Below are 56833 nucleotides of genomic sequence, written 5' to 3'. Positions count from 1 at the left end.
CGCGAATGAACTGATCAAGCTCACCGACGACTTCAAGGCCATCATCCGCAAGGAGACCGGCGAGGACTTCCCGCAGGACCCCGCCGACCAGCTCGCCCGCGCCATCCGCGCCGTCTTCGACTCCTGGAACGGCGAACGCGCCCGGGTCTACCGCCGCCGCGAGCACATCCCCGAGGACCTCGGCACCGCCGTCAACGTCCAGGCCATGGTCTTCGGCAACCTCGGCCCCGACTCCGGCACCGGCGTCGCCTTCACCCGCGACCCCGCGACCGGCGAACGCGGCGTGTACGGCGACTACCTGCCCGACGCACAGGGCGAGGACGTCGTCGCCGGCGTCCGCGACGCGCTGCCGCTGACCGAGCTGAAGTCCCTCAACCCGAGCGTGTACGTCGAGCTCGGCGACCATCTGCGCACCCTGGAGGACCACTACCGCGACCTGTGCGATGTGGAGTTCACCGTCGAACGCGGCCGGTTGTGGATCCTCCAGACCCGGGTCGGCAAGCGTACGGCCGAGGCCGCCTTCCGGATCGCCCATGACCTCGGCGAGGAGGGCGCGATCAGTGCCGACGAGGCCCTGATCAGGGTGGACGGCGCCGAACTGACCCGGCTGATGTTCCCCCGCTTCGACACCACCGAAGAGGATGTGCCCCTCGCGCACGGCGTGCCCGCCTCGCCCGGCGCGGCCGTCGGCGTCGCCGTCTTCGACTCCGCCGAGGCCGTACGGCGGGCCGCGGCCGGTGAACACACCGTCCTGGTCCGCCGGGAGACCACCCCCGACGACCTGCCCGGCATGATCGCCGCCGAGGCCGTGCTGACCAGCCGGGGCGGCAAGACCAGCCACGCGGCCGTGGTCGCGCGCGGGATGGGCAAGGTCTGCGTGTGCGGCGCCGAGGCCCTCTCGGTCGATCCGGCCGCCCGCCGGTTCACCACGCCGGACGGAACCGTCGTCGAGGAGGGCGACACCCTCTCCGTCGACGGCACTGCCGGCACCGTCCACCTCGGCGAACTCCCGCTCACCGACTCCGACGTGGGCCGCGCCCTGGAGAGCGGCACGTCCACCGGTCCGCTCACGGAAGCCGTCCTGGGCTCTCTCGCCCACGCCGACTCCGTGCGCCGCCTTGAGGTGCGCGCCAACGCCGACACCCCCGAGGACGCGGCACGCGCGCGTGCGCTGGGCGCCCAGGGCATCGGCCTGTGCCGTACCGAGCACATGTTCCTCGGGGAGCGCAGGGCGCTGGTCGAGGCGATGATCCTGGCCCGCGACGACTCGGCGCGCGAGGAGGCGCTGGCCGCACTGCTGCCGCTGCAGCGGGAGGACTTCGCCGGGATCCTCGAAGCGATGGACGGACTGCCGGTGACGATCCGGCTGCTCGACCCACCGCTGCACGAGTTCCTGCCCGACCGCACCGACCTGGCGGTCCGTCTAGCCTCCGCCGAACACCCGGAGCCGCACGACCGTGAACTGCTCAAGGCCGTCGAGCGGATGGACGAGCAGAACCCCATGCTGGGACTGCGTGGTGTCCGCCTGGGCCTGGCGGTACCCGGCCTGACGGCGATGCAGGTGCGTGCCGTCGCCGAGGCCGTGACCGAGCGGCTGCGGGCCGGCGGAGACCCACGCGCCGAGATCATGATCCCGCTCGTCGGGACGGTCGAGGAACTGCGGCTGGCCCGCGCCGAGGCGGAACAGGTCCTCGCCGACGTCGCCGCCGAGACCGGCACCACCTTCGACTGCCCGATCGGCACGATGATCGAGCTGCCGCGTGCCGCGCTCACCGCCGGACGCATCGCCGAGGCCGCCGACTTCTTCTCCTTCGGCACCAACGACCTCACCCAGACCACCTGGGGCCTGTCCCGCGACGACGCCGAGGCCTCCTTCTTCCCGCTGTACCTGGAGAAGGGCGTCTTCGAGGTGTCGCCGTTCGAGACGATCGACCAGGAGGGCGTCGGACGGCTGGTCGAGATCGCCACCGAGGCCGGACGCGCCGTCAACCCACGCCTGGAGACCGGGGTCTGCGGCGAGCACGGCGGCGACCCCGAGTCGATCCACTTCTTCCACCGCGCGGGCCTGGATTATGTCTCCTGCTCGCCGTTCCGGATCCCGGCGGCCCGCCTTGAGGCGGGGCGGGCGGCTCTCGCCGACACGACCGGGGACAGTGACAGCCGCTGAGGCGCACGGGTGAATGCCCGGGGGCGGAGGACTGAGGCCTTCGCCGCCCGGGTACCCAGCGGCCCATGGCGGTGGAGAGCAGGACCGAGCAGCCGCGTGCGGCGCGACCGAGACCACGCATGACGCTCGGGCGGGCGTTGCTGCGCTGGGCGACCACGACCGATCACAAGGTGATCGGCAACCTCTACATGACGACGGCCTTCGCCTTCTTCCTGTTCGGCGGCCTTCTCGCACTGCTGATGCGGGCCGAACTCGCCCGCCCCGGGCTCCAGTTGGTCAGCAACGACGGGTACAACCAGCTGTTCACCGTGCACGGCACCGTCATGATGCTGCTGTTCGCGACCCCGCTGTTCGCCGGGTTCGCCAACGCCGTCATGCCGCTGCAGATCGGCTCGCCGGACGTCGCCTTCCCCCGCCTGAACGCCCTGTCGTACTGGCTGTACCTGTTCGGCGGCCTGATGGTGGTGTCCGGCTTCCTGGTGCCCGGGGGAGCGGCGAGCTTCGGCTGGTTCGCCTACGCCCCGCTGAACAGTGCCGTGCGCAGCCCCGGTTCGGGCGGCGATCTGTGGACCATGGGCCTGGTGGTGACCGGGGTGTCGACCACGCTCGGCGCGGTCAACTTCATCACCACCATCCTGTGTCTGCGCGCCCCCGGCATGACCATGTTCCGGATGCCGATCTTCACCTGGAACGTGCTGTTCACCTCGATCCTGATCCTGCCCGCCTTCCCGGTGCTCACCGCCGCCCTGCTCGCTCTGGAGGCGGACCGCAAGTTCGGGGCGCACATCTACGACGCGGCCAGCGGCGGCGCGCTGCTGTGGCAGCACCTCTTCTGGTTCTTCGGTCATCCGGAGGTCTACATCGTCGCGCTGCCGTTCTTCGGGATCATCACCGAGATCATCCCGGTCTTCAGCCGCAAGCCGATCTTCAGCTACCTGGGCCTCATCGGCGCCACCATCGCCATCACCATGCTGTCCGCCGTGGTGTGGGCCCACCACATGTTCGCGACCGGCGCGGTGTTGCTGCCGTTCTTCTCCCTGATGTCGTTCCTCATCGCCGTTCCGACGGGCATCAAGTTCTTCGCCTGGATCGGCACGATGATCAGAGGCTCCCTGTCCTTCGAGACGCCCATGCTGTGGTCGTGCGGCTTCCTGGTGACGTTCCTCCTCGGCGGCATGAGCGGCGTCATCATCGCCTCACCGCCGCTGGACTTCCATCTCACCGACTCCTACTTCATCGTCGCCCATCTGCACTACGTCCTGTTCGGCACGGTCGTCTTCGCCATGTTCGCGGGCTTCTACTTCTGGTGGCCCAAGATCACCGGCCGAATGCTCGACGAACGCCTCGGCAAGATCCACTTCTGGACCCTCTTCGTGGGCTTCCAGACCACCTTCCTGGTCCAGCACTGGCTCGGCGAACAGGGCATGCCCCGCCGCTACGCCGACTACCTGGTCGCCGACGGCTTCACCCTGCTCAACACGATCAGCTCCATCGGCGCCTTCCTGCTGGGCCTGTCCACGCTGCCGTTCCTCTACAACGTCTGGCGCACCGCCCACCACGGACGGCGCGTGGGCACCGACGACCCCTGGGGCTACGGCCGCTCCCTGGAATGGGCCACCTCCTGTCCGCCCCCGCGCCACAACTTCACGGCGCTGCCCCGGATCCGCTCCGAGTCCCCGGCGTTCGACCTGCGCCACCCCGACATCGTCAAGGAGGGCTGATGCGCACCGAGTCCCGTCTGTTCATCGGCGTCGCGGCCTTCTTCCTGATCACCGCCGTCGGCTATGGCTGGCGCTCTCGGGAGCCCGCCGGCACCGCCGTGCTGACCGTCGCGTTCCTGATGGCCGCGCTGGTCGCGTTCTTCCTGCACACGCAGTACCGCCGACGGGGCCTGCGCGCACAGGACCGCCAGGACGCCGAGATCGCCGACAGCGCCGGCCCGCTGGACTTCTTCCCCCCGCACAGCCCCTGGCCGATCGTGGCCGCCCTGGGGTCGTTGCTGCTCGCCCTCGGGATCGTCTACGGCCTGTGGCTGGCCCTGCTCGGCCTGGGCGTCCTCGCGTGCGGGGTGTTCGGTCTGGTCTTCCAGTACGCCGCACGCGACGCTCAGCGCTCCAACTCGTCCTCGCGCGAGCGCCGTTCGCCCATGTCGTAGCCGGAGGCCCCCAGGACGTACCGCCGCTCCTCGTCGAGCGGTTCATGGCTCTCCTCGTACCCGCCCGCGATGGTCTGCCGCACCTCGCCGGTCTCCTCGCCCTTGTCCAGCCGCTCCTGGTCGGCCTCCTGGAGCGCGAGGCACACGCGCCGGGTCACCATGAGGGCGAGGGGCGGCAGCAGCACCAGGGCGATGCGGAACACCCAGGTCAGCGTGTTCACCGAGACCCTGAACGTCTGGGCGACGATGTCGTTGCCGCCGGCCGCGAGCAGGACGGCGTAGAAACACACCGCCGCGACGCCGAGCCCGGTGCGCACCGGGTTGTCGCGGGGGCGTTCGCACACGTGGTGTTCCGCCCGGTCGCCGGTGAACCGACGCTCGACGAAGGGGTACGCGTAGAGCACGGTGAAGAGGGCCCCGGGCAGGACGATCGCGGGCAGCAGCACGTTCCACATCAGCGTGTGCCCGGCGACCGTCGTCTCCCAGGGCGGCACGAGCCGCAGTGCGCCTTCCAGGAAGCCGACGTACCAGTCGGGCTGCGAGCCCGTCGAGACGACGTCCGGGCGGTAGGGGCCGTACGCCCAGACCGGGTTGATCTGTGCCACGCCCGAAAGGATCGTCAGCACGCCGAAGACCATGAAGAACAGGCCGCCCGACGACGCGGTGAACCGCGGGAACATCGGCCGCCCCACCACGTTGCGCTCGCTGCGGCCACGCCCCGCCCACTGCGTGTGCTTCAGATAGAAGACCAGGAGGAGATGGAGGGAGAGCAGCGCGAGCAGCAGTCCGGGAAGCAGCAGGATGTGCAGCGCATACAGCCGGGGGATCAGGTCCTCGCCCGGGAACTCGGCGCCGAAGGCGAAGAAGCTCAGGTACGTGCCGACGACCGGGATCGACATCATGATGCCCTGGGCGATCCTCAGCCCCGTCCCCGACAGCAGATCGTCGGGGAGCGAGTAGCCGGCGAACCCCTCGGTGAGCGCCAGCACGAACAGCGTCACGCCGATCAGCCAGTTGACCTCGCGGGGACGGCGGAACGCGCCCGTGAAGAACACGCGCAGCAGGTGCACGCCGATCGCGGCCAGGAACACCAGGGCCGCCCAGTGGTGCAGCTGACGGATCAGCAGCCCGCCGCGCACATCGAAGCTGATGTCGAGCGTCGACGCGTACGCCTCCGACATCAGGATCCCGTCCAGCGGCCGGTACGAGCCGTGGTAGACGACCTCCGACATCGTCGGGCTGAAGAACAGCGTCAGCCACACACCGGTCAGCACCAGGACGACAAAGCTGTACAGGGCGATCTCGCCCAGCAGGAACGACCAGTGGTCGGGGAACGCCTTGCGCAGCAGCCCACCGCCCTCATGGAACGGCAGGCGGGCGTCCAGCCAGTCGGCGGTGCGTTCCGAGGCGTGACGGGCCCGCGCGGCGGCCCGGGCCCTACTCATCCTCCACAGCACGGATCACCAGTGCCCTCGCGCCCGCGCCGGGAAACGGAGAGTCACGGACGATCACCCTTCGGTTTGCCCCGCTGGTCCGGGGTGCCGTGCGGCGGTGGGCTGAACGGCTGGCGCGAGGTCACGGGCGACACCGGGGATTCCTTATGGCCTTCGGTCTGTTCCGGGCGTATCGCCCCGGGGTCGCCGGACGTCGGCTCGGCGCCGGCCCGGAGCTGCTCCAGACGGGTGGCCAGCACCTCGGTCACAGGGAGGCGATCGGCGTGCGAACGCTCGTACGCCAGCAGTTCCTCGACCTCGTCCGCGGTCAGTGACCGCACGCGGCTCTCCAGTCCGCCGATCGGCAGATGGTCGTAGTCGGGCAGGGGCAGGGTGTCGCGGTCGGCCATGGTTCTCACTTCCCTCGGGATCGGTTGCGCAGTGCGTCAGGTCCGGCCCGGGCCGCCGCTGCCGAAGGAACCGCTGCCGCCCTCGCTCCAACGGCGCCGTTTCCGCTCCGGGCTCGGCCGGGAGGGGATGTTGCCGAGGGCGGGTATCTCGTGCGGGGTGACGCGGTGCTCGCTCCTGGGCACCTCGTCCGGCTCCCGGTTCTCCAACACCTCGCGCACCGGGCCGTCCGCGGGCAGCCGGGGCTGATCCTCCGGGCGCGGCGGCGGCGGTTCCCGGAGCCTGATCCGTCCGCCCAGTACGAAGGCGCCGAGCAGCAGCGCCACGACGACCACGCCCGCGACGAACAGTCCGATGCCGAGGGCGCCGCTCTCGGCGGCCATAGCCGGCCAGGTCGTGTTCATGGGGTCGCGAGTACCCCGCGCGCGCCCGGCGAACCGGGGTTTGACGCGCCGCGCGGCGGTCACCCGCACCTTGTGACCTCGACTACTTCGCAGCAGCAGCTCTTCCAGTACCTGGAGGACCGCTTCGCGTGCGCGCAGGCGTGCACCGAGTGTGCGCGCGTCTGCGCGCTGCGCGCGAGCCTGGCGGCACCGGACGGGACGGCGGAAGAGGAACTCGTACGGCGTAAGGGCATCATGTGTGCGGAGGTGTGCGACGCGACCTGCCGTGTGCTGTCCGAGCACGGCGTCACGGACGAGGAGGGTGTCCGCGTCCAGCTGGAGTGGTGCCGCACGGTGTGCCTGGAGTGCGCGCATGTCTTCGACGGATGGCCCGGCGCGGAGGACGGCGCGCAGGCGTGCCGTGACTGCGCGCAGGCGTGCACGGACTTCCTTGCCTCGATGGAGTGAGGCGCCCTGTGGCTCGGTGCCTCGGATGTGAGGCGTCCCCGGCATTCCCAATTTCTGGAACACGTTCTACGGTGTGCGCCGTCAGGACCGGCCGAGGGGAACCCTGGAGGCGCCGTGCATCTCGACCACACGCCCGAGCAGCAGCGGCTGCGCACCGAACTGCGCGCCTACTTCGCCGAGCTGGTGCCGGACACCGCGCTCACCCATAGCCCGAAAGGCACGGGAGGTGCCCCCATCACCGACCCCGCCGCCCAGAAGCGCTTCTACCGCGAGACCATCCGGCGCCTCGGCGCCGACCGCTGGCTCGGCGTGGGCTGGCCCGAGGAGTACGGCGGACGCGGCCTGAGCGCGATGGAACAGTTCATCTTCTTCGACGAGGCCGCCCAGGCGGGCGTACCCCTGCCGCTGATGGCGCTGAACACCGTCGGCCCGACGATCATGCAGTTCGGCACCGACGAGCAGAAGGCGTACTTCCTGCCGCGGATCCTCTCCGGCGAGATCGACTTCGCGATCGGCTACAGCGAGCCCGACGCCGGCACCGACCTCGCGTCGCTGCGCACGCGCGCGGTGCGCGACGGCGACGAATACGTCGTCAATGGGCAGAAGATCTGGACGACCAACGGCGACACCGCGGACTGGGTGTGGCTCGCCGTGCGCACCGACCCGGGTGCCCCGCCGCACAAGGGCATCACCATGCTCCTCGTCCCGACCGGCGACCCCGGCTACTCCTGCACCCTGATCAACACCCTCGCCGGGCACGACACCACGGCCAGCTACTACGAGAACGTCCGCGTCCCCGTCTCGCGTCGCGTCGGCGCCGAGAACCAGGGCTGGCGGCTGATCACCAACCAGCTCAACCACGAGCGCGTCACCCTCGCCGCCCACGGCACCATGGCGATCCGCGCCCTGCACGACGTCCAGCGCTGGGCGACGGAGACCAAGCTCGCCGACGGCCGCCGCGTCGTCGACCTGCCCTGGGTGCGCCGCCGCCTGGCGCAGATCCATGTCCGCCTCGACGCCCTCAAACTCCTCAACTGGCAGATGGTGCAGGCCGTCCAGGACGGCACCCTCACCCCGCAGGACGCCTCCGCCGTCAAGGTCTACGGCTCCGAGGCCCGCCGCGACGCCTACGCCTGGCTCATGGAGATCGTCGCCGCACCCGGCGCCCTGAAGGGGGGCTCGGCGGGCGCGATCCTGCACGGCGAACTGGAGCGCGGCTACCGCTCCGCCGTCATCTTCACCTTCGGCGGCGGCAACAACGAGATCCAGCGGGAGATCATCTCCTGGATCGGTCTGGGGATGCCGCGGGTTCGGCGTTAGCGTGCGGACATGGGCGATCCCGGGCTGTTCACGCCAGAGTCGGTCACCTGGCAGATGCACGCCGACCCCATGATGTGGGTCGCCGGTGTGATCGCGCTCTACCTCCAGGCGCGGCATCCGCGCGCGGTGCGCGGGGTCATGCAGAACTCCGAACGCCGGCGCCCGGGTGCGCAAAATCCACGACGGGCTGCGCTCCTATCTCCGTACCCACCGACCGGGCCGATCTCGCGGCGTACTTCGAGAAGGTGCGCCCCGACCTCGCGGCCGGAGCCGAGGCACGCGCCCGCGAACCCACCGTCGTCAACCGTCAGTTGCGTGCCACCGGCATCCTGCTGCGCGGCATTCCCGCACATCTGCGCCGGCGACTCCCGCCCGAACACATTCCGCGGGCCATGGCGAGGCCCGGCCCTGGCGCGTGCCCGGCACCGTACAAACTCGGACGACAGCTCGCCATACTGGACGAGCCAGGGGCGGGCGGGGGACCACAGCGACGGGGGCGAGCGCGGGAGATGGGGGACAGCGGGCTGATCCAGGGCCGGTACCGGCTGCTGGACCTGATCGGGCGCGGCGGCATGGGCGAGGTGTGGCGGGCACGGGACGAGTCGCTCGGCCGTCATGTCGCCGTGAAGTGCCTCAAACCGCTGGGCCCGCACCACGACCAGTCGTTCACACGGGTGCTGCGGGAGCGGTTCCGCCGCGAGGCCAGGGTGGCCGCGGCCCTCCAGCACCGCGGAGTCACCGTCGTCCATGACTTCGGGGAGTCCGACGGCGTCCTCTACCTCGTCATGGAACTGCTGGAGGGCCGCAACCTCAGCCAGCTCCTGGAGGACAACAAACACCATCCGCTGCCCGTACCCGCGGTCGTGGACATCGCCGACCAGGTCACCGCGGCCCTCGCCTACACCCACCAACAGGGCATCGTGCACCGCGACCTGAAGCCCGCGAACATCGTGCGCCTCACCGACGGCACCGTGAAGATCTGCGACTTCGGCATCGCCCGCCTCGGCGCCGACATCGGCTTCACCTCCCGGCTCACCGGCACCGGCATCGCCATGGGCACCCCGCACTACATGTCCCCGGAGCAGATCGGCGGTTCGGAGGTCGACCAGCGCAGTGACCTTTACTCGCTGGGCTGCGTGCTCTACGAGATCGCCACCGGAGTACCGCCCTTCGACCTCGACGACGCCTGGGCGGTCCTCGTCGGCCACCGCGACACCCCACCGCGACCGCCCCGCGAACACCGCTCCGAACTCCCCGAGTTCCTGGAGAAGATCGTCCTGGACCTGCTGGCCAAACGCCCCGAGGACCGGCCGCACGACGCCCGCGAGGTGGGCCGCCGGATCGGCCTGGGCCGCGGCACGCCGACGTATGTGCCGACCGTCCTCACCCCACGCCCGGCGCTACGGCCGCCCGAGACCGCCGGCCGCGCGACGCGGCTGCCCTCCTGGACCCAGGGCATGACCACCGGCCACAAGGCCACCTGCGCCGGACTGCGCACCACACCCCCGGACGCCGGAGCGGGACTCACCGGCGAGTGGATCCCACGCCCCGCCGCCGGTCGGCCCGAGGAGCCCGCCCCCGAGGATCCGCCCGCCCCCGACCCGGCGGCGCTCGCCGCGCTGGCCGCACGGCACAACGCCGGGCTCAGCCTCGGCCGGCTCGGCCGCTGGGCGGAGGCCGGCGAGGTCCACCGGGCGGTCGCCGCCGAGCGCGAGCATCTGCTCGGCCCCGAACACCCCGACACCCTCGCCAGCCGCTACCAGGTCGCCTTCACCCTCAGCCGCACCGGCCGCGCGGCCGACGCCCTGCGCGAGTACAAGCACGTCGCCCGGGCCAGAAGCCTCGCCCTCGGCCCGGACCATCCCGAGACACTCGCCGCACGCCAGGAAATGGCCTATGTGCTGGGCCAGTTGGGCCGTCACTTCGACGCCCACCAGGTGTACATCTCGGTGCTCGCCGCACGCGAGCGGACCATGGGCGCCGACCACCCCGACACCCTGCGCTGCCGCCACAACCTGGCCTTCAACCTCAGCCGCCTCGGCCGCCTGGAGGACTCGTACCGCATGGCCCGCGAGGTGGCCGCGGCCCGCGCCCGCGTCCTCGGCCCCGGCCACCCGGAAACCCTGGTCACCCGCTACGAAGTCGCCTACGCGCTCGGCCAGTTGGGCCGCTGGGCGGAGGCCCTGCACACCTACGCCGAGGTCGCCGAGGCCCGCGCCCAGGCGCTCGGCCCCGACCACGCCGACACCCTCGCCGCCCGCTACGAGGTCGGGATCAGCCTCGGCCGCCTCGGCCGCAGCGCGGAGGCCCTCCAGCTGTACCGCGAGCTGATCGACGACCGCACCCGGGTGCACGGCCCCACTCACCCCGAGACCTTGCGCGCCCGCCACGGCCTCGGCGTCAACCTCGGCCGGCTCGGCCGCTGGGAGGAGGCTCTCGCCGAGTCCCGCGACGTGTGCGTGATCCGCGAGCGCGTCCTCGGCGCCGACCATCCGGACACCCTCGTCAGCCGCCGCGAGGTCGCAGTCGGTCTCGGCTGGCTGGGCCGCTGGCCCGACGCCCTCACCGAGTACCGCAGGGTCGCCACGGCCCGCGAGCGAGTCCTGGGCCCCACCCACCCCGACACCCTCCTCAGCCGCAACGACGAGGCCCACTGCCTGGAACAACTCGGCCGCGCGGCCGAGGCGGTCGACCTGTACCGCAGAGTCGCGGCGCTACGACAACAGGGGGCGACGGGCGGGCACTGATCAGGCGGCCTCTTTCGTCGGCTCGGAGCTGACCGGACCTGATCGCTCCGTAGCCCTGGCCGACCTAGATCACCTCGTGTTACGAAGAACCATGCCTGCACACGAGGGACACCCGGGACATCGCGCGTACGACGCCGTCATCGTCGGAGGAGGTCACAACGGTCTGGTCGCGGCTGCCTATCTGGCCCGGGCCGGCCGGTCCGTGCTGGTGCTGGAGCGGCTGGAGCGCACCGGTGGCGCCGCCATCTCCACCCGTCCCTTCGCGGGCGTCGACGCACGGCTGTCCCGCTACTCCTACCTGGTCAGCCTGCTGCCCAAGAAGATCGTGCGGGACCTGAGCCTGGACTTCCGGGTCCGCGGCCGCACCGTGTCCTCGTACACCCCCGTCGAACGCGCCGGACAGGCCACCGGCCTGCTGGTCGGAGGCGGCGAGCGGCGCACCCGGGAGGCGTTCGCGAAACTGACCGGCGGCGAGCGCGAGTACGTGGCCTGGCAGCGCTTCTACGGCCTGACCGGCAAGGTCGCCGAGCGGGTCTTCCCCACGCTCACCGAACCGCTGCCCACCCGCGAGGAGCTGCGCCGCCGCGTGGACGACGAGGAGGCCTGGCGGATCCTGTTCGAGGAGCCCATCGGCGCCGCGATCGAGGACCGCTTCTCGGACGACCTGGTGCGTGGCGTCGTCCTCACCGATGCCCTGATCGGCACCTTCGCCGACGCCCACGACGCGTCCCTGAAGCAGAACCGCTGCTTCCTCTACCACGTCATCGGCGGCGGCACCGGCGCCTGGGACGTGCCCGTCGGCGGCATGGGCGCCCTCACCGATGCCCTCGCGAAGGCGGCCCGCGCGGCCGGCGCCGTCGTCGCCACCGGCCACGAAGCCGTCCGTATCGACACGGACGGCGCAACCGCCGAGGTCACATACCGCACCGCCGACGGGGAGGGCGTCGCCGTCGCCCGGCACGTCCTGGTGAACGCCTCCCCGCAGGAGCTGGCCGCGCTGACCGGCGGCACGTCCCCGGAGCCCGCCGAGGGTGCGCAGCTGAAGGTGAACATGCTGCTCAAGCGGCTGCCCAGGCTGCGGGACAGTTCCGTCGACCCGCGCGAGGCGTTCTCCGGGACGTTCCACATCGCCGAGGGCTACGAGCAGTTGGCCATCGCGCACGCCCAGGCCGCCGCCGGTGAACTGCCCGCCGCCCCACCCTCGGAGATCTACTGCCACTCCCTCACCGACCCGACGATCCTCGGCCCGGACCTCGTGGAGCGCGGCTACCAGACCCTCACCCTCTTCGGACTGCACACTCCGGCCCGGCTCTTCGCGCGGGACAACGACGCCGTACGCGAGGAACTGCTCAAGTCGACGCTCGCGCAGCTCGACGCCCACCTGGCCGAACCACTCGCCGACCTGCTGGCGACGGACGCCGAGGGACGGCCCTGCATCGAGGCCAAGACCCCGCTGGACCTCGAGCGCGACCTGCGTCTGCCGGGCGGCAACATCTTCCACCGCGACCTGTCCTGGCCCCACGCCCAGGACGGCACCGGCCGCTGGGGCGTGGAGACGGAGCACCCGAACGTCCTGCTGTGCGGGGCGGGCGCGGTGCGCGGCGGGGGAGTGAGCGGGGTGCCGGGACACAACGCGGCGATGGCGGTGCTGGAGCAGGGCGAGGCCTGAGGGGTCAGGACACCATCCCGCCGTCGACCCGCAGCACCGTGCCGGTGACGTAGGAGGCGCGGTCGCTCAGCAGCCAGGCGGCCGCCTCGGCGATTTCCTCCGGGGCGGCGGCGCGGCCCAGCGGCGTCCGGGCGTTGAACTGGTCGATGACACCGGGCGTCCTCGCGTCCCACTCGCGCAGCATCTCGGTGAGCGTGGTGCCCGGCGCGACGGCGTTGACCCGGATGCCCTCGGGTCCGTACGTGGCGGCGGCGGACGCGGTGAGGCTGTTCACCGCGCGCTTCACGGCGCCGTACGCGGGCAGCCAGGGGTTGGCCATCAGGCTGCCGACGCTGGAGGTGTTGACGATCGCCCCGCGTCCCGAGGTGGCCCGCATCGCGGCGATCTCGGCATTCATGGCGAGCCAGACGCCCTTGAGGTTGACGGTGTAGACGTGGTCGAAGTCGGGCTCCGGGAGCTGGTCCATCGGGCCGGGCTGCTGCGCCGTCGCCGCGTTGTTGAAGGCGATGTCGAGCCTGCCGTACAGCTCGACGGCCCGGTCCACGGCGGCGCGCAGACTGTTCGGGTCCGCCAGATCGCAGACGATGTGGTCGGCAGTGCCCCCAGCGGACCGGATCTCCTCGGTGACCGCCTTGAGCTGGGTCTCGGTGCGGGCGGCGAGCAGGACCCGGGCGCCCTCGCGGGCGAAGAGCCGGGCTGCCGCGGCACCGATGCCTCGTCCGGCACCGGTGACGAAGGCGACCTTGTCGGCGAGCAGGGGAGTGATCGTGGTGTTGTTCATGCCGATGAGCCTGCGCCCCGGCCGAGCGCCCATCCAGGCACCGCCAGTACCTGGCTGCCGCCACCCGCGCCCCCGCACACTGAAAGCGTGGACCGACGAGAACTGGCCGACTTCCTGCGCGGCCGACGCGAACGCATCACCCCCGCCGACGTGGGCCTGCCCGCCGGGCCGCGCCGCCGCACCCCGGGGTTGCGCCGCGAGGAGGTGGCCCAGCTGGCGTACATCTCCACGGAGTACTACACCCGCCTGGAGCAGGCCCGGGGCCCGCACCCGTCCCGCGAGGTGCTGGCCCAGCTCGCCCGCGCCCTGCGCCTGTCGGACCCCGAGCGCGACCACCTCCACCATCTCGCCGGGACCCCGCCGGGCCCGCCGCCCGGGCCCTCCCGGGAGGTGCGGCAGAGCATCGTCGACCTGCTGGCCCGGCTGCCGCAGGCCGCGGCGATCGTGATCTCGGCGACGTACGAGGTCATCGCCTGGAACGACCTGGCCGCCGCGCTCATGGAGGACTTCTCCGCGCTCTCCCGCCGCGACCGCAATCTGATCCGGCGCTGCTTCCTCGGCCCCTACCGCGAGGGACGCCCGCTGTACGGCATCTCCGACGCGGGTGACTTCGCCAGCGCGGCGACCAACGACCTGCGCGCCGCGGCGGCCCGCTACCCGGACGACCCCGAGGTGACGGGTCTGGTCGCCGAACTGATCGCAGGCAGCGAGGACTTCGCCCGGCTGTGGGACCAGCACTGCGTGATCACCCGGCCCGCCCTGCGCAAGACCTTCGAACACCCGCTGGTCGGAACGGTCGAGGTCAACTGCGATGTCCTGGACATCAGCGACCGCGACCAGCGGGTCGTGATCTACACCCCCGAGCCGGGCTCACGCTCCGAGGAGGCGCTGCGCCTGCTGTCCGTCGTCGGCACCCAGCGCATGGACGTGCCCGGCTGAACTCCCGTCGCCCCCGGCGATGGCGTCGCGGCTTCACGCGGCGTGGAGTTGCCGATCGTGGCCGGCAACGGCGCGGACCTCGGCGATCAGACGCGTGATCAGGGGCGCCGGGGCGTGGTCGGGCCACACCACCGCGAGGTCGAAGGGCTCCGCGTCCGTGACCGGAATCCAGCGCACGTTGCCGGCGGGCATCAGCGCGTGCAGCGGTTGCGGGGCGAACCAGACGCCGTGGCCGCGGCCGACCTCCAACAGGCAGTCCTCCACGGCCGGCACGATCGGGCCGCGTGGTGCGGGGCGGCCCTGGGGGTCCGCGAGCCAAAACCGCAGATCCTCACTCGACTGGCCGACCGCTTCCCCGATGCGCGGACGATGTACCCGGTACCTCCAGCGGTTCCGAGGCCTCGTCCGGCCGGCCGTTGCCCCGGACTCGCCCGAGGGGGGCACGGTCACTTCCGACGAGCAGAGGTCGGTCATCGCCGAGATGGAGCGCGCCTACCCCGGCCATCCCCGGGTCGCGGACCTTCCGACCATCGTGCAGGAGAACATCAGGGCCGTCGCGCGGGAGCTGACCGCCGAGGACGCCCCCCGGGTTCCCGCCGCCTGCGCGGATCCGGCACGGTAGGAGCACCACATCGTGCGCCCCACCCGCCCTACCGGCACTCTGGCGTCATGGCCACCGATCGTCCTGTCGCAGTCCTCCCGCCCGCCGCGGACGGCGGTCGGCGCGTCCGTATCGACGGCCGTTACGTCGGCATCGCCTACCGTCTGCTCGACGTCGCGGCGTTCGTACAGGAGGCCGGGCTGCAGGACTGGGACGAGATGGACGTCGTGCAGTCCTCGCTGATCGACTGGCAGGGCGGCGGCCCGGAGGTGTGGGAGCCCTGAGAGGGTCTGGGGGAAGCGTCCAAGCGTGCCGTGGACGCCCCGGCCGAGCCGTCAGTCGGTGGATGCCGTCCAGCCGGATGCCGTGATTCGCGCCGCGTCCGCCGGACGCGCCTCGTCGAACAGCACCCCGTCCGGGTCCTCGACGCGCAGTCCGTCCACGTACGCGCCCCGGCCGACGTAGAGCCGGTCCGTGGCGTACCGCCAGCGCAGCGCGAGCTGGTGCGCGGCCGGGAGGTCCGCCGCCAGCCGGTGCCAGACGCGGCCGGACCAGCCGGTGACCATACCCGCCGCACGCTCCTGCGGCTCCCCGCCGGGGCGGGCCGTGGTGAACGGCACCGGCTGCCAGGTCGCACCGCCGTCCGCGCTGGCCTCCAACACCAGGACGTCCGCCTGCGGCTCGGTGTCCCACCACAGGGCACATCGCAGCCGGGCCCCGCCCGCCGAGGTGTCCAGCGCGGGCAGTGCGAGGGTGGCGGTGGTGGAGCTTGCCATGCCGGAGAACCAGGCGGTACGGCCATGACGCGGGCGGACGGGTACGGCTCGCGCCAGATTGTTGGCGGCGGCCACCCGAGGCGCCGAACCGGACCGCCAACCGCGCACCGGATGCACCGAGTTGCCGAGCGCCACCAGGAACGAGTCGGTCGTCGGGTCGAGGACCAGCGATGTGCCGGTGAACCCGGTGTGGCCCGCGGTGCGCGGAGTGGCCATCGCGCCCATGTACCAGTGCTGGTAGAGCTCGAAGCCGAGACCGTGCTCGTCGCCGGGGAAGGCGGTGTTGAAGTCGGTGAACATCAGCTCCACCGACTCCGGTTGAAGGATGCGCGTGCTGCCGTACGCGCCGCCGTTGAGCAGTGTCCGGCCGAGCACCGCCAGATCCCAGGCGCAGGAGAAGACGCCCGCGTGTCCGGCGACGCCGCCGAGGCTGAAGGCGTTCTCGTCGTGCACCTCGCCCCACACCAGCCCCCGCTCAAGACCCGACCAGGGCTTGCGGGCGTCCTCCGTGGCGGCGATCCGGGGCTTCCAGGACGCGGGCGGGTTGTAGCGGGTGCTGTTCATGCCGAGCGGACCGGTGATCTCCTCGTGGAGCAGGGCGTCCAGCGGGCGGCCGGTGATCTTCTCCAGGACGAGCTGGAGGGAGATCAGGTTGAGGTCGGAGTAGAGGTAGCGGGTGCCCGGCGGATTGAGGGGGGCCTCGTTCCAGATGAGCCGGAGCTTCTCCTCGTAGGTGGGCGCGTTGTACAGCGGGATCCAGGCACGGAAACCCGAGGTGTGGGTGAGCAGTTGACGGACGGTCATGTTCTGCTTTCCCGCCGCCCCGAACTCCGGCAGACAGGAGGCCACCTTCGCCTCCAGCTCCAGCGCGCCCCGCTCGATCTGCTGCACGGCGAGCATCGAGGTGAACAGCTTGGACACCGAGGCGAGGTCGAAGACGGTGTCCTCGGCCATGGGGATCTGCTGGTCGGCCGGGAATTCGACGCCGGTGTCGGTCTTCTCGTCGTACGCCGAGTAGCGCACCGCCATCCCGATCGGCTCGTGCAGCGCGACGGTGCCGCCCCGCCCGGCGAGCAGCACGGCGCCCGCGTACCAGGGGTGCTTGGGGGAGGGGCCGAGGAAAGCCCGGGCATCGGTGACGAGTTGACGAAGGTGGGCGGGGAGGAGTCCGGCCCGCTCCGGGGAGCCGTGGCGCAGGGTGCTGCGGCCGGAGGACGCGGCCGCCGGTCCCGCCGGGAAGGGGGCGATGGCCAGGGCGCCACCCAGGGCCAGGGCCCCTCGGGTCAGTTGACGCCGGGTCAGGCCGTGTCTGTCGTCGGTCATCGAGGATCCTCCCGCGAGTCCGCCTGAAAGTATCTTTCCGGGATCACCTTGCGCGCTGAAACTTTCGTGTCAGACGGGGGTCGTGTCAACCGGGCGTTCGCCGCAATAAATCTGAAGACCCGTCAGGAAACAAATCCGACACGGCTCAAAATAAATCTGACGATCCATCAGAGAACCCCTTCCGTCCTCCTGAGGACTCCGGCATCCTGCGCCCATGCAGACGGAGCTGAGCAAGCAACTGGGAGTCGAGCACGCCGTCTTCGGCTTCACGCCGTTCCCCGCCGTCGCCGCGGCCATCAGCAGGGCCGGTGGCTTCGGGGTGCTCGGCGCGGTCCGCTACACCGCCCCCGACGACCTCAAACGCGACCTCGACTGGGTCGAGGCGCATGTCGACGGCAGGCCCTACGGCCTGGACGTCGTCATGCCCGCGAAGAAGGTCGAAGGCGTCACCGAGGCCGACGTCGAGGCGATGATCCCCGAGGAGCACCGCGCGTTCGTGCAGGACACCCTCGCCAAGTACGGCGTGCCCGAGCTCGCCGAGGGCGAGGCGTCCGGCTGGCGGATCACCGGCTGGATGGAGCAGGTCGCCCGCACCCAGCTCGACGTCGCCTTCGACTACCCGATCAGACTGCTCGCCAACGCCCTCGGCTCACCGCCCGCGGACGTCGTGGACCGCGCCCATGAGCAGGACGTCCTGGTCGCCGCTCTCGCGGGCAGCGCCCGCCACGCCCGTAAGCACCAGGAGGCGGGCATCGACATCGTCGTCGCCCAGGGCTACGAGGCCGGCGGCCACACCGGTGACATCGCCTCCATGGTGCTCACCCCCGAGGTCGTCGACGCCGTCGCCCCGCTGCCCGTACTGGCCGCCGGGGGCATCGGCAGCGGCCAACAAGTGGCCGCCGCACTCACCCTCGGAGCCCAGGGTGTGTGGTTGGGCTCCATATGGCTGACCACCACCGAGGCCGACCTCCACTCCCCGGCCCTGACCCGCAAGCTCCTCGCCGCGGGCTCCGGGGACACCGTCCGCTCCCGCGCCCTGACCGGCAAACCCGCCCGCCAGTTGCGCACCGCCTGGACCGACGCCTGGGACGACCCGGCCGGACCGGGCACCCTCCCGATGCCCCTCCAGGGGCTCCTCGTCGCCGAGGCCGTCTCCCGCATCCAGCGCTACGAGGTCGAGCCGCTCCTCGGCACGCCCGTCGGCCAGATCGTCGGCCGGATGAACAGCGAACGCAGTGTCCAGGCCGTCTTCGACGACCTCACCCGGGGTTTCGAGCAGGCGGTGGACCGCATCAACCGCATCGCCGGAAGGAGCGGCCAGTGACCAGCGCACCCCCCGTGGGCTTCTGGGCCCAGGCGACCCAGGACCCCGACCGTACGGCCCTCATCGCCCCGGACGGCGAGGAGTGGACCGCCGGACGGCTGCACTCCGCCGCCAATCGCCTCGTCCACGGTCTTCGCGCCGCGGGACTTGAGCGAGGGGACGCCTTCGCGGTCGTACTCCCCAACGGCACCGAGTTCCTCACCGCGCATCTCGCCGCCAGCCAGGCCGGGTTCTACCTCGTGCCGGTCAACCACCACTTCGTCGCCCCGGAGATCGCCTGGATCGTCGCGGACTCCGGCGCCAAAGTGCTCATCGCGCACCAGCGGTTCGCCGAACCCGCCCGCCAGGCGGCCGACGAGGCCGGACTCCCGGCCACCCACCGGTACGCCGTCGGCGAAGTCGAGGGGTTCCGCCCGTACCCCGAACTCCTCGACGGCCAACCGGAGTCGGCCCCCGGCGACCGCACCCTCGGCTGGGTCATGAACTACACCTCGGGCACCACAGGCCGCCCGCGCGGCATCCGCCGCCCGCTGCCCGGCAAGCCTCCCGAGGAGGCGTACCTCGGGGGCTTCCTCGGCATCTTCGGCATCAAGCCGTACGACGGCAATGTGCACCTGGTCTGCTCGCCGCTCTACCACACGGCCGTGCTCCAGTTCGCGGGCGCGTCCCTGCACATCGGCCACCGACTGGTGCTGATGGACAAGTGGACGCCTGAGGAGATGCTGCGCCTGATCGACCGTGAGAGGTGCACGCACACCCACATGGTCCCCACCCAGTTCCACCGCCTGCTGGCGCTGCCCGCGCCGGTACGTAGGTCGTACGACGTCTCGTCCATGCGGCACGCCATCCACGGCGCCGCGCCCTGCCCCGACCATGTGAAGCGGGCGATGATCGACTGGTGGGGGAGTTGTGTGGAGGAGTACTACGCGGCCAGCGAGGGCGGCGGCGCCTTCGCCACGGCGGAGGACTGGCTGAAGAAGCCGGGAACCGTCGGCAAGGCGTGGCCCATCAGCGAGTTGGCCGTCTTCGACGACGACGGCAACCGGCTGCCGCCAGGTGAACTCGGCACCGTCTACATGAAGATGACCACCGGCGGATTCGCCTACCACAAGGACGAGACCAAGACGCGCAAGAACCGCATCGGTGACTTCTTCACCGTGGGCGACCTGGGACTGCTCGACGAGGACGGCTACCTCTTCCTGCGCGACCGCAAGATCGACATGATCATCTCGGGCGGCGTGAACATCTACCCTGCCGAGATCGAATCCGCCCTGCTCGCCCACCCCGCCGTCGCCGACGCCGCCGTCTTCGGCGTACCGCACGATGACTGGGGCGAGGAGGTCAAGGCCGTGGTCGAACCGGCTCCCGGCCACGAGCCCGGCCCCGCCCTGGCCGCGACCCTCCTCGACCACTGCGCCGACAGGCTGGCCGGCTACAAGCGCCCCAAGTCCGTCGACTTCATCACGGAGATGCCCCGCGACCCCAACGGCAAGCTGTACAAGCGGCGGCTGCGGGATCCCTACTGGGAGGGGCGGACCCGGGCGGTGTGACGCGGCGCGGCGCGGGTGGTGGCGAGTGATGTGACCTCAGTAGTTCCAGCTGACATCCCCGGATGACATCAATAGCACCGGAGGCGGGCACCCATGCACGGCCCGGCATGTTCGCCCCAACTGCCCTACCGCGCTGCCGGGCTGCGCTCGGATCGAACTCCTGAAGCGGGTGTCGCAGATTCGAATCCTGCCGGGGGCACAGAGGGAACGTCCTGGTCAGGGACGTTTCGCCCATGCCTGTCTGAGACTGCTCAGGCGGGCAGTACACATTCTGTGCACCCCACAGGGACCGCTTCAGACTGTCGTGGAGGCTACTCCTTGCGGGCGGCCTCGGGCAGCACGACCAGGGCGTCGCCGTCAGGGCGCTCGCCGCTGTTCTCACTGGGGATGCCCTGCAGTTCGTTGTTCACGACCATCGCCGTGGAACCGCCGCCGTCGAGGTTGATCGCGTCGACCGCGCCCAGGCTGCGCATGACCTTGGCGGTCTCGTCGATGGTGAGGCCGACGCTGTGCCCGGGCCGACGGCCGTCGGCGGTCAGCAAGATGATGCGTCCGTCCTCGGTGATACCGGCCGCGGTGCGCGGGTTACGGCGCAGATACCAGCCGTTGTAGAAGTTGGCGCGGTCCGAGCCCTCGATGTCCTCCGGGCTCCAGCCGTCGCGCACCGGGTCGAGCACGATCTCGCCGTCGCGGAGCAGCAGCGGACCGCCGTTGATGATCGAGGTCTGCGGGGAGAGCGGCAGCGGCGCCCTGGTCTCGCTGTCCACCACCGCGCTGCGCACGGTCAGCGGAGCGCCCACTTTGGCGTGGGCACGCAGCCACTCGGCGGACGTCCCGGTGGCTTGCAGGACGGTGCCCTTCTGGGGCACCGAGCCGCCGCGGCTGCCCTGGACCTCGGCCACCCGGCCGTTCTCGTCCAGGGTGGCCTGGAAACCGGATCCCTCCGGTGCGCTGTCGCCGAACTTCGGGGTGACGGCGATCAGTTCATTGAGGTTGCCGCAGGTGTAGTCGTGTGCGGCGTGGGAGAATGGGGTGGCATCCCCGACTCCACCGCAGTTGACGATCAGGCCGGCCTGCCGGTTGAGACCGGTGATCTCGCGGGAGGCGCCGTCGTTCGCGCGGACCGAGAGCTTGGTCCGCAGCCGCTTCACCGATGCGCCCCTGCCGGAGTCGGTCGGTACGACCAGGGCAGGCCGGTCGGTCACAGCTTCGGAGACGAGCTCGCCATTGACCACCGAGACACCGGCGAGGTCGCCGTCGGTGCCGGTCAGCCAGTTGCCGGGGGCGTTCTTCCCGTTGTCTATGACGAAGTAGCCGCCGTTGATCGCAGCGAGGGCGCCAGTGCGCTTGGCGACCGAGCTGGTGGTCTCCCTGCCCGGAACGATCTCCGTGCCCAGCTCCGAGCCGAGGCGGCCGCGGAACGTGGCAGGGTCGATGACCATCACATCCACGGACCAGGGGCCCTCAGTCTCGTGGCCGTCCTCACCGCTGTTCTGAACCCTGGGAGTCATCCCCTTGGCCTTGACCTCGTCCGCCAGCCTCTGGGCCGCGTCCTTGTCCCGGTACTTGCCCACCCGCACCATCCAGCCCAGCGGCTGGTCGCTCGGGCCCTTGGGGTCCGGACCCGCGGTGACATCACGGCGCGGCTCGTAACCGGCGTCGCGCGCCTGCTGCTCCAGCTTCGCGGCCTCTTCCTCGGTGGTGCCGACGCCGATCGTGACGGTCCAGAAATCGTCCGCCGAGGTCCTGCCGCGCTCGATCGCGACGTGGGTCACACCGGGAGCGACTTGGCGTTCACTGCGGGTCTCGTCCAGCGTGGCGGGGCCCAGCGGGAGCTCGCCGGAGGGCAGGGCGGTCGCCGACGGGGTCGCCACCGCAGTGGCGATCGAGGCAGTGACGAGGCACGCGGCCACCGCCCCGCCAACCAGTCCGCGATGTGGGGTGAGCTTCTTCATCTGACGTGCCTTCCGTACTGCCGGTGGGACTGTTGCCGAGGTGGCTGGCTCACCATGGGAGACACACGCGACGTGAATCCAGCCAATTGGGATGGAGTAGGTGAATCAGAAGCTTCCAAATGAAAATCACTGGCCAGATGCAGCGGGTATCGCAGGTGCGAATCCTGTGGGCACAGAGAAACACCTGGTCAGCGAACCAGCGCACCTTCGGTGCGCGCCGGGGCGTGGTAAATCCCATGGCGCGCGCCGGAGGTGCTTCTGTCTGCCCTGACGTGGGCTGATGCCTCTCGGGGACGCTGGAGGGGTTCGTTCCGGCCGAAACCGACGCTTCTGTGATGCCGGTGAGCTCGCAGATCAGCATGGTGCTGAGGACCGTCCGGTGAGGGAGGGAGCAAGGCCGTGGACGTGCTGCGCGAACGCTGCGCCGGCCTCGACATCAGCAAGAAGGACGCCAAGGCGTGTGTGCGCACCCCGAGTACGAAGCGCTCGGGGGGTCCTTCACGACCGAGACCACCACGTGGGGATCGACAACGAAGCGCGGTCCTCGCCCTGCGGCGGTCGCGGTCCGCTCCAGGGGAGTGCGTGGCTCGATGCCGGGGTCCTTGTCCGCCTCGGCGAACCTGACGTCGAACCGCTCCTTGCTGAGCGCGCGGCCGAGTTCGCTGGTCCACATCCCCGCCGTCATCTCCCTCGCCCGCCGCCGAGCCGACGTCCTGTGGGCCCTGCTTCGCGACAACCGCCCCTTCACAACCGCCCCACCAACACAAGCAGTTGCAGCCACAGCAGCCTGAGCGGATCACTCGAACCACGCCAACCGCATGATCCAATGATCAGCGAGGGAGGCAAATGAACGAGCAGAAGCTGTCCGAGGGAAACGCATCGAAGTACCTGAACTCGACTCTCACGACGCTCGCTGCCGATGCCAGGGACCAGATCGCGTGGCTCGACAGACACCGACTCGAAACCGATGACCTGGCCTTGGACTACGAAAACGCGAGGGGCGCGATCCTGGTCCTCACCGAGGCTGGTCGTATCGATGCCGCTACGGAGTCGCGCCTCGCACGCATTGACGCGATCCTCGACGCGATGAGCGGGCCGGAGCACGCTGCCAGGTGGACGTATGAGGCACTGACAACCGACACAGGGTGGCTCACAGTCCGCCAGCTGGCACGCGAGGCACTCACAGAACTGGCCGGTACGTGGCAGCAGCCATTGCCCACTCTCAGGATCGACAGCGGCCCCTGATGGAACTCAACAGCGCTTGACTCGCCCATTGAGACTCCGCCGACCTCTGTGCCAGCGCCTGGCATCGGTTCGGAAACTGAATAGGACGACTGTGTGAAATCAATCCGTCAAGAAATGAGATTCCACGGGAACCGCTGGTCCCACAGCAACCGCTCGCCAACTGGCCCGCCCAGCCCTGTACCGCGCTCGCGCCCGCCCGCGAGGGTGCAGTCCTGCACCGCCTCGGCTGCGATGAGATCGCGTACGGCGAGTGGGAGCGCGGAACGTGGAACTTCCAGCCGTGGCACGAAGGGCCCGACCTGTACAGGCTGTGGGAGTCCTGTCGTGAACAGGGCTCGTCCATCGCACCGGACAGCAGTGTGGCGCTGGAATGCGTTGAGGCACTGGCTGAACTCCACGCCAAGGGCTGGGCACACGGTGACGTGCAGCCCGCCCACTTCATCATCGGGCCAGAGCGGACCCATCTGATCGACCTCGCCCTTGCCCGAGGCGGATACGTACCCGAGGGATACGACTTCCCGTTCCGCGGCTGCCTCGTCCACTACGAGGCACCCGAGATCGCGCGCAGCGTGCTCGCCACGGGCGAAGCCGAGCCTACGCAGGAAGCCGATATCTACGCCCTCGGCGCCTCCCTGCTCATCTCCGCCACCGGCTGGCGAGCAGTCGAGTACCCGGACGACGCTCCACGCCCCGTCCAAAGAGAGGCGGTGGCGAACGGCGAGCGCCGCTCGGTGAAGGCACCTGGCGAGCTGGGTGATTTGATCGAAGCGATGCTCAGCCACGCCCCCGAGGACAGGCCGACCATCTACGAGGTGGGTAAGGCGCTGAGCTGCCTCCGAGGCCCGGTTCGCCCGGCGCCGCCACTCACACGGCCAAGGGAACGCGCGAACCGCCGCGGCCCCGCCGAAGCGGTGCTGCGGCGGCTCATGTATGGCCGTGCGCGGTGGGTACCGTCACCGGCGCTCGCGTGGCACCACCACCCGGAGCCCCGGCGAGGACATGATGTCCTTCTCGCAGAATCTGGACGTCACCCACTTCTCATCCGAGAACAGCCGCGTCTGGTCGCTGAAGTGGGCCGAGTTCGGGTTCGAGGACTGGGAGTACGACAGCAGCGTGCGCGCCACCGGGCAGCGGCCGCCGTCCCAGCCGACGGCCTGGATGTAGCTGGAGCCCGTCGTCACCTCCGTGTAGCCGCCCTTCGCCGGGTCCCACACTGGCTCGATCTTGTTCCAGACGCCCAGTGCCTCGGTGCCGCCCGGAACGGGGATGCGCTGACCGCCCCGTACGACGAACTGGTTCTCCCCGAGCGGGGAGTCGAGCGCGATGCCCGCCGCTCGCAGTTCGGCGACCGCGTCCGCGAGCGCCGTGGTGAAGCCCGGCGCGGCCGTGTTCAGGGTGTTCGGGGTGCCCACCGGGTCCGCCGCCGAGAACGGCACCTTCCACAACTGGGCCGCCGGGACAGCGGCGGTCAGCTTGCGCCAGAACCGGTCGAAGAGCAGGGCGCCCCGGCTGCCGGTGTTCGTGGTGCGGTCCCAGGAGGCGAGCACCGCGCAGGCGCCTGAGACGTCAACTGCCTTGCCGTCGCTGCCCGTCGCCGTGCCGCCCGGCAGCGCGGCACAGGCCGCCGCCGCGTCCTTCGCGGTCAGTTCGCCCGCCGGTACCCGGTTGGCGAACTGCTGCGCCTGAAGCTCCCGTACGGTCAGCTCACCGCGCTCCGCCAGCGCCGCCACGTCCTCGATCGCGCCGCGTGTCCGCATCGAACGCTGCGTCCCGATCGTGCCGAACACCCGCTCGTACCCGGTCAGCGGCCGGTCGGCGTTGGCCAGCCAGGCGCTGTCGTTGGAGTTCTCCGCGTACGGCGCGTCCTTGAGCGTCGGCAGCTTCGCGGGCCCGAAGATCCCCGGCTGTACGGCGTCGGGGTCGGTGCCGAGCGCGCAGGCGCCGCGCGAGCCGTCGAGGATCGCCAGGCCCGAGGAGGGGTACGTGACCTTGCCGAGCGGGGTGGAGCACGCCTGGGTCAGCTCGTCGGTGATCCGGGGGAGCACCTGCGACTGCGTGAACAGGGTGTGGCCACCCGAGTCCGCGGCGATGGTGTTCACCCAGGGCAGGCCCTGAGTGCGCTTGAGGGAGTCCAGGACGTCCGCGGTGCCGCGGGCCTTGCTGAAGCCGAGCGCGGTGTCGGAGGCGCGCAGATTGGCGGCGTTGGGGTCGTTGACGGCGTACGCCGTCGTGGTCGTCCACGGCAGCGGCAGCGCGGCGCCGAGCGAGGTGACGACCGGTCCGTACCGCGTCCACCACTGCGTCCGGGTCACGGGGGCGCCGTCCTTCGCGGCCACGGTGACCGTCCGCTTCGTCATGCGCTCCGGCTTGCCGTCGACGAGGTACACCGTCGGATCGGCCGGGTCCAGGGTCAGTTGGTGGAGGTTGAGCGGGACGCCGGTCGCGACGGTGTGGCTCCAGGCCACATGGGCGTTGTGGCCTATGGAAACGGTGGCGCTGCCGAGCAGCGAACCGCCGGAGACGTTCAGCTCGCCCGGGATCGTCTGCTGCGACTGCCAGAAGCGGCGGCCGCCCTGCCACGGGTAGTGCGGGTTGCCGAGCAGCAGCCCGCGGCCGTTCGCCGTCGTGGCGCCGCTGAAAGCGACGGCGTTGGAGCCCATGTCGGCGGTGTCCGCGGCGAGAAGCTCCTGCGCGGCGCGGGCCGTGTCCTGGGCGTCGGGCGCCTGTACGGTGGCCCCCGTCGGCGGCTGCGCGGCCGTGATGCCGTCCACGGCCCGGCCCTCACCGCCCAGCACCGCGAGCGCGAAGCCGCGCGTGGCCACGTCGAGGGTGGTGACCGGGCGTACCCAGGCGGCGCCCTTGCACGCCGGGTCGGTGATCCGGTTCTGGCGCAGCCAGGCGTTGTACCCGGCCGCGAAGCCGCGCATCAGCTCCTCGGTCTGGCGGCTCGGACCGCGCGGCGCCGGCTCGGCGAGCAACTTCTCTACCGTCCCTGCCTCCCGTACGCCACGGAAGTACAGATCGCTGGAGAGGTTCCTGGTCGCCGAGGAGAGCGAGAAGTCGGTGGTCGCGTCGGGCCCGAAGAAGCGGGAACGCTCGCCGCGCACGGTCACGAAACCGTCGGCGAGCGTGCACACCTGGTCGGCGGCCTGCGCCCATCCGGTGCCGAAGCCGAGGTCCGCGTAATCCTTCGCGAGGATGTGCGGAATGCCGTACTCGGTGTAGCGGATCACGGCCGAAAGGCCGCCGTGCGAAGGGTGTTCAGGACGGTCCTGGCGCTCGGCCGCGGCCGCCGGCAGTGTGGCCGTGGCGGTGAGCAGGGCGACGGCCGCGACGACGAGCCGTCTCGGGCGGATGCGCATCAAACCTCCCAACGTCCTTGGGGGAAGGGGCGGTTGAGCGTACCAACGGGTATGTGTCCATGGAATGTGTCGATCGTCGGGTTCTTGACCTCCTTTCGGCAGGGGTCGAGGATCAACGTCATGACGCCCGGACACGGCAGCACGGTCGACGGGGTGCTGCGGCGCAGCGCCCGCCGCACCCCGGCACGCGTCGCGGTGGAGTACCGCGACCGGACTTGGACGTACGAGGAGTTCGACGAGGCCGTCTCCCGCGCGGCGAGCGTCCTGCTCGGCCAGGGCCTCTCACCCGGCGACCGCGTCGGCGCCTACGGCCATAACTCGGACGCCTATCTGATCGGCTTCCTCGCCTGCGCCCGCGCCGGATTGGTGCACGTACCGGTCAACCAGAGCCTCACCGGTGACGATCTGGCCTATCTCGTCGGCCAGTCCGGCAGCTCGCTCGTCCTCGCCGACCCGGATCTGGCGGACCGACTGCCCGACGGTGTACGGGCGTTGCCCCTGCGCGACGCCGACGGCTCGCTGCTGGAGCTGCTGGCCTCGGCCCCCGCGTGCGACGGCCCGGAGCCGCGCAGCGAGGACCTGGTGCAACTGCTGTACACCTCCGGTACCACGGCCCTGCCGAAGGGCGCGATGATGACGCACCGCGCCCTGGTGCACGAGTACTTGAGCGCCATCACCGCGCTCGACCTGAGCGCCGGCGACCGGCCCGCGCACTCACTGCCGCTGTACCACTCCGCGCAGATGCATGTCTTCCTGCTGCCCTATCTCGCGGTCGGCGCGACCAACATCATCCTCGACGCCCCCGACGGCGACCGGCTCTTCGATCTGATCGAAGCCGGCCGCGTGGACAGCCTGTTCGCGCCGCCCACGGTCTGGATCGGCCTGGCCAACCGCCCCGACTTCTCCACACGTGACCTCGGCGGCCTGCGCAAGGCGTACTACGGCGCCTCGATCATGCCGGTGCCCGTGCTGGAGCGGCTGCGGGAACGGCTGCCGGGGCTCGGCTTCTACAACTGCTTCGGCCAGAGCGAGATCGGCCCCCTGGCCACCGTCCTCGCCCCCGACGAGCACAAGGGCCGGATGGACTCCTGCGGGCGGCCGGTGCTCTTCGTCGACGCGCGCGTGGTCGACGAGGACGGCAAGGACGTGCCCGACGGCACGCCCGGCGAGATCGTCTACCGCTCCCCGCAGTTGTGCGAGGGCTACTGGGACAAGCCCGAGGAGACCGCCGAGGCCTTCCGCGAAGGCTGGTTCCACTCCGGCGACCTGGCCGTGAAGGACGCCCACGGCTACCTCACGATCGTCGACCGGGTCAAGGACGTCATCAACTCCGGTGGCGTGCTGGTCGCTTCACGCCAGGTCGAGGACGCGCTCTACACACACGAGGCCGTGGCCGAGGTCGCGGTGGTCGGCCTGCCCGACGAGCACTGGATCGAGGCGGTCACCGCCGTCGTCGTCCCGCGCGGCGAGATCACCGAGACCGAACTGATCGCCCACGCCCTGGAGAAGCTCGCCCACTTCAAGGCACCCAAGCGGATCGTCTTCGTCGATGCGTTGCCGCGCAACGCCAGCGGGAAGATCCTGAAACGGGAGCTGCGGGACCGGTTCGCCGACTCCTAGGATCGGCGCCATGTCGATCTTCACCGCGTCCGACGGAACCCGCCTCGCCTACCACCAACGTGGCGAGGGCGAGCCGCTCCTCGTCCTGCCCGGCGGGCCGATGCGCGCCTCCTCCTACCTCGGGGACCTGGGCGGACTGGACGCCGGGCGGCGGGTGATCCGGCTCGATCTGCGCGGCACGGGTGACTCGGAGGTGCCGGCCGATCCGGCGACGTACCGCTGCGACCGGCTCGTGGACGACGTGGAGACGCTCCGGGTGCACCTGGACCTGGAAGAGATGGACGTACTGGGTCACTCCGCGGGCGGCAGTCTCGCCATGCTGTACGCCGCCCGCTTCCCGCGGCGGATCCGGCGGCTGGTGCTCGTCACCGCCAACCCGTGGGCCCTGGGCACGACCGCGACACCCGAGGACCGTCTGTCGGCCGCACGGTTGCGCAAGGGCGAGCCCTGGTTCGAGGAGGCGTTCCGGGCTCTGGAGGCCTGGCTCGGGGGTATCGGCGACCCCGGGCCGGAACTCGCGCCCCTGTTCTACGGACGCTGGGATACGGCGGCTCGGCAGCACGACGCCCGCGCGGACGACGAGTTCAACGACGAGGCCGCCGGGGTGTACGGCTCCGAGGGCGCCTACGACCCACCCGCGACCCGCGCCGCCCTCTCCCGCCTGACCGCACCCGTCCTCCTCCTGACCGGCGAACTCGACGGAGCCCCCAACCCCGAACTGGCCCGCCGCACCGCGGACGTCTTCCCCCACGTCGAAGTGGCGGTCCAGCCCGGTGGCGGCCACTACCCCTGGCTGGACGACCCGGAGCGGTTCGCCGGGTTGGTCGGCGGGTTCCTGGACGACGTCAGCCCTTCCGTGGGCCGTACGCCGTCATGAAGCGGTCCCGGAACTTGTCCATGGCCCACTGAGGGGCGTCCTCGGCCGGTTTGAGGCCGTCCGTCCAGCCCCAGTCGGAGATGCGGTCCAGGACCTTCTTGTCGCGGGCGACGATCGTGATGGGGACGTCCTTGCTGCTGCTGCCCGCGGTGACCGTCGGCACCGGCTGGTGGTCGCCGAGGAAGACCAGAACCGTGTCGTCGTCGCCGTAGCGCTCGACGTACTCGACGAGGCTGCGCAGCGAGTACTCGATGGCGTTGGCGTACTCGGCGCGGACGCTGTCGGGGTTCTTCCAGACCTCCTTGGGGTCCTTGCCCTCCTCCTTGATCCCGTGGAAGACCGAGCCGTCGCCCAGGTCCTCCCAGTCGATCATGCGGGCGACCGGTGCCCAGGGGTTGTGGCTGGAGGCCAGGATGATCTCGGCCATGATCGGCTCGCGATCCTTCTTGCCGTGCTCCAGCCGTTCGAAGGCCTCCAGGCTGAACTGGTCCGGCACGGGCGTCCAGCTGAAGTACGGGCCGTGGTAGCCGAGGTGCTCGGAGTCGTAGATGTGGTCGAGGGCGAAGAACTTCCCCTCCGGCCAGGCCCTGCGCACCCCCGGCACGATGCCGACCGTGCGCCACGCGCCCGTCTTGCGGAAGTAGCTGCCGAGCGTGGCGCGGTCGCTGGTGGTCAGACTCCGGTACCGCTGCTGGTTCTTGATCCACAGTCCGGACAGGAACGTGGAGTGCGCGAGCCAACTGCCCGCCCCCGTCACCGGGGACCGCAGCCAGGCGCTGCGCGAGGCGAACCCGGCCGCCTCCAGCCTGCGGGTGCCCTCGTCGAGGACCGTGTCGATCTGCTCGGCCATCGCCGGATCGTCGATCGCGACCCGGCCGTAGCTCTCGATGAAGGTGAAAAGCACGTCCTTGCCGCGCAGTCCGGTCAGCAACTGCTCGGGCGGTGTGCCGGCGAAGGCGTCGACGGACGCCTGCTTCTCGAACACCTCCGCGTCCCGCAGTCCCGCGCGGACCTGCTCCACGCGGTTGTCGACATAATCGGCGTTGATCTTGGAGGCGACCGGCACCTCGGTGAACTGCACGCCCAGCGTGACGCAGGTGATCCACGCGGTGCCGAGGATCAACGTCGTACGGCCGGCGACCTGGCGGTGACGGACCATCAGATCGGTCAACCGTACGGCCGCCAGCGTCGTCGCCACGAGGATGGTCACGAGGAGTGCCAAAACCCCTGTCACGGCGAGCACTTGGCCCGTACGCCCGAACGACTCGCGCAGGAAGTCCGTCGCGTCGTCGAGCAGGATCCAGTCCAGGACCAGATCGAAGGGGCGGGCCAGCACCTGGTAGAAGCCCATGTCCAGGAACTTCAGGACGGTGAGCACACCGAGGAGCGCACCCGTGGCGATCGCGGTGATCCGCCGGGGCCGCGGCGGCAGCGAGAGCAGCAGGCCGGCGAGCAGGACTCCCTCGGCGGGGATGCGCAAGAACGCGCCGAACGACAGCCGTTCGACGCGGTTGGGCAGCAGGAGCGCGCCCAGGACGAGGGCGCCGGCCAGCACGGTGGTCGTCACGGTGACACCCCGGGCCGCCCGTGGATGCCGTTGCCGCCAGCCACGCGGCCGGGGGCGCTGCGGCGTGCCCTCGGCCTTGTCGTCCTCCGTCTCGGCGTCCGGCAGTTGGCCCGTGACTTGCGACACCCGTGATCCCTTCCCTGCGTCCCGTCATCATGCGTACGGTCGGCTGTCGTCTTCCGTTCACATGACGCGTCGATCGAACGCACACGGTACGCGCGTGGAGGGCGGGTCAGTGACCTTGGCCACCGTGTCGGGTCAAGGCAGGGAGCGTCCGCGCCGTTCCACGCACAGGGCCCAGATGATCAGTGCGGACATCCCGATCAGCACGACCGACCACACCGGGTAGTACGGCAGGGACAGGAAGTTGGCGATGATGACGAGCGCGCCGATCGCCACGCCGAACACGCGGGCCCAGGTCGCCTCGGTGAACAGACCGAGGGAGACCAGCACGGCGACCGCGCCCAGGATCAGATGGATCCAGCCCCAGCTGGTCAGGTCGAACTCGAAGACGTAGTTGGGGGTGGAGACGAACACGTCGTCCTCGGCGATCGCCATGATGCCCCGCGTGATGGCGAGCACGCCGGCGATCATCAGCATCACGGCGGCGAAGGCCGTCAGGCCCTCGGCCCAGCTCTGCTTCGCCGTGTGGGGGCGTGCGCTCTGTGTTGCAGTCATGCCGCTTGCCTCATCTCGTCTCGGTGAGAATCAGGTCCTTGGCCCTGCGGAACTCGTCCTCCGTGATGTCGCCGCTCTCCTTCAGCGCCGACAGCTTGGTCAGCTCGTCGGCGCTGCTGGCGGTGGCGCCGCCGGCCGTCTCACGGACGTAGGAGTCGAAGGCCTCCTGCTGTGCGCGAGCCTGCGCGATCTCCCGGCGTCCCATGTTCTTGCCCCGCGCGATCACGTAGACCAGGACACCGAGGAAGGGCAGCACGATCACGAAGACGAGCCAGCCCGCCTTGGCCCAGCCGCTCAGCCCGTCGTCGCGGAAGACGTCCACGACGATCCGGAACAGCAGGATGAACCACAGGATCCACAGGAAGAACCACAGCATCGCCCAGAAGGTGCTCAGCAGTGGGAAGTCGTACGCCAGATACGTGGCCGTGCTCATGTCGTCGCCTCCGTCCGGGCCGGATGCCCGAGGGTTGTTGTGCGTTGTCAGCGTGCCCACGGCAAGCAGGGGACGGCCTCACCCTCAGTGGGTGATCCGACGCAGGGCCGCCCGCCAGGCGAAGGCGACCGCGAGTTCCATCACGCCGAGCAGCACCAGCCACAGGCCCAACAGCCGGGTCAGGGCCACGGCCGACTCGCTCGGCAGGGCCAGCACGACGATGCCGGCGACGATCCCGAGGAGTGCCGCGCCGAGGACGACGCCCCGGTGCGGCAGATCCTTCGCGGCGAGGCCGGCGTAGGCGGTCAGCAGCCCGGACACCAGCCAGACCACGCCGACGATCACGGACAGGGCGGCGATGGTCTGCAGCGGGTTCCGCAGACACAGCACCCCGGCCAGGACGTACAGCACCGCGATCAGCAGCCCGGGCAGCCGATCGCCGCGCTCCTGGCCGAAGACCGCCACGAACCGGAAGGCGCCCGTGACGAGCAGATACAGCCCGAACAGGACGGCGACGACATGCAGCGTGGCGTCCGGCCAGACCAGGAGCAGGATGCCCGGAACCAAGGTGGCCAGGGCGGATCCCAGCATCCAGGTCCACGAGCCGCCGAGCCGGCCGAGGACGTCCTCGGGGGCGTCGCGGGCCGTCCCACCGGGGTGCGGTCCGGGTCCGGCCGGCCGTGCCGCGGCGCGCGATCCGGTCATGGCTCCTCCTCGCTCCGACGGAACGCGCCGCCACCGGACACCGGCGGGGCGGTGGGTGGATGCCCACCGGGGCAGCGTGCCCCGGCCCCGCATCGCACCGGATCACCCGCCAAGGGTGAGCCGTCCGTGCCAGGCGGCGGCGACGGTGGGATCGGGCGAGACGTCGGCACGCGGAGCGGACGAGGAGGCCGGTCATGACCCCACGGAGCGAGTTCTCCCTCTCCCTGACACCGGACGAGCGGGTGGCGTACGGCAAGCAGGCGCGCAGCCGCGTGCCCCGCCTGGCCCAGGCACGATTCGATCCCGGCCCGCGCCGCCCCGATCCGGTCGATGTGATCGAGGCCCAGTCGGCGACCCGGCTGCCGGAGCTGGTGCCCATCCGCTACGGCCGCATGCTGGAGTCGCCGTTCCGCTTCTACCGCGGCGCGGCGGCGATCATGGCGGCCGATCTCGGCGCCGCCCCCGACACCGGGCTCACGGTCCAGCTCTGCGGAGACGCCCACCTGCTGAACTTCCGGCTGCTGGCCTCACCGGAGCGGCATCTCGTCTTCGACATCAACGACTTCGACGAGACCCTGGCCGGACCCTTCGAGTGGGACGTCAAGCGGCTGGCCGCCAGTTTCGTCATCGCCGCCCGGGCAAGCGGCTTCACGGCCCCGGAACAGGACGGCGCGGTACGCGCCTGCGTACGTGCCTACCGGCAGCGGATGCGGGAGTTCGCCGGCATGCGCACCCTGGACATCTGGTACGCCCAGGACGACGCCGACCGGATGCGGGAGCTGATGGGCTCGTCCATGAGCAAGAAGGTCCGCCGGCGCACCGCACAGGCCACGGCCAAGGCCCGCACCCGCACGCACATCCAGGCCTTCGCGCGGCTCACCAGGGACACGCCCGAGGGACGGCGCATCGCGCCCGATCCGCCGCTGATCACCCCACTCGCCGATCTCACCGACCCCGGCGAGGCCCGGCGGGAGAAGGAACTGGCGACGGTCCTTGCGGAGTACAGGAGCAGCTTGTCCGCCGAGCGACGCCACCTTCTGCGCCACTTCCGGCTGGTCGATCTGGCCCGCAAGGTCGTGGGCGTCGGCAGCGTCGGCACCCGCTGCTGGATCCTGCTCCTGCTCGGCCGGGACGACGACGATCCCCTCCTGCTCCAGGCCAAGGAGGCCCAGCACTCGGTGCTCGCTCCCCACACGGGCGGGGACGACTACGACAACCAGGGCCGCCGGGTGGTCGACGGGCAGCGGCTCATCCAGACCACCAGCGACATCCTCCTGGGCTGGACCCATGTCGTGGGCCTCGACGGCCGCGGACGGGACTTCTATGTGCGCCAGCTCAGGGACTGGAAGGGCATCGCACGCCCCGACACCATGGACCCCGAGCTGCTGGGTCTCTTCGCCGAGCTGTGCGGGGCCTCCCTGGCCCGCGCCCACGCCCGCTCCGGCGACCCCGTCGCGATCAGCGGCTACCTCGGTGCAAGCGACCGTTTCGACCGCGCGCTCACCGATTTCGCACAGAGCTACGCCGATCAGAACGAGCGGGACTTCGAGGCACTGGCCGCGGCCGTCCGCTCCGGCAGGGTCACCGCCCGGAACCTGTGAAACGCGGTGCCGCGCCGGCCTCACTCCGGCTGTCGGCGCATCTCCACGATCCGCAGGCCCAGGGACTGGCAGCGGGCCACCAGACCGTAGAGATGCGCCTCGTCGACCACCGGGCCGAAAAGGATGGTCTGACCGGCCAACACCACATGGTTCAGCTCGGGGAAGGACTTGGCGAGCGTCTCCGACATCTGCCCGTCGACGCGGATCTCATAGCGCATGGCCGTCCTCCCGCGGAAGGCGCTGGCGGGCGTGGTGCGACCCGCACTCAGATCCTCCGGCCGACGACGCCACGCGTCCTCACCCGGCACAGGTGATACCGCGCACGGCTCAATGCTTCACGAACAGCTTGACGCCGACGATCAGCAGTCCGAGTACCAGATTGACCGACGCGCTGAGGACCACCAGTCGCCAGGAGGCCCCCACCCGCAGCGCCGCCCGCACCGACCAGCCCACCTGCCCCACCACGGCGACGCCGAGCGCCAGCCACACGGCGCCCTGCACACCCAGGCCCAGCAGCGGACTGATGGCCACCGCGAGCGCCGGAGGCAGCGCGGCCCGCAGGATCGGCCACTCCTCGCGGCACACCAGCAGCACCGTCCGCCGGTCCAGGGCCCGCCGCGCCAGACGCTCCCCGAACAGCTTGGCGTGCACGTGCGCCAGCCAGAACACCGTGCCGGTCAGGAGCAGCAGCAGAACCAGTTCCGCCCGGGGGAAGCGGCCGAGGGAACCGGCGCCGACCACCACGGAGGCGGCGAGCAGCGATCCGTAGACGCCTCCGGTGAAATCGGCGTGGGCCCGCCGCTCGGCGCGCCGCGCACGGTGCGCGGCGCGGCCCGCCCTGACCGACGCCGGGGACCTCATGTCGCCTTCCCGGGCCCCTTACCTGCGGGGGCGACGGTGGGCGGTTCCACGGCCTCGGCGCGCGCCGGCAGCCGCGCGGTGATCAGAAAGCTCGCCAGCGTGACCCCGCCGGCCATGAGGATGGCCGCCTTCAGCCCCTGGAGCTGCGCCGAGGCATAGGAGTCGACGACGGCGTCCACTTCCGAGGGCGGCAGCCCGGCCTGCTCGGCCGCCGTCCGCACCTGATCGGTGGGCACGAAGGAGATCCCGGCCTGCAGGGCGACGCTCGTCTGCTGCCGTGCCTGCTCCGACAGCCGCGGGTCGTCCTCGACATGTGCGGTGAAGGCATGCGCGAGCGCCCCGATGAGCAGCGATCCGATCAGCGCGGTCCCCAGCGCCGACCCCAGGTTCTGGGCGGTGTACTGCAGCCCGCCGACCTCGCTGCGCTCCTGTTCGGTGGCGCTGGACTGGACGACGTTGCCGAGCTGCGAGACGAGCAGGCCCATCCCGAGGCCCAGCAGGGTCATGGCCCCGGCGAACTGGGCATCGTCGATCGACGGATCGATGGAGGCCAGCAGCCACACGATGGCCGCCGCCAGCGTCAGCAGGGCGAGCCTGACCAGGGTGCGGGGCGCCACGCGGCGCGCGAACCGGGAGGCGCCCAGGGAGGCGACCAGCATGGTGACCGAGACCGGCAGCAGCCGCAGTCCGGTCTGGAAGGCGTCGAAGCCCTGGACGACCTGCAGATAGAGCGGGATGGCGAAGAACAGTCCGAGGAGGATGAGGTTCTGGCTGAGCATCGTCAGCAGTCCGGCCCGCAGGACGGGCCGGTCCAGCAACGTCAGGTGCACCAGCGGATCCCGGCGCCCTGCGACCCGCCGGTGTTCCCACCGGACGAAGGCGGCCAGGACGAGGGCCGAGGCGCCGATGACGAACACCGTCGGCGCGAAGCCGAAGACCGTGAACGGCGGGTTCCTGGGCTCGATCCAGCCCCAGGTGCCGCTCTGCAGCACGCCGAAGACGCCGAGTGCGAGACCGGTCGCGGACAGGGCCGCCCCCACCCCGTCCATCCGGGGCCGGGGACCCGGCCGAGCGGCTTCCGTGACCATCCGATGGCACAGCAGCATGGCCACGACGACCACGACCTCGCCGGCGAAGACCAGGCGCCAGGTGAGATACGTCGTCACCCAGCCGCCGAGCAGGGGGCCCACCGCGATGCCCGCACCGGCGAGCCCGCCGATGACGCCGTAGGCGACGGCGCGCTCCCGGTCCCGGTAGGACTCCGCGACCAGCGCGGCCATGGCCGGCAGCACCATGGCCGCGCCGATCCCCTCGATGACCGACCAGCCGATCGCCAGCACCCACACGCTCGGTGCCACCGCGGTGAGCGCCGATCCGGTGCCGTAGACGACCAGCCCCAGCAGGAACAGCCGGCGGCGCCCCAGGATGTCGCCGAGTTTGGCCCCGACGGCCATGAACGCGGCCATCATCAGCGCATACAGCGTGATGACGGCCTGGATGGCGGTGACCTCGGTGTCGAAGTCGTCGACCAGTTGGCTGATCGAGACGTTCATGACGGATGTGTCCAGCACCATCAGGAACTGGGCCGTGCCGAGCACGATCAGAGCCCGCCAGTGCGCCACGGTGCCACCTCGCAGAGTCGGCCCGGCGGGGGCGGCCGGGCGGCGGCCTCGGCTGTCCGGCCGCCACCTCCCATGTCACCCGACGCGATCCGACCGGCGCCTCACCCGCCGCGGGGGAGGACCCACGCGCCGCAGGGGGCCTGGGTCACAGTAGGCCGAGTTCCCGCGCCCGCCGCACCGCGTCGGTGCGCCGGTTGACCGCCAGCTTGCGGAAGATGCCCTTGAGATGGGTCTTGACCGTGTTCACGGAGACATAGAGGTCGGCCGCGATCTCCTCCGTGGACATCATCTGCGCGAGCCGCGCGAGGACATCGCGTTCGCGGGCGCTGAGCTCCTCGACGACGAGTGGTCCGGCCGTGGTGGGCAGAGCGCCCCGCAGCAGCCAGCCCTCGGCGAGTCCGTCCTGCGGGTCCGTGGCCAGCAGCCGCAGGACCCAGGGGCGGGCCTCCAGGAACGGCCGGCGCAGCCTTTCGCGGCGGGCGTCCAGAAGGGCCCGGGTGAGGATCCGCCGGGCGGTCGCAGGGTCCCCGGCCTGGTCGCAGGCCTGCGCGCGCACCAGCAGGGCCGGCACGGTGACCGCGGGACCGGCCTCGCCCTCGGGAGGCACGGCGTCGAGCATCTCGATCGCCGGGCCGGGGTGTCCCACGGCGAGAAGGGCTCGCGCGGCCTCCACCGCACAGGCCGCCTGGTCGTCGGGAGCACCGAGCAGCGCCCGTGCGGCCGTCTCGGGGCGGCCTTCGGCGAGATGCGCGGAGCAGGCGATGGCAGCCGCCTGGCCCCGCTCCCAGGGGGAGACCACGTCGGCGGTGATGGCCGGTTCGGCCGCGGAGAGCGCGGCCGGCGCGTCCCCCTGCGCCAGCCGCAGTCGTGCCGTGGTCAGGGCCCGGCCCGCTGCTGTCACCGGGTCGTCCGGTCCTGCCGGAGCGGAGACGGCGGCCTCGTCGAGGAGGCTCTGGGCCTCGTCGAGTTCATCGCGTTCGACGGCCACGGCGGCCCGGACCAGGTGCCCCACGCTCGACCCCGACGACGGGGGCAGGCCGTACCGCTCGGTCTCGGTCAGTGCGGCGAGCGCCTTGCGTTCGGCCCGGTCGAGCCAGCCGTCGAGGTAGTCGATCAGGGCGAGATGGCTCAGGCTCGCCTGGCGGGGCAGTGCCGTGGCGGCACCGGCGGGGGACGCGACGACGGCGTCCAGGGCGGCACGCGCGTCCTGGAACCGCCCGGCCCACAGGTGTGTCGTGCCCAGGTGGGTCAGCAGCAGGGCATTGAGCTCGGGATGCTGTTCGAGGAGCTGGGCGGGGACCTCCCCCTGGAGGTGCCGGGCCGACCGGGCGGCCTTCTCCGCCCGTCCGGGGGCGCCGGTCAGCCGCGCCGCGTGGGCCTCCAGGAGCGCACAGCTGAGCTGGGCCGCGGCGGGGTCGGACGCCTCGGCGGCCAGCGTCCGCTCGGCGTGGTGCAGGTGGGCCAGACCGCGGCCGAGGTCGTGGTGGTTCAGCGCGCGGGCCGCGCGGACGAGTTCGGCGGCCGGGCTCGTGGTCTCGGGGGCCATACCGGAGAAGAGGTCGGCCAGGCCCTCGGCGCGCAGACCCGTGAAGAGCTGCCCGATGGCCAGGTCGTCGACCAGGGCGGCGGCGGTGAACTCCCAGTCGCCCGCCGCGGCGCCGTGGGCGAGCGCCTCCGGAAGGTATCCGGAGCGGCGCAGCCACCGAGCCGCCCGGCGGTGCAGCAGGGGGCGCAGGCCGGGCCGGGTCACCTCCAACTGGGACCGCAGGATCTCGCCGAACAGGGGGTGCAGTCGGTACCAGGAGTGCCCGAGCGACTCCACGAAGGCGTTCTGGCGGCGCAGCCCGTCCAGGATCGGCTCGGCGTCGAGCCGGCCCGTGAGCGTGTTCGCCAGAACGGGGGAGAACCGGTCCAGGACGCTGACCCGCAGCAGCAGGTCCTGTGTCTCGGCCGGCTGCCGCTTGAGCACCTCGCCGAGCAGATAGTCGGCGACCGTGCTCTGCCCGGCCTCGAACTCCTTGAGGTAGGCCTCGGGGTCGTCGGCCTCCCGCGCGGCCAGGGCGCACAGCCTGAGGCCCGCGGCCCAGCCCCCGGTCCGCTCCACCAAGGCAGCGGCGGCAGCCACGGACAGCTCAAGACCGTGCAGGGCGAGCAGGCCGACCGTCTCTTCGGGTGTGAAGGCCAGTTCGGCGTTGCGGATCTCCGTGAGGGTGCCGGCCGCGCGGTGGCGGTGCAGCGGCAGCAGGGGCTCGGTGCGGGTGACGAGCAGCAGGTGCAGGCCCCGCCCGGCGTGCCGCAGGACGAACTCCACCTGCTCGCTGACGGCGGGGTCGGTCACCCGGTCGTACTCGTCCAGCACGACGACCACGGGCCGCTCACGGGCCGCGAGGGCGACCGCGAGCCGGGCCAGCAGCTTGCGGTCCACCCGGTGCGCGTCCGCCGGAAAGCCGACCTCGGCGGGTTCGAGCACCCCGTGGTGGTGCAGGGCTTCCAGCAGATACGCCCAGAACAGCCCGGGTGTCTGACCGGCGTCGGAGGTGAGCCAGACAACCGGCTCGTCGAGGCTCGCGGCCCAGTCGGCGACCAGCAGGGTCTTGCCCGCCCCCGCCGCCCCGTTGACCATCGTCAACGGCGTCGTCCGGCCCACGTCGAGATGGCGGTGCAGCCGCCTGCGGCGCAGGAAGGTGGGGGGCCTGGCCGGAATGGCGAACCGGCCGGGCAGATACGGGGCGCCCAGGGGATCGACCCCCGCGGCCGCTGTGACCGGCCTGCTCGGTTCGGCCGTCACCATGCCGACCACCACCACCGTCCGTCAGGTCATGGTCAGTGTTCCTTCACCAGAATCCCAGCTTCCCCATGCGTCAGCACGCGCTACAGGGGCCCAGCGGGCCCAGCACAGGGCCGCCCGGCCCCAGGGAGGGGCCGGAAGGCCCCTTTCCGTCCGCCCGGCGCCTACGCCTCCGCCGCCTCGGCCACCTCCCGCGCCCACCGGTAGTCCGCCTTGCCGCTCGGCGAGCGGCGGATGGTGTCCGTGACCACCAGCCGGCGGGGGATCTTGTACCCGGCGAGATGGGAGCGGCAGTGCGTCTGGATGTCCTCCAGGGAGGGCCGGTCCGCCCCCTCGCGGAGCTGTACCACGGCCGCCACATGGTGGCCCCACTTCGCGTCGGGCACCCCGGCGACCAGCGCGTCGTACACGTCCGGATGGGACTTCAGCGCCTGCTCGACCTCCTCCGGGTACACCTTCTCGCCGCCGGTGTTGATGCACTGCGAACCGCGTCCGAGGACGGTCACCACGCCCTCCTCGTCGACGGTCGCCATGTCCCCGAGCAGTACCCACCGCTGCCCGTCCTTCTCGAAGAAGGTCTCGGCGGTTTTCACGGGGTCGTTGTAGTAGCCGAGCGGCACATGACCGCACTGCGCGACCCGGCCCACCTCGCCGACGGCGACCGGCTCCCGGGTGGCCGGATCGACCACCTGTGTACGGGAGTTGACGCGGATCCGGAAGCCGCGCTCGGGACCCGCGTCCTCGGTGGCCGTGCCGTTGAAGCCGGACTCGGAGGAGCCGAAGTTGTTCAGCAGCATCACGTGCGGCACCAGCTCCAGGAACTGCCGGCGCACGGTCTCCGACATGATCGCCCCGGACGAGGAGACGGAGAACACCGACGAGCAGTCCGTGCCCTTCATCGGCCCGCCGAGCGCGTCGATGAGCGGCCGCAGCATCGCGTCGCCGACCAGCGAGATGCTGGTGACCTTCTCCTTCTCGATCGTGCGCAGCACCTCCTCGGGCACGAACTTGCGGTGCAGGACGACCCGTTGGCCGAAGTCGAAGCCGATGAACGCGGTGAGGGTGGAGGTGCCGTGCATCAGCGGGGGAGCGGGGAAGAAGGTGATCCCGGATCCGCCGGCCGCGACCCGCTCGGCGAGCTCCTCGGGCTTCTTGACCGGCTCCCCGGTCGGCGCCCCGCCGCCGAGCCCCGCGAAGAACAGGTCCTCCTGGCGCCACATGACACCCTTGGGCATCCCCGTGGTGCCTCCGGTGTAGATGATGAACTGGTCGTCCGCCGACCGCGCCGGGAACCCCCGCTCCGCCGACCCGCCCGCCTCGGCCTCGGTGAACGGCATCCCGAGCGAGCCGCCCGCCCCCACCCGCACCAGATGCCGCAGCTTCTCCGCCCGCGGCCGAGCCGCCGCCACCCGGTCCTCGAACTCGGCGTCGAAGACGACCGCCACCAGATCGGCGTCCCGGTAGAGATACACCAACTCCTCTTCCACATACCGGTAGTTGACGTTCACCGGCACGATCCGGGCCTTGAGGCAGCCGAGCACCGTCTGGAGATACTCGACGCCGTTGCAGAGGTGCAGTCCGAGGTGCTCGCCGGGGCGGATCCCGCTGTCCAGCAGATGGTGCCCGATCCGGTTGGCCGCCGCGTCCAGCTCGGCGTACGTCAGCCGGCGCTCCGCTCCCGTGCCCGGGTGGTCGAGGTACACCAGCGCCTCACGGTCCGGCACCACGTCCACGACCGACTCGAACAGGTCGGCAAGGTTGTACTCCACCGCTCCTCCTGACCTCGCTGTCCCTCGGTTGCCGGTCATCAGAGCAAAGGGCGGCACGGCTGTGAAGACTCCGCGCACAACAAATCTGACTGTCTGTCAGAAAACCCTTGAACTGCTCGGTCGCCTCCTGCAACCTGTTCTCGTTCTTCGAGAGGGGAGACGGGCGATGGGTGGGACGGAACACCTCACGGTGCGACGCGAGGGCGCCACACTGGTGCTCACGCTCGACCGGCCGGAAGCCAAGAACGCGCTCTCGTTGCCGATGCTGGTCGGCCTGTACGACGGATGGGTGGAGGCGGACGCGGACGACGCGGTCCGCTCGATCGTCCTCACCGGCGCGGGCGGCGCGTTCTGTGCGGGCATGGACCTCAAGGCCCTGGCGGGCAAAGGGATGGAGGGCGAGCAGTACCGGGACCGGCTCACCGCCGATCCGGATCTGCACTGGAAGGCCATGCTGCGCCACCATCGCCCCCGCAAGCCGGTGATCGCCGCCGTCGAGGGGTACTGCGTGGCCGGCGGCACCGAGATCCTCCAGGGCACCGACATCCGCGTCGCCGCCGAATCCGCGACCTTCGGCCTCTTCGAGGTCAAACGCGGCCTGTTCCCCATCGGCGGCTCCACGGTCCGTCTGCAACGCCAGATCCCGCGCACCCACGCCCTGGAAATGCTGCTCACCGGCCGCCCCTACACCGCCCAAGAGGCCGCCGACATCGGCCTGATCGGCCATGTCGTCCCCGACGGCACGGCCCTCGCCAAGGCCCTGGAGATCGCCGAGCAGATCAACGCCTGCGGCCCGCTCGCCGTGGAGGCCGTCAAGGCGTCCGTCTACGAGACCGCCGAGATGACCGAGACCGAGGGCCTGGCGGCCGAACTCAAGCGCGGCTGGCCGATCTTCGACACCGCCGACGCCAAGGAAGGCGCCCGCGCCTTCGCGGAGAAGCGACCGCCCGACTACCGGCGCCACTGAAGGAGACCCGGCATGCCCGAAGTCCTCAAAGCCCCCCTCGTCGTCGAGTTCCCCTTCGCCCGCTCCCTCGGCCCCGTCCAGAGCGCCTTCCTCACCGGCCTGCGCGAACGCGTCGTCCTCGGGGTGCGCACCACCGACGGCCGCAGCCTCGTCCCGCCGGTCGAGTACGACCCCGTCACCGCCGAGGAGATCCGCGACCTCGTCGAGGTGGCCCCCACCGGTACCGTCACCACCTGGGCCTGGAACCACGAACCCCGCCGCGGCCAGCCCCTGGACACCCCCTTCGCCTGGGTCCTGGTCCGCCTCGACGGCGCCGACACCGCCCTCCTGCACGCCCTCGACGCCCCCGGCCCCGACGCCGTCCGCACCGGCCTGCGCGTCCGCGTCCGCTGGGCCGAGGAACGCACCGGCGCCATCACCGACATCGCCTGCTTCGAGCCGTACGACGGCGACCCGGCCGAACCAGCCGGTCACACCGGCGAGTTCGAGGACGTGGTCACCGGCATCGTCGCCCCCGCACGGCTCGACTACACCTACTCGCCCGGCCGCGCCCAGAGCGCCTACATCAACGCCCTCGCCGACCGCCGCAACGTCGGCGAACGCTGCCCGTCCTGCCGCAAGGTGTACGTCCCGCCGAGGGGCGCGTGCCCCACCTGTGGCCTGGCCACCTCGGAACAGGTCGAGGTAGGTCCCCGCGGCACGGTCACCACGTTCTGCGTCGTCAACATCAAGGCGAAGAACCTCGACATCGAAGTGCCTTACGTCTACGGCCACATCGCCCTCGACGGCGCCGACCTCGCCCTGCACGGCCGGATCGCGGGCATCCCCTACGACCAGGTCCGCATGGGGCTGCGGGTGGAACCGGTGTGGACCGAAGGCGCACGCTACCCCGACCACTTCCGCCCCACCGGCGAACCCGACGCGGACTACGACACCTACAAGGAGCTGCTGTGAGCCGCGAGATCGCCGTCGTCGCCTTCGCCCAGACCGGCCACCGACGCACCAGCGAGGACGTCTCCGAGGTGGAGATGCTGATGCCGGTCCTGCACGAGGTCCTCGACCGGGCCGGACTGAAGACCGCCGACGTCGGCTTCACCTGCTCGGGCTCCAGCGACTACCTCGCCGGCCGCGCCTTCTCCTTCACCCTCGCCCTCGACGGCGTGGGCGCCTGGCCCCCCATCTCCGAGTCGCACGTCGAGATGGACGGCGCCTGGGCCCTGTACGAGGCCTGGACCAAACTCCTCACCGGCGACGCGGACACCGCCCTCGTCTACGCCTACGGCAAGTCCTCCCCGGGCTCGCTGCGCGACGTCCTCACCCGCCAGCTCGACCCGTACTACGTCGCCCCCCTGTGGCCGGACTCCGTAGCCCTCGCCGCCCTCCAGGCACAGGCCCTCATCGACGCCGGCGACACCGACGAGCCCGCCCTCGCCGCGGTCGCCGCCCGCAGCCGCGCCGACGCCACCGCCAACTCCCATGCCCAGCTGACCGGTTCGGTCCCGCACGGCGACTATCTCGTACGGCCCCTGCGCACCGGAGACTGCCCGCCGATCGGCGACGGCGCCGCCGCCGTGATCCTCGCCGCCGGAGACCGGGCCCGGGAGCTGTGCGAACGGCCCGCCTGGATCCGTGGGATCGACCACCGCATCGAGGCCCACTCCCTCGGCGTCCGCGACCTCACCGACTCACCCTCGACCCGCCTCGCCGCCGAGAAGGCCGGAGCCTTCGAACGGCCCTTCGACACCGCCGAGCTTCACGCGCCGTTCACCGCCCAGGAGGTCGTCCTGCGCAAGGCGCTCCGGCTCGACGACAGCGTCCGCGTCAACCCCTCCGGCGGCGCCCTCGCCGCCAACCCGGTCATGGCCGCCGGACTGATCCGCATCGGAGAGGCCGCCGCCCGCATCCACCGGCGCGAGTCCGACCGGGCCCTCGGCCACGCCACCTCCGGCCCCTGTCTGCAACAGAACCTGGTCGCCGTACTGGAAGGGGATCCGCGATGAGCAAGGAGCCCGTGGCCGTCGTCGGGATCGGCCAGACCAAGCATGTGGCGGCGCGCCGGGACGTGTCCATCGCCGGGCTGGTCCGCGAGGCCTCCCGAAGGGCCCTGGCCGACGCCGAGTTGACCTGGGCCGACATAGACGCCGTGGTCATCGGCAAGGCGCCCGACTTCTTCGAGGGCGTCATGATGCCCGAGCTGTATCTCGCCGACGCGCTCGGCGCGGTGGGCAAGCCCATGCTGCGCGTGCACACGGCCGGCTCGGTCGGCGGCTCCACCGCGCTCGTCGCGGCGAACCTCGTCGCCTCCCGCGTCCATGGCACGGTACTGACCTGCGCCTTCGAGAAGCAGTCCGAGTCCAACGCGATGTGGGGCCTGTCCCTGCCGATCCCCTTCCAGCAGCCGCTGCTCGCCGGCGCCGGCGGCTTCTTCGCCCCGCACGTACGCGCCTACATGCGCCGCAGCGGCGCCCCCGACACCGTCGGCTCCCTCGTCGCCTACAAGGACCGGCGCAACGCCCTGAAGAACCCCTACGCCCATCTCCACGAGCACGACATCACCCTGGAGCAGGTCCAGGCCTCGCCCATGCTGTGGGATCCCATCCGCTACTCGGAGACCTGCCCCTCCTCCGACGGCGCCTGCGCGATGGTCCTCACCGACCGGGCCGGGGCCGCCCGCGCGCCCCGCCGGCCCGCCTGGATGCACGGCGGCGCGATGCGCAGCGAACCCACCCTCTTCGCCGGCAAGGACGCCGTCTCGCCGCAGGCCGGCAAGGACTGTGCCGCCGACGTCTACCGGCAGGCGGGCATCGCGGATCCGCGCCGGGACATCGACGCCGTGGAGATGTACGTGCCGTTCTCCTGGTACGAGCCGATGTGGCTGGAGAACCTCGGCTTCGCCGCCGAGGGCGAGGGCTGGAAGCTCACCGAGTCCGGGGTGACCGAGCTCGACGGCGACCTGCCCGTCAACATGTCGGGCGGTGTCCTGTCGGCCAACCCCATCGGCGCCTCCGGCATGATCCGGTTCGCCGAGGCCGCCCTCCAGGTCCGCGGACAGGCCGGCGAACACCAGGTGGCGGGCGCCCGCCGGGCCCTGGGACACGCATACGGCGGCGGCTCGCAGTTCTTCTCCATGTGGCTCGTGGGAGCCGAGCCCCCCGACTCCTGAGAGCGCTCCGCAAAGGTCCCCCTCACATGGCCTGTCGGCACCCCGGACCGATCGCTAGGCTGGCCGCGGACGACGAACCGGGAGGAGCACGGACGTGGCCGAGAGCACCATCCAGCAGCAGCCGCTCACGGGCTGGGACAAGCCGGAGCTGGACCTCAGCAACGCCGAGTGGCACTCGACCAGCCGCGGTCTGGGAGACGTCCAGATCGCCTTTGTCGAGGGCTTCATCGCGATGCGCAACAGCGGCCGCCCACACAGCCCCTCGCTGATCTTCACACCCGCCGAATGGGGCGCCTTCGTGTCGGGCGCGCGGGAGGGGGAGTTCGACCTCACCTGAGCCGTACATGGATTTGCTGGTGTTCCGCCTGATTTTCCGGACACGCGACTGTGAGCGCCCTCCTCAGGGCGAGGCCTGAGCCAGGCTGGCCCCAGGAGGAGGGGGAGGTCGCACTTCGGAAGCGAGGAACCCATGAGCACCCTGCCGGTCATCGCCGCGGTCGACGGCTCGGACGACAGCCTGCGGGCCCTGGACTGGGCCCTCGACACCGCCCGCGGCCGCGAGGCGCCGCTGCGCGTGGTCCATGTACGGCAGTACGCCGCCTGGATGCAGGCCGACGTCCTGGTCGCGGGACCGCCGGACGCCGAGGCCGATCCGGTCCTCGGCCAGGTGCGCGCCCACCTCGCGGCGGTGCCGGACCGGCCGGACACGGAGTACGTCGCGCTGGAGGGCGCCCCGAGCGCCGTGCTGCCCGAACTGGGCTCCACGGCCCAGCTGTTGGTGCTGGGCTCCCGTGGCCGGGGCGGCTTCGCCAGCCTGATCCTCGGCTCCAACGGCATGGCCGCCGCACGGGACGCCGAGTGCCCCGTCGTGGTGGTGCCCCGGCCGGGGCGCGAGGTGCACGAGGGCGTCCCCTCCGGACCCGGACCCAGAGTCGTGGTCGGCCTCCAGGTCGACAGCCCCGACGAGGCCGTCCTCGACTTCGCCTTCGCCGAGGCCGCCCGGCGCGGCGCCCGCCTCCAGGTGGTTGCCGCCTATCCGTCCCCCGTACAGATCTGGACGGCCGCACCCGGCCAGATCCTGCCCCCGTCCGCCGACGACGCGGCCGTCGAGAACGAGACCCGCGTCCTCGCCGAGGGCTTCCTCGCCCCGTGCCGAGGCCGGTACCCGGACGTCCACGCCGAGCCGTACGTGGCCCCGGGCGACGCGGCCGGCCATCTCGTCGCCGCCTCCAAGGACGCGGAGCTGGTCGTCGTAGGCCGCCACCGGCGCCGCCTGCTGGCCCCCGCCCGCATGCTCGGCTCCGTCACCCAGGCAGTCCTCCTGCACGCGGCAAGCCCGGTCGCGGTGGTACCGCCAGCGCCGCCGGAGGAATGAGCCCCTCCGCTCGCAGCACGGCGCACAGGCCCCAAGAATGCCCTCGCGGCACACTGGAACCGGGGGCGCCCACCCGTCATGAACCGTGGCCGGGCACGTACGATGGGCGGCATGTCGTTCCTCCGCCGCCGCAGCGCCACGCCCGCCGGGCCCGACTTCGACGTACTGGCCATGGACCCGGGCGACTGGCCCGGCAATCTGGGCGCCGGGCTGCTGCCCGCCCCCGACGGCAGCTGCCAGGGCGTCTTCCTGCGCTACGACCTGTTCGGCGGCCGCGGCCCCGCGATGATCATCGGCAATCTGCCGGAGGGCTCCCCGGCCCGTGACGTCGCCGAGGGCGAGATCCCCTTCGAGGTCGCCCAGCTGCTGCTGGCGCTGGAGAACGACGAGGAGGTCACCGTCGTCGGCACCGAGGACGTGCCGGTGATGCAGGGCGACAACCTCCTGATCGTGCGCCGCCTCAAGCTCTCCGAGAGCCGGATCTCCTGCGTGCAGTTCGACCGCAGCGACAACGTCCTGGTGACCATCGCCGCCTGGGACCGCCCCATCACCGACGACCTGTACGCCCTGCTGAAGCCGCTCCCCGCGGAGCTTTTCCAACAGGGCTGACAGACGGCTACCCGGCCGCGGGCACGACCTGGACGTCCGCGGCCCGCACGAACGCCACCCGGTGGCCGAACTGGATCTCGTAGTACAGATCCTTCCCGGTCACCACCCGGTGCGAGGCCTCGTCGAAGGTCACCGCGTAGTAGTACTGGCCCGGCACCTTGTCCCCGACCACGTACTTCTGCCCCTTCGGCAGCCGGTACGGCAGCGGCGACACCGGCTGCGCGGGCACCCCCTCCGGATAGGCCGACGCCTCCGGATACGCTCGCCCGTACACCGGGACATCCTCCAGGCCCTCCTTCGGCGTCACCACCAGGCCCGTCGCGTGCACGGCCGTCGGCTCCTTCGCCGGGTTGCGGAACCAGGCCTTCTGACCCAGGTACCAGATCGCCGTCCAGTCCCCGTCACGCCCGGCGACCGCGTACTGCTGCCCGGTGGAGACCCGCGAGGACAGATCGTTCACCCCGGTGGTCGGGGTCGTGCCCAGGCCGACGTCCTTGATCAGCGGGTACGACGTACCGGGTCCGGAGTACAGCCGTACCGCGCTCGAACCATGGGGCGCACAGGGCTCGCCCGCAGCCGTGCAGCCCGTGTACCCGGGCCGGTGCGTGGCGTAGTCCGGGCGGATCGTCACCATGCCGCCGTTCTTCCCGGCGGTCGGCTCGAACGGCCGGTCGAGCAGCTCGAAGTAGTGCTGCCAGTCCCAGTACGGGCCCGGATCGGTGTGCATGCCCCTGATCGTGCCGCTGGTCGGCCCCGGCACCGTGTCATGGCCGAGGATGTGCTGCCGGTCCAGCGGGATGCCGTAGGTGCGCGCGAGGTACTTCACCAGCCGGGCCGAGGAGCGGTACATCGCCTCGGTGTACCAGGCGTCCGGGTCCGCCAGGAAACCCTCGTGCTCCAGGCCGATCGACTTGGCGTTGACGTACCAGTTGCCCGCGTGCCAGCCGACGTCCTTGGCCTTCAGATGCTGGGCGATATGGCCGTCGGTGGAGCGCAGGGAGTAGTTCCAGGAGACGTACGTCGGGTCCTGGACGAGCTTGAGGACGCCCTCCCAGGCGCCCTCCGTGTCATGGACGACGATGTACTCGATGCTCTGGGAGGCGGGCCGGTTCCCCAGGTCGTGGTTGCCGTAGTCGCCGTCCCCGAACTCCTCGTACGGCGCCGGGATCCACTCGCAGGACACCGAGGCCGGGCACTCCGTGTCACCGGCGGCGGAGGCGCGCAGCCCGGCATCTTCCAGGGTCCCGGTGTCGGGCGCCAGGTCCGGCTGGGCGCCCAGGACGACCTGCTGACCGGCGTCCGTGACGCGCTCACCGCCGGTGCGGAGCACGTCGTAGACGTCGTTCGCGTACGCCGCCGCCGTGGCGCTGTCGTCGGCGCCGGAGAACAGGGCCACCGCCCCGTACCAGTCCGCCGGATCCGCGCTCACCGGCTCGCCGAGCCTCCGCTGAGCGGCGGCGAGCAGGGCGGCGCCGCCCGCCACATTGGCGGCGGGGTCCGTACGGAGTCGCTCGGGGCTCAGTCCGGTCAGCTCCGCGGCCCTCGGCAGCGTCTTCAGGCGCGCCGGGAGCTCGTCGGTGTCCGGGATCCGCTCCTCGGGGACGAGCGCGGTACGCGTCTCGTCGCCCCGGGCGTCCTCCGTGCCTTCGCTGTGATGGGCCGCTGCGGCGAGCGCGGTCCGGGCGTCCGTCAGATGCATCGGGCCGTAGCCGCCGGTCACACTCGGCGCTCCGGCGTGCGCGTCCCAGCGGGACTGGAGATAGGAGACGCTCAGCAGCACACTGCGCGGCACGCCGTACTCGGCGGCGGCGGAGGAGAACGCCGACTGCAACAGCAGTGCCGACGACCGGGCTTCGGAAGGGGCCGCGCCGAGCAGTGGGAGCACCAGCGCGGCGGAGGCCACCGGACCGGCGGCTCTCTTCAGGGCGGTGACGGATCGTCGCAATGCAGCCTCCTGGGACGGTCGGGCGCGATGAGCCGTGCGGGGCCGGGCGATGCGTACGTGGTACCGGCCTGCCGACGATCCGTCAATCATGCCCAGGGGAAGGCGAAGAGGCGTGCATACGTAGGGCCGCGGTGCGCCGCCGTCCCGGGCGCACCGCGGACCGCCGTCCCCGTCAGCGAGTGCCGACCGCAGCTCGGACGGCCCGTCGGGCCAGCTGGCAGTCGTCGTGCAGCCGCCTGAGCAGCAGGCGCTGTTCCTCGCCGGACGGCGCAGCACCCGGGTGGGCCGAGCCCGGTGCCGCCGGGGCCGCCGGGGCCGCGTCGTGCATCGAACGCTGCACGGCCGTCTCGTAGGTACGGATCTCACGGGTCAGCACGAGCATCAGGTTCACCAGGAAGGCGTCCCGTGAGGCCGGACCCGCCGACTGGGCGATCTGGCTGATCTGCCGACGCGCGACCGGTGCGTCCCCGAGCACCGACCACAGGGTGGCCAGGTCGTAGCCCGGGAGGTACCAGCCCGCGTGCTCCCAGTCCACCAGCACTGGACCGGCTGGTGAGAGCAGGATGTTCGACAGGAATGCCTCGCCGTGGCAGAACTGGCCCATACCCTGCCGGCCCGCCGAGTGCGCGATGCCGTGCAGCAGCTTCTGCAGATCGCCCATGTCGCGGTCGGTGAGCAGTCCCAGCTCGTGAAAGCGGGAGATGCGCGAGGCGTAGTCCAGCGGGGCGTCGAAGGTGCCCGCCGGCGGCCGCCAGGCGTTCAGCCGGCAGATCGCCGCCAGGGCCGCCCTGACGTCCGCGCGGGGCGGTGCCTCGGCCGGGTGCCGCTGAAGGGCCGCCACGCGCCCCGGCATCCGCTCGATGACCAGCGTGCAGTTGTCCGGATCCGCCGCGATCAGCCTCGGCGCCCGCACCGGAGGGCGGTGCCGGACGAACGAGCGGTAGGCAGCTATTTCGTGCCTGATCCGCTCGGCCCAGACCGGGGAGTGGTCCAGTAAGCACTTGGCGACGGCCGTGCTGCGTCCCGTCGTCCCCACGAGGAGCACGGACCGTCCGCTGCGGCGCAGCACCTGGACCGGGGCGAACTCCGGGCAGATCCGGTGCACCGACGCGATGGCCGTACGCAGCTGGGCGCCCTGAGGGCCGGACAAGTCGAGTCTCCCGCTGAGCGGTTGCGTGCCGAGCCCCGCGGCGCGGCGCGTACGGCCCGCTCCGATGACGGGGGTCGCTGCCGAGCGGGCGGGATCGAGGTAGGGGCCGCTGCCCGCCGGGCGGGGGTGCAGCGTCCGGGGCGGGGCGGACACGGAGGACGATGCTGCGTACATGGGCGGAACAGATCCCTTCGTGTGCCTGCAGTGTCTGCTCTGCGCAAGCGCGCTACCCGGCCCGGCCGCACGGTGCACCCTGGGGAATGCGCCCTTTGCAGAGCGGCGACCGGGTCGGGGTGGCGCGTTCCTACCTGACACCCGATGCCCAGTGGCACACCATCTGGCGCACCCTGGCGAACCCTGGCGAATAGTCGCCCGGCAACTCTCACCGGGCTACTGTCAACTCAGCCGAGAACCTGGGGGCTTGATGTGAACGGACAACCCAACTCCCGCCTCGCGGACCTGTTCGGCCTGGCCGGCTGGTCCAAGGGCGAGCTCGCGAGGCTGGTCAACCGGCAGGCGGCGGCCATGGGCCACCCCCAGCTGTCGACCGACACCTCGCGGGTGCGGCGTTGGATCGACATGGGAGAGATCCCGCGCGATCCGGTGCCGCGGGTGCTGGCGGCTCTGTTCACCGAGCGACTCGGCCGTGTCGTGACCATCGAGGACCTCGGTCTGGTCCGGCACGGGCGTGTGGGGAAACGGCAGGGCGACGGGAGTGTGGAACATCCCGACGGCGTGCCGTGGGCGCCCGAACGGACAGCCGCGGTCCTCACCGAATTCACGGGAATGGACCTCATGCTCAACCGACGCGGCTTGGTGGGCGCGGGCGCCGCGCTCGCCGCGGGATCCGCACTCAGCAGCGCCATGCACGACTGGCTGCACTCCGATCCGACTCTCAAGGCCGACGCTCCCCGATTCGACGATCCCCTGCACGCCGACCCCGCTGGGTTCGACCGCTACGAGGCCGCCCCCATCGGGTCGCAGGAGATCGAGGAACTGGAGCGTTCCGTAGAGGTGTTCCGCGCCTGGGACGCGGCCCGCGGCGGCGGGCTGCAACGCAAGGCGGTGGTGGGACAGCTCAACGAAGTGGGCGGCATGCTCGCCTACCGGCATCCGGAACACCTCCAGCGGCGCCTGTGGGGCGTCGCCGCCAATCTCGCCGTCCTCGCGGGCTGGATGTCGCACGACGTCGGCCTGGAGCCCACGGCCCAGAAGTACTTCGTCATCGCCGCCCACGCGGCCCGTGAGGGCGGCGACCGGCCCCGCGCCGGGGAGGCGCTCTCCCGAGCGGCTCGCCAGATGGTGCATCTGGGCCGGCCCGACGACGCACTGGACCTGATGAAGCTCGCCCAGTCCGGCTCCGGCGCCGAGGTGCTGCCGCGGACCCGGGCGATGCTCTACACCATCGAGGCCTGGGCACAGGCCTCGATGGGCAAGGGCCAGGCGATGCGCCGCACCCTCGGACAGGCGGAGGACCTGTTCGTCTCCGACCGGGGGGATGTGCCGCCCCCGAGCTGGATGCAGACCTTCAAGGAGGAGGACCTGTACGGCATGCAGGCCCTGGCCTACCGCACGCTGGCGGAGTTCGAGCCCCAAGCGGCCGCGCACGCCCAGCACTACGCGGAGAAGGCCCTGGCCCTGCGGATCGACGGGCGGCAGCGGTCGAAGATCTTCGACTTCCTGTCCATGGCCTCCGCCTGCTTCATCGCCGACGACCCCGAACAGGCCGACCGTTACGCGCGTCTCGCGCTGGTGTCGATGGGATCCAACTCCTCCCACCGCACCTGGGACCGGCTGCGTCAGATGTACCGGCTGACCGCCGAGTACTCCAGCTACCCGAAGATCCATGAACTGCGGGAGGAGATCAGGCTGGCCCTGCCCAAGACGGCGAAGGGCGGGAACAGCGCACGGGCATAAGGGGCCCCTGCGCTCGATCCCGCCTCGGACTCAGGACGTCACCCTGGCGACGAGCACGCAGGCGTCACCCTCGCGCTCGGTCTCGCCGAACTCCTCCACGACCATCCGTACGCAGTCCTGTGCGGTGCGCGCCTCCCCGAAGCGCGGAGCCAGGTCGAGGAGACGGTCCACGGCGTCGGTGTCGCTGCGCCCGGACACCAGTCCCTCGGTGTGCAGGAGCAGCAGGTCACCGGTCTCCAGGGTCACTTCGGCCTGGCTGTACGAGGCACCGGTTGTCGCGCCCAGCAGGACGCCGTACGGTGCCGCCAACCTGCACCCCGTCCCGCCGCGGAACAGCAGCGGGGCGGGGTGTCCTGCCTGTGCCCAGACCAGGGTGCGGGTGGCCGGCCGGTAGCGGCAGCAGACCGCGCTGCCGAGGGCGGGCTGGACGGTGGCGTCGAGTAACTGGTTGAGCCAGGACATCAGCTGGCCCGGCTCGGTGCCGGCCATCGCCATGCCGCGCACGGCACCCAGCAGGGTCGCCATGCCCGAGGCCACGGCGACGCCCTGGCCGGTGAGGTCGCCGACGCTCAACAGCGTCTCGCCGCCGGGGAGTTCGAGTGCGTCGTACCAGTCGCCGCCGATCGGCGAGCCGCTCGCCGACGGCAGATGGCGGGCCGCGAGGTCCAGGGTCTCCGGGCCCTGGTGCGGGAGCCGCAGGGCGCCGCGCCACGGCGGCAGCACGGCCTCCTGCAGCTCGACCGCCAGCCGGTGCTCGGTCTGCGCGCGGTGCTGCTGGCGCTGGAGCGAGTCACGGGTCTCGCTCAACGCGCGCTGACTGCGGCGCAGTTCGCTGACGTCACGCAGCACGGCCCACATCGAGGCGGTGCTGCCGTCGGCACCGAGCACGGGCTCGCCCATCATGTGAACGGTCCGTACCTCGCCGCCCGGGCGGACGACACGGAACTCCCCGTCGATCGGCTTGGCGTCGACGAGGCAGTCGGTGACCATCGCGGTCAGCTTCGGCCGGTCCTCGTCGAGCACCAGGGAGGGCAGTTCGTCCAGGGTGAGCGGGGGGGCGGAGGTGTCCCGGCCCAGGATCTGGTACAGCTCACCGGACCAACTGGCCTCGTCCGTCAGGAGGTTCCACTCCGCGCTGCCGACCCGGCTGAGCAGCGAGCCGCTGCGCGCAGCGGGCGGCACGGACTCGGGGGCGGCGGGCGTCGCCGGTGCGGCGGGCACCGGCGGCGGTCCCTCCCGCAGCTGGGCCAAGTGGGCGTCGAGATCGTCGAGTTGGGTGAGCGCGAGGTCGCACAGCGCGCGCTGCCAGCGTTCCTGCGGGTCCGCAGCGTCACTGGGAGTGTCCCGCCGTACGGCGTCCACGTCGCCCTTGAGGCGTCGCGCCTGCGATATCAGCGCGTCGACCGAGCCGCGTCCGGGCGGCTGGGCGGCGGGGCGGTCCGCAGAGAGATGGGACGGCATGACGCACTCCGGTGAAGGGGACGGTACGACCAGATTGGCGAAGGGACCGTTACGACTGTTGCACAGCCCGCGACGCGCTGTAAGGGATTTGGCAACACACGATGCGGTGGTGTTTCTGGCATATGCCACAGTCTTCCTGGGGCGGTCCCATCATGTGAATGACGTACTGCTCGGGCGGGTCAAGTCGTAGGTGGCGTACGTGGTTTGACGGGGTGCGGGGGTGGTGATCGGACGTTCATCCTCGTGTTCGACGGCAGTGCGTTCGGGGACTCTCCCGGCCTTCTGCGGAGCGCTTCGGGTGGCTTCATTCAGGTAAGGGGAGAATGCTCCGTTTGTTCGTGACGCAGGTCACGTCAGGGAATCCGGCTCCGGTGTAATGCGAGCGGCGTGTGAGAGGTCGTAAAGACATGTCGGCCAACACCCGCCCGACCTCATCGATCACGGGGGAGATCGCTATGGACGTCACCTTGGAGCAGCCTGTCCGCGCTCGTCTCATCACCGCCGACGAGGAGGCGTTGCCCGCTCCCGCGACGCTCCGTTACAGCACGACGGATCCGCTGGCCGTGCACATCGACTTCCCGTCCGAGGTCTCCCTCGACGGCGAGGGCGTCACCTGGACCTTCGCCCGCTCACTGCTGGCGGAGGGGCTGCACGGCCCGGCCGGAGCCGGGGACGTGCACATCTGGCCGTGCGGCCCGGCCCGTACGGTGCTGGAGTTCCACTCGCCGTACGGGCTGGCCCTGTTGCAGTTCGACAGCGCCGCCCTGCGCCGTTTCCTGGCGCGCAGCTGCGCGGTCGTCGCCGTCGGGCAGGAGGACGTCGGGTCGGCCGTCGACGAAGGGCTGAGCGCGCTCTTCGGCAGCGTCTGACCCGCGGGCCGGCTCAGTAGCGCAGGATGCCCGCGATCCCGGTCGCGTCGCCCAGCGTGCCGTCCGGTACGAAGCGGACATCGGCGCCGGTCTCCAGGCACTGCTCGACGATCTCGTCCACGATGTCCTCGCGGGCGTCGAGGTCGCCGCTCTCGGCCGGGATCAGGTGGTCGCCGGAGTCGTCGCGGACGGTCGCCCGGTAGTTCTCCTCGACCGCCAGCAGCCGGACACGGCCCTCGCGGGCGCTCTGCCAGACCTCGTCGACGCCGGCCGCGTAGGCCTTGCGGCCCATGGCCGTCTCCAGTTCCCGGGCGACCTCGTCGGTGGTCTTGCGCCCTTCGGCGGCGACCATGGGCCGTACCGCCTGCCAGACCGCGTCCGGGGTGGCGTGCGAGAGGCCGCCGTGCCGGACGTGGACGGCGTCCTTGGTGACACTGCCGACCTCGTCGAGCAGGGACAGTGCCGCGGTCTCGCCCGTGACGTACAGCGGGCGCGGATCGTCGCGCAGCAGCCTGCCGATCGCGGTGTCGGCCTCCCGTAGGAAGTGCCGGGTGCCCTCGTCGCGGAAGGTGCTCGACAGATCGCCGATCTGCTCCTGGCGCTCGGCGTCGAAGTTGTCCACGCTGCGGGTGAGCGGGAAGCCGCCGACGTGCTCCTCGACGACCCGTTCGGTGCCGCCGTTCCACAGCGTCACCCGGTCGGCGGAGACACAGAGCACCCAGAACGGCCGCTCGGCGGCCTGCGCCGAGACGAGGTTGCGGGTGAGGAAGGTGTCCGAGAGGACCACGCGTTCGGGCACCGTGCGCGCCAGTGACCACACCTGGTGCTCACCCGGCGCGGCGAAGATCACCAGACCGTCCTCGGCGTGCGTCAGATCGACCTCGGCGACCGCCTCCTCCAGCTGCCGGACGACGTCGATCCGCCGTTCCCGGCTGACCGCGGGATCCGCCTCCAGTTGCTTCTTCGCGTCGGCCACGACATTGCGCAGCCGGACCGGGTCCTGGGCGTTCTCGGGCTCCCTGCGGTGCGTCGGGGTCAGTACGGACACCGCGGGATAGGGGCGCGGGCGGCGCAGCTCGGCGAGTGTGGCGGGACTCAGTGCATGCTCCATGACAGCACGATAGGACTGATTCGCCGATCGGGCATCGGGGGCAAACTGGCCGGGCATTCGGGATATTTCGCTGATAATGTCGCTCAGGCCGCCGGATGACGTCTCCGCACCGCCGATCTGCGGTGGTGCCCGACCGGCCAAGGACGCCCATGTCCGAGGTCGAGACCACGACCCAGGAAGCCCGTGCCGCCAAACTCAGCCTGCCGACGCTCACCACAATGGTGGTCGGCTCCATGGTTGGGCGGTGGCCGGCACCGGCATGCTGATGCTGGCGTTCGTCTTCCAGACGCTCGCGGTGCGCCGCCCCGACCTCGCCGGTGCTGTCGGAGCGATCACGCCCGCGCTCGGCGACGGCGACACCGTGCTCGCCATGTGCTCTCCTCGGTGGGGCTGTGGCTGTTCTTCTGGCTGATCAGCCGGGGTGTGAAGGACGCGGCGGCCATCAACCGCATCGTCACCATCGCCAAGGTGGTGCCGATCCTCGTTTTCGTCATGCTCGCGCTCTTCTACTTCGAGCCGGGTGTCTTCGTGGACAACTTCGGCGGCGCTGACTACGCGGGCTCCCTGTTCCAGCAGGTCAAGGGCACCATGCCGGCCACCGTCTTCGTCTTCCTCGGGGTGGAGGGCGCCAGCGTCGCCGCACCTTCTCCTGCGGCCCACCGACAAGGCGCCCGGCCTCGAACTGATCGACGAGGCCCCGTCCGCCTTCGTCGACGTCGTCGCCAAGGCGCTCGGACTGCCGAAACTGCGGGTCGTGGAGACCGGCGGGGACATCTACGCCTCCGAGCGCCAGCAGTGGGACAGCGGCAACAACGCGGGTCGCCCTGGAGCCGGGCGTGGTGTTCACCTACGACCGCAACACCCAGACCAACACCCTGCTCCGCAAGGCCGGGATCGAGGTCGTCACCATCGTCGGCGCCGAACTGGGCCGCGGCCGGGGCAGTGGCCACTGCAAGACCTGCCCGATCGTGCGGGACCCGGTCGACTTCTGAGGCCGGGGGTTGCGAACAGATGGCGATTGATGGCAGTTGAGCGTGTTCTGGTGCGTATGAGTGAGCCTCCGGGCAGTGGCGGGCGCGCATCCCCGAGTGGGGAACGGGAGTTCTTGCATCGAATGCGTGACCTTCTGCGGTGGTGGT

Annotated in this window: 47 protein-coding genes and 4 pseudogenes (1 of these 51 cut by a window edge); 30 read left to right on the top strand and 21 right to left on the bottom strand. The window is 71.2% G+C overall.

The window, feature by feature from the left end; translation table 11 throughout:
• The 3 genes from ppdK to ctaF form a co-directional block, all read left to right on the top strand.
• A protein-coding gene (ppdK, locus tag H4N64_RS33995) for a pyruvate, phosphate dikinase (protein WP_186286387.1) crosses the window boundary here: on the top strand, positions 1-2167 show its 3' portion. Its footprint begins 521 nt before the window's first position; only the last 2167 of its 2688 coding nucleotides appear in the window; its start codon lies beyond the left edge, outside the window; the stop codon is at positions 2165-2167.
• Positions 2168-2232: 65 nt separating this feature from the next.
• Positions 2233-3888 carry an aa3-type cytochrome oxidase subunit I gene (gene ctaD, locus H4N64_RS33990; protein WP_186286386.1) on the top strand — a complete coding sequence of 552 codons (1656 nt, stop codon included), beginning with the start codon at positions 2233-2235 and terminating at the stop codon, positions 3886-3888.
• Positions 3888-4322, top strand: coding sequence for an aa3-type cytochrome oxidase subunit IV (ctaF, locus tag H4N64_RS33985; RefSeq protein WP_186286385.1), 435 nt, complete (start codon positions 3888-3890; stop codon positions 4320-4322). The genes ctaD and ctaF overlap by 1 nt, the downstream gene beginning before the upstream one ends.
• Here the strand turns inward: ctaF and qcrB are convergent.
• From qcrB to H4N64_RS33970, 3 genes are read right to left on the bottom strand one after another with little or no spacing between them, the layout of a single operon-like run.
• The gene (gene qcrB, locus H4N64_RS33980) at positions 4274-5767 is read right to left on the bottom strand and encodes a cytochrome bc1 complex cytochrome b subunit (RefSeq protein ID WP_222109728.1); all 1494 of its coding nucleotides are present in this window, start codon (positions 5765-5767) and stop codon (positions 4274-4276) included. The genes ctaF and qcrB overlap by 49 nt on opposite strands.
• A 53-nt stretch (positions 5768-5820) precedes the next feature.
• Complete coding sequence (locus tag H4N64_RS33975; protein WP_186286383.1) at positions 5821-6165, bottom strand: DUF8129 domain-containing protein; 345 nt, start codon at positions 6163-6165, stop codon at positions 5821-5823.
• Positions 6166-6201: 36 nt separating this feature from the next.
• Entirely contained in the window at positions 6202-6567 is a 366-nt protein-coding gene (locus H4N64_RS33970) for a DUF6479 family protein (RefSeq protein ID WP_186286382.1), read from the bottom strand.
• Between the two features lie 72 nt (positions 6568-6639).
• Here H4N64_RS33970 and H4N64_RS33965 point away from each other — a divergent pair, with 72 nt between their 5' ends.
• The 5 genes from H4N64_RS33965 to H4N64_RS33945 all read left to right on the top strand — a co-directional run bounded on the left by H4N64_RS33965 (position 6640) and on the right by H4N64_RS33945 (position 12750).
• A complete protein-coding gene (locus tag H4N64_RS33965) occupies positions 6640-7014 on the top strand; it encodes a four-helix bundle copper-binding protein (protein ID WP_186286381.1) in 375 nt (124 codons plus the stop codon).
• 114 nt (positions 7015-7128) lie between these two features.
• The gene (locus H4N64_RS33960; protein ID WP_186286380.1) at positions 7129-8334 is read left to right on the top strand and encodes an acyl-CoA dehydrogenase family protein; all 1206 of its coding nucleotides are present in this window, start codon (positions 7129-7131) and stop codon (positions 8332-8334) included.
• Between the two features lie 9 nt (positions 8335-8343).
• Entirely contained in the window at positions 8344-8862 is a 519-nt protein-coding gene (locus H4N64_RS46510; protein WP_336246875.1) for an oxygenase MpaB family protein, read from the top strand.
• Positions 8844-11081, top strand: coding sequence for a serine/threonine-protein kinase (locus tag H4N64_RS46235; protein ID WP_186286393.1), 2238 nt, complete (start codon positions 8844-8846; stop codon positions 11079-11081). The genes H4N64_RS46510 and H4N64_RS46235 overlap by 19 nt, the downstream gene beginning before the upstream one ends.
• Before the next feature lie 91 nt (positions 11082-11172).
• Complete coding sequence (locus H4N64_RS33945) at positions 11173-12750, top strand: phytoene desaturase family protein (protein ID WP_186286379.1); 1578 nt, start codon at positions 11173-11175, stop codon at positions 12748-12750.
• A 4-nt stretch (positions 12751-12754) separates the two neighbouring features.
• On the opposite strand, the gene H4N64_RS33940 is transcribed toward H4N64_RS33945, so the two are convergent.
• Positions 12755-13564: an SDR family NAD(P)-dependent oxidoreductase gene (locus H4N64_RS33940; protein WP_418896316.1), complete on the bottom strand. Its 810-nt coding sequence runs from the start codon at positions 13562-13564 to the stop codon at positions 12755-12757.
• A gap of 54 nt (positions 13565-13618) precedes the next feature.
• Between H4N64_RS33940 and H4N64_RS33935 the strand changes: the two genes are divergently transcribed.
• A complete protein-coding gene (locus H4N64_RS33935; RefSeq protein ID WP_186286377.1) occupies positions 13619-14470 on the top strand; it encodes an MmyB family transcriptional regulator in 852 nt (283 codons plus the stop codon).
• Positions 14471-14503: 33 nt separating this feature from the next.
• On the opposite strand, the gene H4N64_RS33930 is transcribed toward H4N64_RS33935, so the two are convergent.
• A complete protein-coding gene (locus H4N64_RS33930; protein ID WP_186286376.1) occupies positions 14504-14734 on the bottom strand; it encodes a hypothetical protein in 231 nt (76 codons plus the stop codon).
• A gap of 94 nt (positions 14735-14828) precedes the next feature.
• On the opposite strand from H4N64_RS33930, the gene H4N64_RS33925 reads away from it, so the two are divergent.
• Both H4N64_RS33925 and H4N64_RS33920 read left to right on the top strand, forming a co-directional pair.
• Positions 14829-15092 carry a hypothetical protein gene (locus tag H4N64_RS33925; RefSeq protein ID WP_186286375.1) on the top strand — a complete coding sequence of 88 codons (264 nt, stop codon included), beginning with the start codon at positions 14829-14831 and terminating at the stop codon, positions 15090-15092.
• A 47-nt stretch (positions 15093-15139) separates the two neighbouring features.
• Positions 15140-15355 (top strand): hypothetical protein, encoded by a 216-nt coding sequence (locus H4N64_RS33920; protein ID WP_186286374.1) that lies wholly within the window; start codon positions 15140-15142, stop codon positions 15353-15355.
• 51 nt (positions 15356-15406) lie between these two features.
• Here H4N64_RS33920 and H4N64_RS33915 read toward each other — a convergent pair whose 3' ends face one another.
• Positions 15407-17170: a serine hydrolase domain-containing protein gene (locus H4N64_RS33915; protein WP_186286373.1), complete on the bottom strand. Its 1764-nt coding sequence runs from the start codon at positions 17168-17170 to the stop codon at positions 15407-15409.
• Positions 17171-17384: 214 nt separating this feature from the next.
• On the opposite strand from H4N64_RS33915, the gene H4N64_RS33910 reads away from it, so the two are divergent.
• Positions 17385-18494, top strand: a complete 1110-nt coding sequence (locus tag H4N64_RS33910) for a nitronate monooxygenase (protein WP_186286372.1) — start codon at positions 17385-17387, stop codon at positions 18492-18494.
• Positions 18491-20044, top strand: coding sequence for an AMP-binding protein (locus H4N64_RS33905; protein ID WP_186286371.1), 1554 nt, complete (start codon positions 18491-18493; stop codon positions 20042-20044). Before H4N64_RS33910 ends, H4N64_RS33905 begins: the two co-directional genes overlap by 4 nt.
• 311 nt (positions 20045-20355) lie before the next feature.
• On the opposite strand, the gene H4N64_RS33900 is transcribed toward H4N64_RS33905, so the two are convergent.
• Positions 20356-21999, bottom strand: a complete 1644-nt coding sequence (locus tag H4N64_RS33900; protein ID WP_186286370.1) for a phosphodiester glycosidase family protein — start codon at positions 21997-21999, stop codon at positions 20356-20358.
• 399 nt (positions 22000-22398) lie between these two features.
• Here H4N64_RS33900 and H4N64_RS46945 point away from each other — a divergent pair.
• The 3 genes and pseudogenes from H4N64_RS46945 to H4N64_RS45800 all read left to right on the top strand — a co-directional run.
• Positions 22399-22532: pseudogene (locus H4N64_RS46945) on the top strand (IS110 family transposase); the annotation flags it as partial.
• A 313-nt stretch (positions 22533-22845) separates the two neighbouring features.
• A complete protein-coding gene (locus tag H4N64_RS33895) occupies positions 22846-23244 on the top strand; it encodes a hypothetical protein (protein ID WP_186286369.1) in 399 nt (132 codons plus the stop codon).
• A 155-nt stretch (positions 23245-23399) separates the two neighbouring features.
• A pseudogene (locus H4N64_RS45800) lies at positions 23400-24074 on the top strand (protein kinase domain-containing protein); the annotation flags it as partial.
• A gap of 123 nt (positions 24075-24197) precedes the next feature.
• Here the strand turns inward: H4N64_RS45800 and H4N64_RS33885 are convergent.
• Positions 24198-26606 carry a penicillin acylase family protein gene (locus tag H4N64_RS33885; protein WP_186286367.1) on the bottom strand — a complete coding sequence of 803 codons (2409 nt, stop codon included), beginning with the start codon at positions 26604-26606 and terminating at the stop codon, positions 24198-24200.
• Positions 26607-26726: 120 nt separating this feature from the next.
• Between H4N64_RS33885 and H4N64_RS33880 the strand changes: the two genes are divergently transcribed.
• Positions 26727-28226 (top strand): acyl-CoA synthetase, encoded by a 1500-nt coding sequence (locus H4N64_RS33880; RefSeq protein WP_186286366.1) that lies wholly within the window; start codon positions 26727-26729, stop codon positions 28224-28226.
• 10 nt (positions 28227-28236) lie between these two features.
• Entirely contained in the window at positions 28237-29103 is an 867-nt protein-coding gene (locus tag H4N64_RS33875; protein ID WP_186286365.1) for an alpha/beta fold hydrolase, read from the top strand.
• Here H4N64_RS33875 and H4N64_RS33870 read toward each other — a convergent pair.
• From H4N64_RS33870 to H4N64_RS33855, 4 genes are all read right to left on the bottom strand, one after another.
• On the bottom strand, positions 29072-30796 hold the full coding sequence (locus tag H4N64_RS33870) for an LTA synthase family protein (RefSeq protein ID WP_186286364.1): 1725 nt from the start codon (positions 30794-30796) through the stop codon (positions 29072-29074). The genes H4N64_RS33875 and H4N64_RS33870 overlap by 32 nt on opposite strands.
• A gap of 132 nt (positions 30797-30928) precedes the next feature.
• Positions 30929-31348: a DUF7144 family membrane protein gene (locus H4N64_RS33865; protein WP_186286363.1), complete on the bottom strand. Its 420-nt coding sequence runs from the start codon at positions 31346-31348 to the stop codon at positions 30929-30931.
• A 10-nt stretch (positions 31349-31358) separates the two neighbouring features.
• Positions 31359-31781, bottom strand: a complete 423-nt coding sequence (locus H4N64_RS33860; protein WP_186286362.1) for an SHOCT domain-containing protein — start codon at positions 31779-31781, stop codon at positions 31359-31361.
• An 84-nt stretch (positions 31782-31865) separates the two neighbouring features.
• Positions 31866-32486 carry an HdeD family acid-resistance protein gene (locus H4N64_RS33855; RefSeq protein ID WP_186286361.1) on the bottom strand — a complete coding sequence of 207 codons (621 nt, stop codon included), beginning with the start codon at positions 32484-32486 and terminating at the stop codon, positions 31866-31868.
• Between the two features lie 194 nt (positions 32487-32680).
• Between H4N64_RS33855 and H4N64_RS33850 the strand changes: the two genes are divergently transcribed.
• Positions 32681-34087 (top strand): DUF2252 domain-containing protein, encoded by a 1407-nt coding sequence (locus H4N64_RS33850; RefSeq protein WP_186286360.1) that lies wholly within the window; start codon positions 32681-32683, stop codon positions 34085-34087.
• 20 nt (positions 34088-34107) lie between these two features.
• Here H4N64_RS33850 and H4N64_RS33845 read toward each other — a convergent pair whose 3' ends face one another.
• From H4N64_RS33845 to H4N64_RS33825, 5 genes are all read right to left on the bottom strand, one after another.
• On the bottom strand, positions 34108-34305 hold the full coding sequence (locus tag H4N64_RS33845) for a hypothetical protein (protein ID WP_186286359.1): 198 nt from the start codon (positions 34303-34305) through the stop codon (positions 34108-34110).
• Between the two features lie 109 nt (positions 34306-34414).
• Complete coding sequence (locus tag H4N64_RS33840; RefSeq protein ID WP_186286358.1) at positions 34415-34948, bottom strand: hypothetical protein; 534 nt, start codon at positions 34946-34948, stop codon at positions 34415-34417.
• On the bottom strand, positions 34945-36570 hold the full coding sequence (locus H4N64_RS33835) for an MFS transporter (protein ID WP_186286357.1): 1626 nt from the start codon (positions 36568-36570) through the stop codon (positions 34945-34947). Before H4N64_RS33835 ends, H4N64_RS33840 begins: the two co-directional genes overlap by 4 nt.
• A 145-nt stretch (positions 36571-36715) precedes the next feature.
• Positions 36716-39361 carry a winged helix-turn-helix domain-containing protein gene (locus tag H4N64_RS33830; RefSeq protein WP_186286356.1) on the bottom strand — a complete coding sequence of 882 codons (2646 nt, stop codon included), beginning with the start codon at positions 39359-39361 and terminating at the stop codon, positions 36716-36718.
• A gap of 161 nt (positions 39362-39522) precedes the next feature.
• Entirely contained in the window at positions 39523-41127 is a 1605-nt protein-coding gene (locus H4N64_RS33825) for an AMP-binding protein (RefSeq protein ID WP_186286355.1), read from the bottom strand.
• A gap of 166 nt (positions 41128-41293) precedes the next feature.
• Here H4N64_RS33825 and H4N64_RS33820 point away from each other — a divergent pair, with 166 nt between their 5' ends.
• From H4N64_RS33820 to H4N64_RS33790, 7 genes are all read left to right on the top strand, one after another.
• Positions 41294-42094, top strand: coding sequence for a crotonase/enoyl-CoA hydratase family protein (locus tag H4N64_RS33820; RefSeq protein WP_186286354.1), 801 nt, complete (start codon positions 41294-41296; stop codon positions 42092-42094).
• Positions 42095-42106: 12 nt separating this feature from the next.
• Positions 42107-43048, top strand: a complete 942-nt coding sequence (locus H4N64_RS33815) for a Zn-ribbon domain-containing OB-fold protein (protein WP_186286353.1) — start codon at positions 42107-42109, stop codon at positions 43046-43048.
• Positions 43045-44094, top strand: coding sequence for a thiolase domain-containing protein (locus H4N64_RS33810; protein ID WP_186286352.1), 1050 nt, complete (start codon positions 43045-43047; stop codon positions 44092-44094). Before H4N64_RS33815 ends, H4N64_RS33810 begins: the two co-directional genes overlap by 4 nt.
• Positions 44091-45257 (top strand): thiolase domain-containing protein, encoded by a 1167-nt coding sequence (locus tag H4N64_RS33805; protein ID WP_186286351.1) that lies wholly within the window; start codon positions 44091-44093, stop codon positions 45255-45257. The genes H4N64_RS33810 and H4N64_RS33805 overlap by 4 nt, the downstream gene beginning before the upstream one ends.
• 94 nt (positions 45258-45351) lie before the next feature.
• The gene (locus H4N64_RS33800) at positions 45352-45594 is read left to right on the top strand and encodes a DUF397 domain-containing protein (RefSeq protein WP_186286350.1); all 243 of its coding nucleotides are present in this window, start codon (positions 45352-45354) and stop codon (positions 45592-45594) included.
• 132 nt (positions 45595-45726) lie between these two features.
• Complete coding sequence (locus H4N64_RS33795; protein ID WP_186286349.1) at positions 45727-46632, top strand: universal stress protein; 906 nt, start codon at positions 45727-45729, stop codon at positions 46630-46632.
• 111 nt (positions 46633-46743) lie between these two features.
• Complete coding sequence (locus tag H4N64_RS33790; protein ID WP_186286348.1) at positions 46744-47241, top strand: hypothetical protein; 498 nt, start codon at positions 46744-46746, stop codon at positions 47239-47241.
• 7 nt (positions 47242-47248) lie between these two features.
• On the opposite strand, the gene H4N64_RS33785 is transcribed toward H4N64_RS33790, so the two are convergent.
• Both H4N64_RS33785 and H4N64_RS33780 read right to left on the bottom strand, forming a co-directional pair.
• A complete protein-coding gene (locus H4N64_RS33785; RefSeq protein ID WP_260860135.1) occupies positions 47249-49186 on the bottom strand; it encodes an N-acetylmuramoyl-L-alanine amidase in 1938 nt (645 codons plus the stop codon).
• Between the two features lie 172 nt (positions 49187-49358).
• Positions 49359-50510, bottom strand: coding sequence for an aminoglycoside phosphotransferase family protein (locus H4N64_RS33780; protein ID WP_186286346.1), 1152 nt, complete (start codon positions 50508-50510; stop codon positions 49359-49361).
• Positions 50511-50762: 252 nt separating this feature from the next.
• On the opposite strand from H4N64_RS33780, the gene H4N64_RS33775 reads away from it, so the two are divergent.
• A complete protein-coding gene (locus H4N64_RS33775) occupies positions 50763-52253 on the top strand; it encodes a DNA-binding protein NsdB (protein WP_186286345.1) in 1491 nt (496 codons plus the stop codon).
• Positions 52254-52283: 30 nt separating this feature from the next.
• On the opposite strand, the gene H4N64_RS33770 is transcribed toward H4N64_RS33775, so the two are convergent.
• A complete protein-coding gene (locus H4N64_RS33770; protein WP_186286344.1) occupies positions 52284-53714 on the bottom strand; it encodes a PP2C family protein-serine/threonine phosphatase in 1431 nt (476 codons plus the stop codon).
• Positions 53715-54169: 455 nt separating this feature from the next.
• Between H4N64_RS33770 and H4N64_RS33765 the strand changes: the two genes are divergently transcribed.
• Positions 54170-54583, top strand: a complete 414-nt coding sequence (locus tag H4N64_RS33765; RefSeq protein ID WP_186286343.1) for an SsgA family sporulation/cell division regulator — start codon at positions 54170-54172, stop codon at positions 54581-54583.
• Positions 54584-54596: 13 nt separating this feature from the next.
• Here the strand turns inward: H4N64_RS33765 and H4N64_RS33760 are convergent, their stop codons facing one another.
• Entirely contained in the window at positions 54597-55694 is a 1098-nt protein-coding gene (locus H4N64_RS33760; protein ID WP_186286342.1) for a baeRF3 domain-containing protein, read from the bottom strand.
• Between the two features lie 149 nt (positions 55695-55843).
• Between H4N64_RS33760 and H4N64_RS33755 the strand changes: the two are divergent.
• Together H4N64_RS33755 and H4N64_RS33750 are read left to right on the top strand one after the other, a co-directional pair.
• Positions 55844-56330 (top strand): annotated as a pseudogene (locus tag H4N64_RS33755) (amino acid permease); the annotation flags it as partial.
• 13 nt (positions 56331-56343) lie between these two features.
• Positions 56344-56686 (top strand): annotated as a pseudogene (locus tag H4N64_RS33750) (arginine deiminase family protein); the annotation flags it as partial.
• Positions 56687-56833: the final 147 nt, after the last annotated feature.

The organism is Streptomyces cupreus (assembly GCF_014257025.1).
GTDB classification, from domain to species: domain Bacteria; phylum Actinomycetota; class Actinomycetes; order Streptomycetales; family Streptomycetaceae; genus Streptomyces; species Streptomyces cupreus.
This window is presented reverse-complemented; position numbering and strand designations above follow the sequence as displayed.

What these genes read in the sequence shown, in the direction of transcription:
- H4N64_RS33760 (WP_186286342.1), bottom strand. Translation starts at nt 55,694, where the DNA reads ATGGAGCATGCACTGAGTCCCGCCACACTCGCCGAGCTGCGCCGCCCG.
- H4N64_RS33970 (WP_186286382.1), bottom strand. Translation starts at nt 6,567, where the DNA reads ATGAACACGACCTGGCCGGCTATGGCCGCCGAGAGCGGCGCCCTCGGC.
- H4N64_RS33865 (WP_186286363.1), bottom strand. Translation starts at nt 31,348, where the DNA reads ATGACTGCAACACAGAGCGCACGCCCCCACACGGCGAAGCAGAGCTGG.
- H4N64_RS46235 (WP_186286393.1), top strand. Translation starts at nt 8,844, where the DNA reads ATGGGGGACAGCGGGCTGATCCAGGGCCGGTACCGGCTGCTGGACCTG.
- ctaD (WP_186286386.1), top strand. Translation starts at nt 2,233, where the DNA reads ATGGCGGTGGAGAGCAGGACCGAGCAGCCGCGTGCGGCGCGACCGAGA.
- qcrB (WP_222109728.1), bottom strand. Translation starts at nt 5,767, where the DNA reads ATGAGTAGGGCCCGGGCCGCCGCGCGGGCCCGTCACGCCTCGGAACGC.
- H4N64_RS33840 (WP_186286358.1), bottom strand. Translation starts at nt 34,948, where the DNA reads ATGAGGTCCCCGGCGTCGGTCAGGGCGGGCCGCGCCGCGCACCGTGCG.
- H4N64_RS33880 (WP_186286366.1), top strand. Translation starts at nt 26,727, where the DNA reads ATGACGCCCGGACACGGCAGCACGGTCGACGGGGTGCTGCGGCGCAGC.
- H4N64_RS46510 (WP_336246875.1), top strand. Translation starts at nt 8,344, where the DNA reads ATGGGCGATCCCGGGCTGTTCACGCCAGAGTCGGTCACCTGGCAGATG.
- H4N64_RS33815 (WP_186286353.1), top strand. Translation starts at nt 42,107, where the DNA reads ATGCCCGAAGTCCTCAAAGCCCCCCTCGTCGTCGAGTTCCCCTTCGCC.
- H4N64_RS33975 (WP_186286383.1), bottom strand. Translation starts at nt 6,165, where the DNA reads ATGGCCGACCGCGACACCCTGCCCCTGCCCGACTACGACCATCTGCCG.
- H4N64_RS33830 (WP_186286356.1), bottom strand. Translation starts at nt 39,361, where the DNA reads ATGGTGACGGCCGAACCGAGCAGGCCGGTCACAGCGGCCGCGGGGGTC.
- ctaF (WP_186286385.1), top strand. Translation starts at nt 3,888, where the DNA reads ATGCGCACCGAGTCCCGTCTGTTCATCGGCGTCGCGGCCTTCTTCCTG.
- H4N64_RS33795 (WP_186286349.1), top strand. Translation starts at nt 45,727, where the DNA reads ATGAGCACCCTGCCGGTCATCGCCGCGGTCGACGGCTCGGACGACAGC.
- H4N64_RS33910 (WP_186286372.1), top strand. Translation starts at nt 17,385, where the DNA reads ATGCAGACGGAGCTGAGCAAGCAACTGGGAGTCGAGCACGCCGTCTTC.
- H4N64_RS33805 (WP_186286351.1), top strand. Translation starts at nt 44,091, where the DNA reads ATGAGCAAGGAGCCCGTGGCCGTCGTCGGGATCGGCCAGACCAAGCAT.
- H4N64_RS33925 (WP_186286375.1), top strand. Translation starts at nt 14,829, where the DNA reads ATGCGCGGACGATGTACCCGGTACCTCCAGCGGTTCCGAGGCCTCGTC.
- H4N64_RS33790 (WP_186286348.1), top strand. Translation starts at nt 46,744, where the DNA reads ATGTCGTTCCTCCGCCGCCGCAGCGCCACGCCCGCCGGGCCCGACTTC.
- H4N64_RS33895 (WP_186286369.1), top strand. Translation starts at nt 22,846, where the DNA reads ATGAACGAGCAGAAGCTGTCCGAGGGAAACGCATCGAAGTACCTGAAC.
- H4N64_RS33850 (WP_186286360.1), top strand. Translation starts at nt 32,681, where the DNA reads ATGACCCCACGGAGCGAGTTCTCCCTCTCCCTGACACCGGACGAGCGG.
- H4N64_RS33900 (WP_186286370.1), bottom strand. Translation starts at nt 21,999, where the DNA reads ATGAAGAAGCTCACCCCACATCGCGGACTGGTTGGCGGGGCGGTGGCC.
- H4N64_RS33845 (WP_186286359.1), bottom strand. Translation starts at nt 34,305, where the DNA reads ATGCGCTATGAGATCCGCGTCGACGGGCAGATGTCGGAGACGCTCGCC.
- H4N64_RS33780 (WP_186286346.1), bottom strand. Translation starts at nt 50,510, where the DNA reads ATGTACGCAGCATCGTCCTCCGTGTCCGCCCCGCCCCGGACGCTGCAC.
- H4N64_RS33770 (WP_186286344.1), bottom strand. Translation starts at nt 53,714, where the DNA reads ATGCCGTCCCATCTCTCTGCGGACCGCCCCGCCGCCCAGCCGCCCGGA.
- H4N64_RS33945 (WP_186286379.1), top strand. Translation starts at nt 11,173, where the DNA reads ATGCCTGCACACGAGGGACACCCGGGACATCGCGCGTACGACGCCGTC.
- H4N64_RS33885 (WP_186286367.1), bottom strand. Translation starts at nt 26,606, where the DNA reads ATGCGCATCCGCCCGAGACGGCTCGTCGTCGCGGCCGTCGCCCTGCTC.
- H4N64_RS33820 (WP_186286354.1), top strand. Translation starts at nt 41,294, where the DNA reads ATGGGTGGGACGGAACACCTCACGGTGCGACGCGAGGGCGCCACACTG.
- H4N64_RS33855 (WP_186286361.1), bottom strand. Translation starts at nt 32,486, where the DNA reads ATGACCGGATCGCGCGCCGCGGCACGGCCGGCCGGACCCGGACCGCAC.
- H4N64_RS33765 (WP_186286343.1), top strand. Translation starts at nt 54,170, where the DNA reads ATGGACGTCACCTTGGAGCAGCCTGTCCGCGCTCGTCTCATCACCGCC.
- H4N64_RS33920 (WP_186286374.1), top strand. Translation starts at nt 15,140, where the DNA reads ATGGCCACCGATCGTCCTGTCGCAGTCCTCCCGCCCGCCGCGGACGGC.
- H4N64_RS33875 (WP_186286365.1), top strand. Translation starts at nt 28,237, where the DNA reads ATGTCGATCTTCACCGCGTCCGACGGAACCCGCCTCGCCTACCACCAA.
- H4N64_RS33940 (WP_418896316.1), bottom strand. Translation starts at nt 13,564, where the DNA reads ATGGGCGCTCGGCCGGGGCGCAGGCTCATCGGCATGAACAACACCACG.
- H4N64_RS33860 (WP_186286362.1), bottom strand. Translation starts at nt 31,781, where the DNA reads ATGAGCACGGCCACGTATCTGGCGTACGACTTCCCACTGCTGAGCACC.
- H4N64_RS33915 (WP_186286373.1), bottom strand. Translation starts at nt 17,170, where the DNA reads ATGACCGACGACAGACACGGCCTGACCCGGCGTCAACTGACCCGAGGG.